Annotated in this window: 59 protein-coding genes (2 of these 59 running past the window's edge); 35 read left to right on the top strand and 24 right to left on the bottom strand. The window is 43.8% G+C overall.

Features of this window, described 5'->3' with window-relative positions:
- The 3 genes from BLW60_RS05985 to BLW60_RS05975 all read left to right on the top strand — a co-directional run.
- Positions 1 to 450, top strand: the 3' end of a protein-coding gene (locus tag BLW60_RS05985) for a hypothetical protein (RefSeq protein WP_074715314.1). It extends 462 nt beyond the left edge of the window; only the last 450 of its 912 coding nucleotides appear in the window; the start codon falls outside the window, past its left edge; it ends in the stop codon at positions 448 to 450.
- 230 nt (positions 451 to 680) lie between these two features.
- Positions 681 to 1763 carry a DUF5050 domain-containing protein gene (locus BLW60_RS05980; protein ID WP_074715312.1) on the top strand — a complete coding sequence of 361 codons (1083 nt, stop codon included), beginning with the start codon at positions 681 to 683 and terminating at the stop codon, positions 1761 to 1763.
- A gap of 85 nt (positions 1764 to 1848) precedes the next feature.
- Positions 1849 to 2319 carry a DUF2726 domain-containing protein gene (locus BLW60_RS05975; protein ID WP_074715309.1) on the top strand — a complete coding sequence of 157 codons (471 nt, stop codon included), beginning with the start codon at positions 1849 to 1851 and terminating at the stop codon, positions 2317 to 2319.
- A 449-nt stretch (positions 2320 to 2768) separates the two neighbouring features.
- Here BLW60_RS05975 and BLW60_RS05970 read toward each other — a convergent pair whose 3' ends face one another.
- The 3 genes from BLW60_RS05970 to BLW60_RS05960 all read right to left on the bottom strand — a co-directional run bounded on the left by BLW60_RS05970 (position 2769) and on the right by BLW60_RS05960 (position 6990).
- Positions 2769 to 4079, bottom strand: a complete 1311-nt coding sequence (locus tag BLW60_RS05970) for a hypothetical protein (protein WP_074715306.1) — start codon at positions 4077 to 4079, stop codon at positions 2769 to 2771.
- Positions 4080 to 4175: 96 nt separating this feature from the next.
- Complete coding sequence (locus tag BLW60_RS05965) at positions 4176 to 5489, bottom strand: TolB-like translocation protein (RefSeq protein WP_074715303.1); 1314 nt, start codon at positions 5487 to 5489, stop codon at positions 4176 to 4178.
- Positions 5482 to 6990 (bottom strand): hypothetical protein, encoded by a 1509-nt coding sequence (locus BLW60_RS05960; protein WP_074715301.1) that lies wholly within the window; start codon positions 6988 to 6990, stop codon positions 5482 to 5484. Before BLW60_RS05960 ends, BLW60_RS05965 begins: the two co-directional genes overlap by 8 nt.
- A gap of 346 nt (positions 6991 to 7336) precedes the next feature.
- Between BLW60_RS05960 and BLW60_RS05955 the strand changes: the two genes are divergently transcribed.
- The 8 genes from BLW60_RS05955 (at position 7337) to BLW60_RS05920 (ending at position 17957) form a co-directional block, all read left to right on the top strand.
- Positions 7337 to 9682, top strand: coding sequence for a glycogen/starch/alpha-glucan phosphorylase (locus BLW60_RS05955; protein ID WP_139283374.1), 2346 nt, complete (start codon positions 7337 to 7339; stop codon positions 9680 to 9682).
- A 36-nt stretch (positions 9683 to 9718) separates the two neighbouring features.
- Positions 9719 to 10780: a sensor histidine kinase gene (locus BLW60_RS05950; RefSeq protein ID WP_074715295.1), complete on the top strand. Its 1062-nt coding sequence runs from the start codon at positions 9719 to 9721 to the stop codon at positions 10778 to 10780.
- 54 nt (positions 10781 to 10834) lie between these two features.
- A complete protein-coding gene (locus BLW60_RS05945; protein ID WP_074715292.1) occupies positions 10835 to 13156 on the top strand; it encodes a glycoside hydrolase family 95 protein in 2322 nt (773 codons plus the stop codon).
- Between the two features lie 18 nt (positions 13157 to 13174).
- A complete protein-coding gene (locus BLW60_RS05940) occupies positions 13175 to 14845 on the top strand; it encodes a glycosyl hydrolase (protein WP_074715289.1) in 1671 nt (556 codons plus the stop codon).
- A 13-nt stretch (positions 14846 to 14858) separates the two neighbouring features.
- Positions 14859 to 16169, top strand: a complete 1311-nt coding sequence (locus BLW60_RS05935) for a hypothetical protein (protein ID WP_074715286.1) — start codon at positions 14859 to 14861, stop codon at positions 16167 to 16169.
- A 189-nt stretch (positions 16170 to 16358) separates the two neighbouring features.
- Positions 16359 to 17114: a sporulation transcription factor Spo0A gene (spo0A, locus tag BLW60_RS05930; RefSeq protein WP_074715283.1), complete on the top strand. Its 756-nt coding sequence runs from the start codon at positions 16359 to 16361 to the stop codon at positions 17112 to 17114.
- A 57-nt stretch (positions 17115 to 17171) separates the two neighbouring features.
- A complete protein-coding gene (locus BLW60_RS05925; RefSeq protein WP_074715280.1) occupies positions 17172 to 17681 on the top strand; it encodes a flavin reductase in 510 nt (169 codons plus the stop codon).
- 72 nt (positions 17682 to 17753) lie between these two features.
- Positions 17754 to 17957, top strand: coding sequence for a hypothetical protein (locus tag BLW60_RS05920; RefSeq protein ID WP_074715278.1), 204 nt, complete (start codon positions 17754 to 17756; stop codon positions 17955 to 17957).
- Positions 17958 to 17989: 32 nt separating this feature from the next.
- Here BLW60_RS05920 and BLW60_RS05915 read toward each other — a convergent pair whose 3' ends face one another.
- The gene (locus tag BLW60_RS05915; RefSeq protein ID WP_074715275.1) at positions 17990 to 18211 is read right to left on the bottom strand and encodes a helix-turn-helix domain-containing protein; all 222 of its coding nucleotides are present in this window, start codon (positions 18209 to 18211) and stop codon (positions 17990 to 17992) included.
- A gap of 250 nt (positions 18212 to 18461) precedes the next feature.
- On the opposite strand from BLW60_RS05915, the gene BLW60_RS05910 reads away from it, so the two are divergent.
- Positions 18462 to 19148 (top strand): hypothetical protein, encoded by a 687-nt coding sequence (locus tag BLW60_RS05910; protein WP_074715272.1) that lies wholly within the window; start codon positions 18462 to 18464, stop codon positions 19146 to 19148.
- A 71-nt stretch (positions 19149 to 19219) separates the two neighbouring features.
- Here the strand turns inward: BLW60_RS05910 and rpsT are convergent, their stop codons facing one another.
- Positions 19220 to 19480 (bottom strand): 30S ribosomal protein S20, encoded by a 261-nt coding sequence (gene rpsT, locus BLW60_RS05905; protein WP_072947633.1) that lies wholly within the window; start codon positions 19478 to 19480, stop codon positions 19220 to 19222.
- 226 nt (positions 19481 to 19706) lie between these two features.
- Between rpsT and gpr the strand changes: the two genes are divergently transcribed.
- Positions 19707 to 20555 (top strand): GPR endopeptidase, encoded by an 849-nt coding sequence (gene gpr, locus BLW60_RS05900; protein WP_074715269.1) that lies wholly within the window; start codon positions 19707 to 19709, stop codon positions 20553 to 20555.
- Positions 20556 to 20763: 208 nt separating this feature from the next.
- Here gpr and BLW60_RS05895 read toward each other — a convergent pair whose 3' ends face one another.
- On the bottom strand, positions 20764 to 21516 hold the full coding sequence (locus BLW60_RS05895; protein WP_074715266.1) for a DUF2461 family protein: 753 nt from the start codon (positions 21514 to 21516) through the stop codon (positions 20764 to 20766).
- A gap of 338 nt (positions 21517 to 21854) precedes the next feature.
- Here BLW60_RS05895 and BLW60_RS16210 point away from each other — a divergent pair, with 338 nt between their 5' ends.
- The gene (locus tag BLW60_RS16210; protein ID WP_175460896.1) at positions 21855 to 22220 is read left to right on the top strand and encodes a hypothetical protein; all 366 of its coding nucleotides are present in this window, start codon (positions 21855 to 21857) and stop codon (positions 22218 to 22220) included.
- A gap of 232 nt (positions 22221 to 22452) precedes the next feature.
- Here BLW60_RS16210 and BLW60_RS05885 read toward each other — a convergent pair whose 3' ends face one another.
- The 3 genes from BLW60_RS05885 to BLW60_RS05875 form a co-directional block, all read right to left on the bottom strand.
- Complete coding sequence (locus tag BLW60_RS05885) at positions 22453 to 23748, bottom strand: Sapep family Mn(2+)-dependent dipeptidase (RefSeq protein WP_074715261.1); 1296 nt, start codon at positions 23746 to 23748, stop codon at positions 22453 to 22455.
- 124 nt (positions 23749 to 23872) lie between these two features.
- The gene (locus BLW60_RS05880) at positions 23873 to 25003 is read right to left on the bottom strand and encodes an ABC transporter ATP-binding protein (protein ID WP_074715257.1); all 1131 of its coding nucleotides are present in this window, start codon (positions 25001 to 25003) and stop codon (positions 23873 to 23875) included.
- Positions 25004 to 25115: 112 nt separating this feature from the next.
- A complete protein-coding gene (locus BLW60_RS05875) occupies positions 25116 to 25901 on the bottom strand; it encodes a pseudouridine synthase (RefSeq protein ID WP_074715254.1) in 786 nt (261 codons plus the stop codon).
- An 89-nt stretch (positions 25902 to 25990) separates the two neighbouring features.
- Here BLW60_RS05875 and BLW60_RS05870 point away from each other — a divergent pair, with 89 nt between their 5' ends.
- Positions 25991 to 26398, top strand: coding sequence for a DUF4830 domain-containing protein (locus BLW60_RS05870; RefSeq protein WP_074715251.1), 408 nt, complete (start codon positions 25991 to 25993; stop codon positions 26396 to 26398).
- Between the two features lies 1 nt (position 26399).
- On the opposite strand, the gene BLW60_RS05865 is transcribed toward BLW60_RS05870, so the two are convergent.
- Genes BLW60_RS05865 through BLW60_RS05855 form a run of 3 tightly spaced genes read right to left on the bottom strand, consistent with a single transcriptional unit; the run spans position 26400 to position 28079 of the window.
- Positions 26400 to 26783 carry a magnetosome magnetite crystal formation protein family gene (locus BLW60_RS05865; RefSeq protein ID WP_074715248.1) on the bottom strand — a complete coding sequence of 128 codons (384 nt, stop codon included), beginning with the start codon at positions 26781 to 26783 and terminating at the stop codon, positions 26400 to 26402.
- Positions 26784 to 26802: 19 nt separating this feature from the next.
- Positions 26803 to 27279, bottom strand: coding sequence for a transcriptional regulator NrdR (nrdR, locus tag BLW60_RS05860; protein WP_074715246.1), 477 nt, complete (start codon positions 27277 to 27279; stop codon positions 26803 to 26805).
- On the bottom strand, positions 27276 to 28079 hold the full coding sequence (locus tag BLW60_RS05855) for a sugar phosphate isomerase/epimerase family protein (protein ID WP_074715244.1): 804 nt from the start codon (positions 28077 to 28079) through the stop codon (positions 27276 to 27278). The genes nrdR and BLW60_RS05855 overlap by 4 nt, the downstream gene beginning before the upstream one ends.
- A 160-nt stretch (positions 28080 to 28239) precedes the next feature.
- On the opposite strand from BLW60_RS05855, the gene BLW60_RS05850 reads away from it, so the two are divergent.
- The gene (locus BLW60_RS05850; protein WP_074715241.1) at positions 28240 to 28854 is read left to right on the top strand and encodes an MntP/YtaF family protein; all 615 of its coding nucleotides are present in this window, start codon (positions 28240 to 28242) and stop codon (positions 28852 to 28854) included.
- Between the two features lie 2 nt (positions 28855 to 28856).
- Here BLW60_RS05850 and BLW60_RS05845 read toward each other — a convergent pair whose 3' ends face one another.
- The 11 genes from BLW60_RS05845 to dnaA all read right to left on the bottom strand — a co-directional run bounded on the left by BLW60_RS05845 (position 28857) and on the right by dnaA (position 40509).
- On the bottom strand, positions 28857 to 29657 hold the full coding sequence (locus BLW60_RS05845) for a metallophosphoesterase (RefSeq protein WP_074715239.1): 801 nt from the start codon (positions 29655 to 29657) through the stop codon (positions 28857 to 28859).
- Positions 29654 to 30118, bottom strand: coding sequence for a hypothetical protein (locus BLW60_RS05840; RefSeq protein WP_074715235.1), 465 nt, complete (start codon positions 30116 to 30118; stop codon positions 29654 to 29656). Before BLW60_RS05840 ends, BLW60_RS05845 begins: the two co-directional genes overlap by 4 nt.
- Complete coding sequence (gene gyrA, locus BLW60_RS05835) at positions 30108 to 32738, bottom strand: DNA gyrase subunit A (RefSeq protein WP_074715232.1); 2631 nt, start codon at positions 32736 to 32738, stop codon at positions 30108 to 30110. Before gyrA ends, BLW60_RS05840 begins: the two co-directional genes overlap by 11 nt.
- 39 nt (positions 32739 to 32777) lie before the next feature.
- On the bottom strand, positions 32778 to 33365 hold the full coding sequence (locus BLW60_RS05830) for a hypothetical protein (protein ID WP_074715229.1): 588 nt from the start codon (positions 33363 to 33365) through the stop codon (positions 32778 to 32780).
- Positions 33362 to 35293: a DNA topoisomerase (ATP-hydrolyzing) subunit B gene (gene gyrB / locus BLW60_RS05825; protein WP_074715226.1), complete on the bottom strand. Its 1932-nt coding sequence runs from the start codon at positions 35291 to 35293 to the stop codon at positions 33362 to 33364. The genes BLW60_RS05830 and gyrB overlap by 4 nt, the downstream gene beginning before the upstream one ends.
- Before the next feature lie 3 nt (positions 35294 to 35296).
- Complete coding sequence (locus BLW60_RS05820) at positions 35297 to 35860, bottom strand: transposase (RefSeq protein WP_074715223.1); 564 nt, start codon at positions 35858 to 35860, stop codon at positions 35297 to 35299.
- Position 35861: 1 nt separating this feature from the next.
- On the bottom strand, positions 35862 to 36122 hold the full coding sequence (gene remB, locus BLW60_RS05815; RefSeq protein WP_074715221.1) for an extracellular matrix regulator RemB: 261 nt from the start codon (positions 36120 to 36122) through the stop codon (positions 35862 to 35864).
- Positions 36100 to 37248, bottom strand: coding sequence for a DNA replication/repair protein RecF (gene recF, locus BLW60_RS05810; RefSeq protein WP_074715219.1), 1149 nt, complete (start codon positions 37246 to 37248; stop codon positions 36100 to 36102). The genes remB and recF overlap by 23 nt, the downstream gene beginning before the upstream one ends.
- Positions 37245 to 37457: a S4 domain-containing protein YaaA gene (gene yaaA / locus BLW60_RS05805; protein ID WP_074715216.1), complete on the bottom strand. Its 213-nt coding sequence runs from the start codon at positions 37455 to 37457 to the stop codon at positions 37245 to 37247. The genes recF and yaaA overlap by 4 nt, the downstream gene beginning before the upstream one ends.
- A gap of 89 nt (positions 37458 to 37546) precedes the next feature.
- Entirely contained in the window at positions 37547 to 38653 is a 1107-nt protein-coding gene (gene dnaN, locus BLW60_RS05800) for a DNA polymerase III subunit beta (protein ID WP_074715213.1), read from the bottom strand.
- Positions 38654 to 39138: 485 nt separating this feature from the next.
- Positions 39139 to 40509 carry a chromosomal replication initiator protein DnaA gene (dnaA, locus tag BLW60_RS05795; protein WP_074715210.1) on the bottom strand — a complete coding sequence of 457 codons (1371 nt, stop codon included), beginning with the start codon at positions 40507 to 40509 and terminating at the stop codon, positions 39139 to 39141.
- A gap of 555 nt (positions 40510 to 41064) precedes the next feature.
- Between dnaA and rpmH the strand changes: the two genes are divergently transcribed.
- The 13 genes from rpmH (at position 41065) to BLW60_RS05730 (ending at position 52766) form a co-directional block, all read left to right on the top strand.
- Positions 41065 to 41199, top strand: coding sequence for a 50S ribosomal protein L34 (gene rpmH / locus BLW60_RS05790; RefSeq protein ID WP_028517572.1), 135 nt, complete (start codon positions 41065 to 41067; stop codon positions 41197 to 41199).
- Between the two features lie 68 nt (positions 41200 to 41267).
- A complete protein-coding gene (gene rnpA, locus BLW60_RS05785) occupies positions 41268 to 41636 on the top strand; it encodes a ribonuclease P protein component (protein ID WP_074715207.1) in 369 nt (122 codons plus the stop codon).
- Positions 41633 to 41914, top strand: a complete 282-nt coding sequence (yidD, locus tag BLW60_RS05780) for a membrane protein insertion efficiency factor YidD (RefSeq protein ID WP_028517570.1) — start codon at positions 41633 to 41635, stop codon at positions 41912 to 41914. The genes rnpA and yidD overlap by 4 nt, the downstream gene beginning before the upstream one ends.
- Positions 41915 to 41926: 12 nt before the next feature.
- Positions 41927 to 43039: a YidC/Oxa1 family membrane protein insertase gene (locus tag BLW60_RS05775; protein WP_074715205.1), complete on the top strand. Its 1113-nt coding sequence runs from the start codon at positions 41927 to 41929 to the stop codon at positions 43037 to 43039.
- A 19-nt stretch (positions 43040 to 43058) separates the two neighbouring features.
- The gene (jag, locus tag BLW60_RS05770; protein WP_074715202.1) at positions 43059 to 44138 is read left to right on the top strand and encodes an RNA-binding cell elongation regulator Jag/EloR; all 1080 of its coding nucleotides are present in this window, start codon (positions 43059 to 43061) and stop codon (positions 44136 to 44138) included.
- 53 nt (positions 44139 to 44191) lie between these two features.
- Entirely contained in the window at positions 44192 to 45553 is a 1362-nt protein-coding gene (mnmE, locus tag BLW60_RS05765) for a tRNA uridine-5-carboxymethylaminomethyl(34) synthesis GTPase MnmE (protein WP_074715199.1), read from the top strand.
- Between the two features lie 34 nt (positions 45554 to 45587).
- Positions 45588 to 47465: a tRNA uridine-5-carboxymethylaminomethyl(34) synthesis enzyme MnmG gene (gene mnmG / locus BLW60_RS05760; RefSeq protein WP_139283373.1), complete on the top strand. Its 1878-nt coding sequence runs from the start codon at positions 45588 to 45590 to the stop codon at positions 47463 to 47465.
- A 1-nt stretch (position 47466) separates the two neighbouring features.
- Positions 47467 to 48171, top strand: coding sequence for a 16S rRNA (guanine(527)-N(7))-methyltransferase RsmG (rsmG, locus tag BLW60_RS05755; protein WP_074715194.1), 705 nt, complete (start codon positions 47467 to 47469; stop codon positions 48169 to 48171).
- A 115-nt stretch (positions 48172 to 48286) separates the two neighbouring features.
- Positions 48287 to 49102, top strand: coding sequence for a ParB/RepB/Spo0J family partition protein (locus BLW60_RS05750; RefSeq protein ID WP_074715192.1), 816 nt, complete (start codon positions 48287 to 48289; stop codon positions 49100 to 49102).
- Between the two features lie 204 nt (positions 49103 to 49306).
- Complete coding sequence (locus tag BLW60_RS05745) at positions 49307 to 50131, top strand: ParA family protein (RefSeq protein WP_074715190.1); 825 nt, start codon at positions 49307 to 49309, stop codon at positions 50129 to 50131.
- Positions 50132 to 50176: 45 nt separating this feature from the next.
- Positions 50177 to 51031, top strand: a complete 855-nt coding sequence (locus tag BLW60_RS05740) for a ParB/RepB/Spo0J family partition protein (RefSeq protein WP_074715187.1) — start codon at positions 50177 to 50179, stop codon at positions 51029 to 51031.
- Between the two features lie 11 nt (positions 51032 to 51042).
- Positions 51043 to 52335: a serine--tRNA ligase gene (serS, locus tag BLW60_RS05735; RefSeq protein WP_074715184.1), complete on the top strand. Its 1293-nt coding sequence runs from the start codon at positions 51043 to 51045 to the stop codon at positions 52333 to 52335.
- Positions 52335 to 52766 (top strand): DUF3592 domain-containing protein, encoded by a 432-nt coding sequence (locus BLW60_RS05730; RefSeq protein WP_074715182.1) that lies wholly within the window; start codon positions 52335 to 52337, stop codon positions 52764 to 52766. The genes serS and BLW60_RS05730 overlap by 1 nt, the downstream gene beginning before the upstream one ends.
- 169 nt (positions 52767 to 52935) lie before the next feature.
- On the opposite strand, the gene BLW60_RS05725 is transcribed toward BLW60_RS05730, so the two are convergent.
- Positions 52936 to 53037, bottom strand: coding sequence for a DUF3789 domain-containing protein (locus BLW60_RS05725; protein WP_074715179.1), 102 nt, complete (start codon positions 53035 to 53037; stop codon positions 52936 to 52938).
- A gap of 299 nt (positions 53038 to 53336) precedes the next feature.
- Between BLW60_RS05725 and BLW60_RS05720 the strand changes: the two genes are divergently transcribed.
- The 6 genes from BLW60_RS05720 to BLW60_RS05695 form a co-directional block, all read left to right on the top strand.
- Entirely contained in the window at positions 53337 to 54494 is a 1158-nt protein-coding gene (locus BLW60_RS05720; protein ID WP_074715176.1) for an FprA family A-type flavoprotein, read from the top strand.
- Between the two features lie 22 nt (positions 54495 to 54516).
- Complete coding sequence (locus tag BLW60_RS05715; RefSeq protein WP_074715175.1) at positions 54517 to 54720, top strand: ferredoxin-thioredoxin reductase catalytic domain-containing protein; 204 nt, start codon at positions 54517 to 54519, stop codon at positions 54718 to 54720.
- 3 nt (positions 54721 to 54723) lie between these two features.
- Positions 54724 to 55173 (top strand): GNAT family N-acetyltransferase, encoded by a 450-nt coding sequence (locus BLW60_RS05710; protein WP_074715172.1) that lies wholly within the window; start codon positions 54724 to 54726, stop codon positions 55171 to 55173.
- Between the two features lie 19 nt (positions 55174 to 55192).
- Entirely contained in the window at positions 55193 to 55513 is a 321-nt protein-coding gene (gene trxA / locus BLW60_RS05705; protein WP_074715169.1) for a thioredoxin, read from the top strand.
- A 136-nt stretch (positions 55514 to 55649) separates the two neighbouring features.
- The gene (locus BLW60_RS05700) at positions 55650 to 56144 is read left to right on the top strand and encodes an RNA polymerase sigma factor (protein WP_074715166.1); all 495 of its coding nucleotides are present in this window, start codon (positions 55650 to 55652) and stop codon (positions 56142 to 56144) included.
- Positions 56134 to 57671: the 5' portion of a hypothetical protein gene (locus tag BLW60_RS05695; RefSeq protein ID WP_074715163.1), read on the top strand. 916 nt of this gene lie beyond the right edge of the window; the window shows 1538 of its 2454 coding nt (coding positions 1–1538); the start codon lies at positions 56134 to 56136; the stop codon falls past the right edge of the window. The genes BLW60_RS05700 and BLW60_RS05695 overlap by 11 nt, the downstream gene beginning before the upstream one ends.

Genomic DNA, 57671 nt, shown 5'->3' with positions numbered 1-57671 from the left:
GTAAGCGAATTCACAAATAACGAAACTCCTACAGAAGCAGGTCTCAGTAATTCCGATTACAAGGACTTCATGGGCAAATGGGAAGCTATAGAGGTAAAGTCGGACGGTGAGACTTACACCGAAAAACTTGGCGCATATCCCATAAACACAGCCTTCCGCCTTGAGCTTTTCGATGACAATACTTCCGCAATGTCTATCATCGGTGAACCTATGTCCTACGAATGGTCTCCCGATAAAAAGGGACAGATGTATATGTGGGGCGATTATGAGGGCTTCAGCATAAAAATGGAAGGCGACACCCTTATAGTCGATGACGAGTCAAACCTTAAAGTTAAATTCAAAAAGGTGGATAAATTCGAAGATTTCGACTTCTCCTCAGTGGCTGAACAGATCCCCGAAGAGGATATTATCCTCAATCCCGAAGAGGAAGAAGAAACTACAACAGAATAATATTTTTATACAGGCAGGTACAAAAAATGTATCTGCCTGCTTTGTTATTTTAGTACATTCGGAGTTTTTCACCGTATAAGTGCATTTTATTCACATATGATATTTGACATTGGATTTACAAAATGTTATAATGATGAGGTGTGTTGATCAAGTGACTGACGGTCACTTACAGACGCATAATTTTATGGGTAATGAAGCGACGCCCATGTACGGAATGAGAGATTTGATATATGAAATACCGATTTTTTGCAGCTTTTATGGGCACGCTCGTCATAGCTTCCACGCTTTCAGGCTGCTCAAACAACAATAATTCAGACAATGCCGAAAGCTCCTCGGCAAGGGAGATATCCGCCGAAGTTACCGATACAAACGCAGAAGAAACAACTGCTATCGAAGCACAATATGATACAAATGCACCTTCAAGGGAGTGTGCGGCAAATCGTCAGCAGATGCTTTTTGTTATGGATAACGGAGACTATATCTACTCAGCAAATAAAGACGGAGATAACGTTCCTGTAGAGGTATATATCCGCGACGACCGCAAGGGCAAGACTGAAGAGCTTGATCTGCCCGAAAACAGCGAGCTGATGTATTCCGCTGAGGATAAGCTGTATTACTATTCGCCCGATGACGGTCTTTGCGTATACGACAACGGAAAATCAACTCCTTTGAACAGTGAAACAAAGTACACTGACGTTATCCCGCCCCGCGACACCTTCTTTTTCACAGATGATGCCATATATTTTGCAGTTTCGGGCGATAACGGCACTGAGATAAAGTCTATGGACTATTCGGGAAAGCTCTCTGACAAGGTATATACCTCGGAATACAGAAATGTCCACATAGTGGGCTTTTATAAAAACGACCTGATATGCTCATATAACATAGGTACAAATGGTTATATCTGCATATTCAGCAGCGAAAATAGCTCCACAGAGCTTAAAACAGGCGACTCTCCGTATATTATCGGGGATAAGGTCTACTTTATCGACTTCAACAGCCTTTGCTGTATCCCTCTTGAGGGCGGCGAAAAGGAAAAGGTCAGCGATGAAAGATGCACCGATTTCTGCTTCTATGAGGATAAACTCATATTTACGGATAGTATTTCCGTATTTTCCGCAGAGCCTGACGGCAAAAGCAATGTTATTCTCGAAGCAAATGACCTTACAAACTGCAACTATATCTCAGGCTTGGGCATAACCGACGGCAAACTCTATGTCTGCGGCGGCTCGGGCTCTTTCTGGAAAAGTATTGCCGAAACAGACGAAAACGGCAAGATCGTTGAAGAGATAAGCGCAGGCGTTGACAGATGAGCCCTTTCATAAGTAGTCAGAAAAAACCGTTTTTTCAATGGAAAACCATTGAATATACAAATATATTTTTATTTTTTAACCAACGATGAAATTAGATGAAATTCTCGCGCTTATATTTTTACTGCTGATTATTGCCGCGGCAATATGGCTGTACAAAAGGCTGCACAAGCCCGATATCACCAAGCTTTACAACGCAAAGACCATTCTCACAGACAGGGAATACGAGTTCTACAAGAGACTGAAGCCCCTTGCCGATGAATACGGTCTCAGCGTCTACAGCAAGGTAAGGCTCGCAGACCTTATCGAACCCAAACCAAAAGCCGAAAATCCTTACTGGATGGAGTGCTTCAACAAGATAAAAGCGAAGCATATAGACTTCGCTCTTGCCGACGAGGATACAGCTATAGTTGCTCTTATCGAGCTTGACGATACCTCACACTCACGTCCCGACCGTGTGGAGCGTGATGATTTCGTCAACGCAGTCCTCGAAAATACGGGCTATACCCTGCTCCGTACATACGGCGACCTTGACGTTATCGAGGAATACCTCAGTTAATTAGTGATTAGTGAGTAGAACTGCATATAACAGATAACAATATAGAAGTATAGCCCCGAAGCACTTGAAATGCCTCGGGGCTTTGTTTAAATCATGACTAGCCTAATAACTTGCTGAACGTATGAACGGGATTCCAAAGGGGTCACCACCCCTTTGGCGGAGTCCAGAGGCAGAGCCTTTGGTCGCTGTTCTCAGCTTTTAAGGAACAGCGAAATAATACGAAGGCGCACCGCAAGGGGTGAATCAAAAAACAGTCCAGTGGACTGTTTTTTGAGAGGGGACGCCCTGTAAAAGAGGGCGTCCCTTAATTTAACACCGCGGACTGCCACAGGCAGCCCCTACAGTTTTTATTGCGTAAAGCACGGACGACCAATGGTCGTCCCTACAATGAGGTTATTTAATGTTATTTCGGCTATTTGCGGGCGAGCGGAACTCGCCCCTACATACGGTTATTTTACAGTTACGGTGTATACCTTTTCTACGCTATAGGATATACCGCCCGTTTCGGTATCTGCATCATTTGTCTGATTTTTCAGAGTATTGAACATGACTTTATCATCAAATGACTCTATCCCGTTACATTCAAATACATCCACTATGGGATATACGATGCCCATATCAGGTTTTATGCAGTAAACAGGCGAGTCATAGTCTCTGAATGTACTGCTTAGGAACACAAAGCCTTTGCTGTAAACTGCTTCATCGCCCATATCCTCAACATCAAGTATGTAATGCTCCATTTTTTCCATGTCATATATATGGATAAGCGTATAATTCTTGACAATGAACATCTTATCGTCACCATAAACGATATCTCCGCCTATATAGGACAGTGACACACGGTAATGATCACTTACCATATCAAGCATTTGGCTGTCCTCGGGTCTTACAAGATAAAACGGTGCTCCGTTGATAATATTTTGCGAGACTACCCTGCCGCCCAGATCGTCAGTCTTATCGCTTATAAAGCTTTCGGAGTCCTCCTCATAAAACAATGTCTCAATAACATAAAAGTCTGTATCGTACACGATCATTGAAGGAAAGCCCATGTTATCCCGACTTACATATATAAATTTGTCCGGACTGCTGTTCTCGTAAATGATTTTTACATCGCCTGAATCAAGATCATAGGCATATACCTTTGAAATCTTATCAGTTTCATTATATACCGAATAGAGCATTTTTCCGTTCGCCAAAACAGGTGTTTGCATATAACGCTCGTTTATATCATTTGATGACCAGCTGTATATCTCCTCGTTTTTACCGCTGCTTTCGTCATACTGAAAAAGAGAAAAATCATAATTTCCCACAAAAGCTGCCCGATACACAGCGACTATATAGTATTTGCCGCCATACATATAGCAGTTTGCTGCAAAGCCTTTCTCTGCCTTGTCCTTATATGAGGACCAATCCTGTCCTGTATCAACAGGAACATAGTAATCGTTGGTGTAATAGCTCTCAACATTCTCTGCTTTATTGCATATGGGGACTTTACTGCCGAAATCAAGTCCGCTCAGATCCACAGAGCTGACATTTACAGGCGGCTCTCTGTCGGGATATGAAAGGGATACATCAATGGTCTTGAAATCATCTTCGCTGTACTCACGGTAAACAGGCTCGGTAACGAGCGTATCGCCTGTGTCTTCATTGACTGCCGTATCCGTTGGCTTGGGCTCTTCCTTTTTCTTTTTATCATCACTGCACGAAAAACAGCTTACTGCAAGCGCAGCAGCTGCGATCATACTTATCATCTTATTCATGCTTAACCTCCTTGGTGTTTGTACTAATAAGTGTATTTCATGATCTGAAAAGATGATGTTTTTTTTCGGGCGGATATTATCCGCCCCTACAAATGTTTATTTCGCTGTGACTGTATATACCCTTGTCATCTTATCCGCAGCATATGATATGCCGCCGCTCGTTTCGTCTTTTAATTCTTTCCTATATTCAATGCACGAATTGAATGTAACAGTATCGCCAACGGTCTTTAGTCCGCAGTATAAGTCATCATCAGTTATGACATATGCAATGCCTAACTCGGGAATAATACAGTATACAGGCATTTTATACTTTTCGTACCAGTTGCCTGTGAACACCATTCCGCTGCAGTATGTACACTCGTTTCCCATGCCTGTTACGTCAAGTATGTAATGCTCCATTTTTTCAAGGTCGTACATATGGATACTGCCCTCGTTTTTTATCAGGAATGTCTTATCATCGGCATAGACTATCTTTCCGCCTGTGTAGGACAGCGATACATGGTAGTATTTACATATCATGTCAAGCTTGCGCCTGCCGTCGGACTTCACGATATAATACTGAACTCCGCCGAAATATCTGCTTGAAATGATCTTTCCGTCAATGTCGTTTGCTTCATCAGCCACAAAGCTTTCGGCTGTTTCATCATAGTACAGATGATCCAACTGTTCGCCGCCATTTTTTATAAGCTGCAAACAAGGATAGTCATTGCTGTCATGGTCGAAATATACGTAAATATCAGACTCATTCTCCTCATATACCGTCTTTACGTCACCTGTGGCAAGGTCATAGGCGAATACCTTAGTGCTGTTGTCACTGCTGTTTCTGATCTCGTAGAAAAGCTTATCGTCAAATATCATCGGCTGATCTGTGTAATCCTCGTTTATATCCTTTGACGACCAGCTGTATACCTCTTCATTCCTGCCGCTTTTTTCATCATAGCAAAACAGTGAGAAATCAAAATTGCTCGTCAGAAAGCTCTTATACTCAACAACTATATAACACTTTCCGTTATACATACAGCAGCTGCTTGCAATGCCCTCAGCTTCTTCATTTATAAGTTTTTCCCAGTTGTATTCGATATGGCTCAAACTGAACATATCTCTATAATATACCTTCGCATTTTCTTCAGTATTGCAGACAGGCAGCTTTTTGCCGAAATCAAGTCCGCTTATGTCCACACAGCTTACCTCTACAGGCAGTTCTCTGTCGGGGTATAAAACGGATACATCAATGGTCTTGAAATCATCTTCGCTGTACTCACGGTAAACAGGCTCGGTAACAAGGGTATCGCCCGTATCTTCGTTTACAGCGGTATCCTTTGGCTTGGGCTTTTCCTTGTCATCACAGGCTGTCAGCACAGAAGATGCCGCAAGAACTGCCGCAGCAATGAGACTTATCCGCTTATTCATTATTTTCCTCCTGTGTGAACCATACTTTTACCTGATCGTAATCGTATTCTTTATATATAACGCCCGGTTGTTCTGTGACTTCACGCTCGTCCCTTTTGATGTTGATATCGAACCAAAGGCTGTTATCATAGCTGTCATAGAGCGACAGCCACATATCCAATGCATATTCATCATATGTTGAGTCAAATGATGCAAGGTCAAAGGTAAGTCCTATTTCGGGCATGATGTAATATACCTTGCCTGAACCGACTGAGGGATATACAACTATACCGTCCTTTGCATACTTGCAGTTGTCTGCGCCGAGACCGCTGTAGTCGATTATATAATGTGTGGAGCTTTCAAGGTCGAACACATGGACAAATGAAGTTTCCGAGCTTGACGCTTTGCTGCCCTGTCTTAAAACAAGCTTTTTATCGCTTGCATAGAGTATATCACAGCCCGTAAGACCTGTGGAGACCTTGTAACTCTCGGTGCATACGTCGTATTTACGGGAGTTTTCGGGCTTTTCCTTCCATGCGAAAAGCTCGCCGTAGATAAACGGACATTCCTTGGTGCCTGAAATTGAACCATATACACTCGGATCATAATCCGCAAATGCGGAATATAGTTCTTTCCATGTCTTGCTGCCGAAGTCGTATTCCTTTACTTTGACATCACAGCCTGTTATTATATAATAATTCTCGCCATCATCTGAATAAGTATACTGTCCGCTTTCAGTTTTGTAATCTTTCGGAACGTCCTCTGTATGGTTTATGCTCTCCCTTATCAACAGTCTGCCTGCGGAATTCCCCATAACATATGCGCTGTATTTCTGGCTTTCCTCAGCCTCAAGAATGTTTACAAGCTCTTTCTTTTCCTCGTCAAGATAGTAAAGACCTTTCTCCCTTGTGAGCACGTAAAGTACGCCGTTTACACTGTAAAGCTGCCAGATAATAAGGCTGTTTTCGGGATCGGAATGGCGGAATACCTCCTCTTTTTCACCTGTGAGCCCGTCAACGCGGAATATGGCAGACTCATGATGACCGAGACAATTATTGTCATATTCTACCTCGATATAAAAAGTATTCCCGTCAATACAGCTGCAATATATATCGCCTTTCTGAGGCTCTGTACAGCTCTTTTCCCATTGCTCTCTGATAAATTTCTGGTATTCCTCATCTTCATAATCGGATTTATCTGTCCTGTACCTGTCGCGGTACTTCTCAGCTTTGCATGGTGGTATGACGCTTCCGAAGTCAATCTGCGAAGTATTCAGCTGATGCATTGTCAGCGGCGGTTCTTTGTCGGTCACGTTTAAATTAACTTCGATAGTATTGAAGCTGTCCTCCGAAAACTCCTTGTATTCGGTCTTTACAGGCTCGTCAAGGGCAGGCTCGTTTACGCCGTCCTCAATGTTTACAGGCTTTTCCTCGGTCTTTTCCTTTTTCTTTTTATCATCGCTGCACGAAAAACAGCTTACTGTCAGCGCGGCTGCGGCAATTATACTGATGATCTTTTTCATTATTTATACCCCCTTAGTGGTTTATATAAATAAGTGTATCCTGTAGTAAGAAAAGACGATGATTTTTATGTTAAAATAAAAAAATTTATATTCGCTGACAAAAATCCTCCATTTCTATTTTACAGGCAATATCACGCGATGTCAACACCTATTGGTATGTCAAGGCTTTTTTTGTCAAACTGTGTCGAGACTTCATCAATTATCCCAAATCACCGCCATTTCACGAGGTCTTATTTATGATTTATCTGGAATTTTACCATTATTTTCTCATAGATTTGCAATATCGCGTTATTTGTGTTATAATAAAATGATAATATATTTTTGTGCATTGAAAGGGGTTTTAAAAATGGATCGAAATGTGTTTATTGAAAAGTTCAGCGGGAAGCTCCCTAAAGATATAAAGTCAGCTTCTCCACAGCAGCTCCACGACGCTCTCGGCAAGACCGTTATGGAAATGTTCTCGGAACGCTGGAACGAAAGCCGTCAGCAGCACCTCTCAAAACGCCGCGCTGCGTATCTCTCAATGGAATTTCTCGTAGGACGCGCTGTATTCAATAATCTCCTTGTACTCGGCATCTATGACGATGTGGAAAAGGCTTTCGCAGAGCTTGGTCTTGACCTTTCAGCTCTCGAAGATATCGAGGACGCTGCTCTGGGCAACGGCGGTCTCGGCAGACTTGCTGCCTGCTTCCTCGACAGTGCCGCAACACTCGCTCTTCCCCTTGACGGATACGGTATCCGCTATAAATACGGTCTCTTCAAGCAGTCTATCGTTGACGGCTATCAGAAAGAGGACATCGACGACTGGACTAAGTACGGCGATCCGTGGTCTGTACGCTGCGACGAGGACACTGTCCTTATTGAATACAACGGTCAGACCGTAAAGGCTGTGCCTTATGATATGCCTGTTTTCGGCTTTGGTACTGAGAATGTGGGCACTTTAAGACTCTGGCAGGCTGAGCCTGTAAAGGAATTCGATTTCGAGGTTTTCAATAATCAGGACTACCTCGAAGCTTCTAAGGAAAAGATATACGCCGAGGATATCTCCCGTGTGCTCTATCCTAACGACGATACCGACGAGGGCAAGAAGCTCCGCCTTAAACAGCAGTATTTCTTCAGCTGTGCTTCTCTTACAGATATAATCAGAAAGCACAAGGCTCGCTTCGGCACTCTCGATAATCTTGCTGACTATATCTCAGTACAGCTCAATGATACTCACCCTGTTATCTCTATCCCCGAGCTTATCCGCCAGCTGGTGGACAACGAGGGCTATACCTTTGAAACTGCCCTTGATATGGCTAAGAGGATATTCAATTATACAAATCATACCGTTATGCAGGAGGCTCTGGAAAAGTGGCGCACAGATCTGGTGGAAGAGCTTCTGCCGCGTATCTACACTATAATAATCCAGATAAACGAGGCTCTCATTGCGGATATGTATGCCGCAAATGTGCCTAAGGACAAGATCGATCGCATAAAGATAATAAAGGGCAGCCTTATCCATATGGCTGACATGGCTTGCTATGCTTCAAGCCATATAAACGGAGTTGCTGAGATACACACTCAGATACTCAAGGACTCTGTGCTTGCGGATTGGTTCAGCCTTTATCCCGAGCGTTTCCGCAACGAGACAAACGGCATAACTCAGCGCCGCTGGATAGCTCTCTGCAATAAGGAGCTCTCTGCGCTCATCACCGAGCTTATCGGCGATAACAGCTGGATAAACGACCTTGACAAGCTCAAGGAGCTTGCTAAGTACGCAGATGACGAGAATGTGCTCCGCCGCTTCATCGACATAAAGCAGGGCAAGAAAAAACAGCTTGCCGACTTCATAAAGGCTCACGATGATATCGACACAGACCCGAATTTCGTATTCGATATACAGATAAAGCGTCTACACGAGTATAAGAGACAGCTTCTCAATGCTTTCTCAATACTCTGGATATACTACGGCATAAAGGACGGCAGCATCACTGACTTTACTCCTACTGCTTTCATTTTCGGAGCTAAGTCTGCTCCCGGATACCGCCGCGCTAAGGCTATTATCAAGTTCATCAACGAGGTGGGCAGGATAGTTTCCTCCGACCCCGATACACGCGACCTTATAAAGGTCATCTTCGTGCAGAACTACAACGTTTCCTACGCCGAAAAGCTTGTTGCAGGCGCTGATATCTCCGAGCAGATATCCACAGCAGGTACTGAAGCAAGCGGTACGGGCAATATGAAGCTCATGCTCAACGGTGCTGTGACTCTCGGTACTTACGACGGTGCTAACATCGAGATAGTACAGGAGGCAGGCGAGGAAAATAACTATATCTTCGGCGCAAGAGTCGAGGATCTTGAAAAGATAGTGCCCGAATATGACAGCAGAAAGATATTCGCTGACGATGCTATGATAAGAAAGGTTGTATCCTCACTTATCGACGGAAGCGTTTCCGACGGCGGCAGCGGCGATTTCCGCGAGCTTTATACCGCTCTCCTTGACGGTGCGAGCTGGCATACTCCCGATCATTACTACCTTCTCGGCGATATGAGGAGCTATGTTGAGACAAAGCTCCGCTGCATAAGCGATTACCGCTCAGACCGCCTTGCCTTTGCAAGAAAGCAGTGGCTCAATATGTGCAATGCGGGCAAATTCAGCTCTGACAGAACTATCGCTGATTACGCAGAAAACATCTGGAACATCAAATAAGACATTTATTTCGCTTTCCCGAAGGGCGGTGGACATTTGAACCGACTTATTGACAAACTGGCTATACTCCTTATATGCCTTATGAGCATTGTTATGTCCGACAGCTTTACAGCTCCTGTTATCGTTGCTCTGGCAACGCTTACCGTATCAGCTGCTGTACAGCTGATGACAGGTACTGTGATCGCGGCTGTCCTCATAGCTTCATGCTCATTGCTGTGCGGAGTCTTTCCGCTCATGCTGTGTTCGCTCCCTTTGCTGCTTTATGACGCGCTGTGGGAGAAAAAATGGTGGCTCACAGTTCCTGCCGTAACTGTGCTGACAAAGCTCAATATGCTCAGTGCAGAACAGCTCATACTCACAGGGGCTGCCTTTGCGGTAACTGTTATCATCTACAAAAGAGTTTCAAATCTTGAAGAAACTGTATCCGTCCTTACATCTCTCCGCGATGAAGTCGCAGGAAAGAACAGGCAGCTTGCGGAACAAAATCTCCGCCTTGCTGCCGCTCAGGACAACGAGATACATCTCGCTACCATGAAAGAGCGAAACCGCATAGCCCGTGAGATACACGACAACGTGGGACATATGCTCACACGTTCCCTGCTGCAATCGGGTGCTCTCATAGTAATAAACAAGGACGAACAGCTGAAAGAACCGCTGGAAAGCCTTAAAACTACTCTTGACAGTGCTATGACCAGCATACGCGAAAGCGTTCACGACCTTCACGACGACTCCATAGACCTTAAAAAAGTCATAGAGGACAGTATAAGCACAGTGGACAGCAGGTTCAAGGTCACACTGGACTGCGATGTAAGCGAAAATATCGCAGGCAATATCAAACTGTGCATCATCGGCGTTGTAAAGGAAGGTCTTTCCAATGCCGTCAAACATTCAAAAGGGGATAAAATAAACATCATAATACGTGAGCACCCTGCCTTCTATCAGCTCATGCTGGAGGACAACGGCTGCTGCACCGAAATAAAAGAAAGCGGCATAGGTCTGAAAAATATGTCCGACCGCGCTGCCGCTCTTAAAGGCAGGATATCCTTTACGCCCTCGCAGGAAGGCTTCAAGATATTCATGTCTCTGCCTAAATCCTAATATACTTAATAAACGTCATACCCAGCGATTCATTATCCCATAGGAGATCTTAAAATGAGTACTGAAACTTTAATGAAATACAATTCACCTGCAGAGAGCTTCTCTGAGGCTCTCCCTATCGGAAACGGACGTATAGGCGCAATGATATACGGAACACCAGACAATGAGAGTATCGTTATCAACGAGGACTCTGTATGGTCCGGCGGTCTGCGTCACAGAATAAACCCTGTGGCAAAGGAAGGCTTCGCAGAAGTGCGTCAGCTCCTTAAAGAGGGCAGGCTCTCCGAAGCAGAAGATACTGCTTTCAGTAAAATGCAGGGCGTTACTCCAAATATGCGCCGCTATATGCCGCTCGGTGAACTGGAGCTTGAGCTCCGTCTCGACGGAAAAGCCCGTGAATACTCCCGCAGTCTCGATATCGGAAGCGCAGTCGCTGATGCCTCCTTTACCGTGAACGGCGTAACATATACAAAAGAATACTTTGTATCCGCTCCCGACGAAGTTATGGTAATGCGCATATCCGCGTCAGAGCCTGCTTCTGTCTCTCTTTCGTGCTGCATCGGCGGCCGTGACGACTATTACGACGACAACCGCCCATGCGGTGAGAACATGATACTCTTCAACGGCGGCAGCGGCAGCAAAAACGGCATATTCTTCGCTGCCTGTCTCGGTGCTTCTTCAAAGGGCGGCGAGCTCACAACAGTGGGAAACAGGATATGCGTGAAAAATGCCGATGAGGTAATGATAGTTCTCTCGGTCAGAACAAGCTTTTACAGCGAAATGTATGAGGAATCCGCTCAGGTGGATACTGAAATGGCTCTCCAGTGCGATTTCGAGGAGCTTTACTACCGCCACGTAAACGACTACAGGGAGCTTTTCGACCGCGTTGAGCTCTCTCTCAACGATAACAGCGAGGAAGAGGACCTTGCTCTCATGAATACAGACGAGCGTATCGACCGTCTCAAAGGCGATGAGCTTGACAATACCGAATGTGAAAGACTTATCCATGACAATAAGCTCATCGAGCTTTACTTCAATTTCGGAAGATATCTTATGATATCATGCAGCCGCCCCGGCACTCAGCCTGCCAATTTACACGGCTTGTGGAATGACCAGATGTCATCGCCCTCGGGCAGCCGCTATGAGCTCAATATCAATACGGAAATGAGCTACTGGATAGCCGAAAGCTGCAACCTCTCCGAGTGCCACCTGCCTCTCTTTGACCTTATGGAGCGCATCTGCGGCAACGGAAGAGTGACTGCAAAGGAGATGTACGGCATACACAAGGGCTTCGTATGCCATAATTCTACTGATATATGGGGCGATACCGTACCGCAGGACGAGTGCAGGACTTCCAGCATATGGCCTATGGGCGGTGCTTGGCTGGCTCTCCATATCTACGAACACTATGAATACACCCTCGACAAGGAATTCCTTGAGGAGAAATACCATATTTTAAAGGAAGCTGCCGAGTTCTTTACAGAATATCTCACAGATGACGGCAAGGGCAAGCTGGTAACAGGTCCGTCCGTTTCTCCCGAAAACGAATATATCGACGAAAACGGCGTGAAAGCAAGCCTCTGCATGGGACCTGCTATTGATATGCAGATAATCACAGTGCTTTTTGCCGATGTCATCAATGCTGCCCATATTCTCGGAAAGGACAGCGAATTTGCGGAAAAGCTCAGCAATATGATGCAGAAGCTCCCCCTTCCGCAGGTGGGCAAATACGGACAGATAATGGAATGGGCAGAGGACTATGACGAGTCTGATATCGGTCACAAGCATATCTCTCAGCTCTTCGCTCTCCACCCTGCCGACCTTATCAATCCCTACAGGACTCCAAAGCTTGCGGACGCTGCAAGAGCTACACTTGTCCGCAGACTTATCAACGGCGGCGGCAAAAAGGGCTGGAGCTGCGCCTGGATAACAAATATGTGGGCAAGACTTTACGACAGCCGTATGGTATACGAAAACCTCAAACGCCTGCTCTCACACTCTACTAACCCCAATATGACAAATTCAGAGCATAACTTCCAGATAGATGCCAATTTCGGCGGCACTGCCGCTATCGCTGAGGCTCTTTTACAGAGCTGCTGCGGCGAGATAGACCTGCTCCCTGCAATCCCCGATGAATGGAAGAGCGGTCACGTTAAGGGTCTCAAAGCAAAGGGCGGATATACCTTTGACATCTACTGGATCGAGAATAAGCTCACTACAGCCGATATATATTCCGATGCTGACGGAGAGATGCATCTCCGCGCAAACTGCGTTGCAAGCATTACCTGTGACGGTATATCTGTAAATTCACGTATCGAGGACGGCGTTATCATCTTTGATACAGAAAAGGGCAAGAAATATACTGTCAAAGCCTGATACCCTTAGGAGGAATAAATGGATATTCGCAAGATAGCTGCTGTTGCCGTTGCTATAGGAGCAGGTGCTTCTATTTTTGCGGCTTGCAGCAACAGCAAAAAACCTATTACATCCTCTGTGCCCATCATAGAGGAAACTACTGCAAAAAGTACTGCGGAAGCCACTAAGACAGAGCCTGTTGAGACCTTTCCCGATTATCCCGTTACTTTCCCTGAAATAGAGAAAAAACAGTCGGGCAACCTCTACGAAGCCGAAAAAGCCGAACTCAAAGGCGGTGCTGCTGTGGACACCAACAAGCCCGAATTCAGCGGTGACGGTTACGTTACCAAATTCGGGAACGAAGGCAAGGCTTCTGTGGTTTTTGAGATAGATGTCCCCAGCAATCAGCACTATGACCTTTCATTCAATATACTGTCAGAAAAGGCTGTAAACTGCCGCTTAAAGCTTGGCGACGAACAGCTTACAGTATTCAAGACTACCGACAATAATCAGTTTACATATATCACCGTATACGGAGTTTTCCTCACAAAAGGCAAGCAGAAGCTTGAAATTACTCCCGAAAACGGCGAAATGTGCCTCGATTATCTGAAAATAGAAAATAATACCTCCCTCAGCGACATAAGCTATGACGCTAAGGGAGAGCTGGTAAACAAAAATGCGGCAAAATCGGCAAAGGAGCTTATGAGCTTCCTTTCCGAAAACTACGGAAAATACATGATAACAGGTCAATATGCTTACGGCGGAGATAATTCCGAGCTTGACCTTATCTACCGTACTACAGGCAAATACCCTGCTATTCGCTGCTCAAACTTTGAAGTCTCTCACGGTGATCTTGACGAGAGCTTCAGGGAAGTGGACGCTGCTGCCGAGTGGTACTTGAACGGCGGCATCTCCTGCGTAAGCTGGTACTGGAAGTCACCTTCCGACAAGAAAAGTGCTATGACCGCAGATGACACTGACTTTGACCTTTCAAAAGCCGTTACCGAGGAAAAGATCGCAGAGCTCACCGAGGAAGAGCTTCGTGAGCTTTACAGCAAGGGAAATATTTCCAAGGAATGTTACGGGCTCATACTGGATATAGATAATATGGCAGGTCAGCTCACTTCACTGAAAAACAGGGGAGTTCCTGTACTGTGGAGACCGCTGCCCGAGGGCTACGGTGACTGGTACTGGTGGGGCGCAAAAGGTCCTGACGCTTACAAGTGGCTGTGGAACCTGCTCTACGAACGCCTGACCAAGTATTTCGAGCTGGACAACCTTATCTGGATATGGAACGGTCAGAGCGATACTACTCTTGTTGACAGACGTACTTTCGATATAGCTGCCGTTGACCTTTACGTCAAGAACGAAAAAGACTACGGAAACAGATTTTATGAAGAATTCGCCGCTGTTCAGAAATTCGTGGGCAGTGACAAGCTCATCGCTATAAGTGAGTGCGGAAGTATTCCCGATATAGACGCAGCTTTCCGTGATAATGCCGTATGGTCGTTCTTCAGCGTATGGTACGGAAAGTACATACAGAACGAAAAAGGCGAATACAGTGAGGAATTCACCAGCAAGGACGCTATGATAAGAGCTTATAACTCCGACGGTGCTATGACTCTTGACGAATACCGCAAGCTCAGAGGTATAGAGCCTCCCGAAGCTGAAAAAGATACCGAAGAAGAAACTGCTTCTGCAACCGACTAAAAGGAGGTATTAAATGGACGGAGAGTTTCACCCAAAAAGACCGCTCTCTGCGGCACAGGACGAGATACTTGTAAAAACGCTCCATGAGGTCGAAAGAAACGACCACAGAGCTATAAGCTTCAAGCTATGGGATACTCTCGTCATTACTCCCTTTTCCAGACCTGAGGATATGTTTCTCTTCATGGAGGAGGATTTCGCGCTGCTGACTACCTCAGACAAGTCCTTTACACAGCTTCGTATCGAAGCACAAAAGGCGGCTGAGAAGAAATACAGTGCAAAGGGCAATGTTACCCTTGAAAAGATATACAATATCTTTGCTAAAATGAGCGGGATCACTCCCACGGGCAGGGAAAGGCTCATGACAAGGGAATGTGACCTTATAGAGCATTTCGCTTTTCCGCGAAAAATAGGAAAGCTTCTCTTCGATAAGGCTAAGGACTGCAAAAACAAGATAATCGTTACTTCTGCATCTTATTATCCACGCGATGTTGTGGTCAAGATACTCTGCAACTGCGGCTACGGCGGATATGACTCGGTAATAATCCCGTCAGAACAGAATATACCCGATTCGGCAGAAACAGGTTATCTTGATGTGGTCATAAAAAAATCGGGTGTTGAAGCAAACAATATCCTCCATATCGGCGGCGACTTCTCAAAAGATGTGGAAGCCGCTATAGTCAGAGGTATGAAGGCTGTAATGCTGCAATCAGTTCAGCCCCTCATGATAAAATCAGGACGACTCCGCGGATTTATCGAGGAAAAGCTCATATTCGATATCGACAGCGAAAAATGCATGGCTTTAAGGTCCGCTTTCGCACTTTATGCGGCTTACGGCTTTGATGTTCCGCAGAATAAAAAGCCCCACAGCGACTTCTGCCTTGATGAATACATGATAGGATTTATGATACTCGGTCCGCTTTCACTCATTGAGGATTTTGAACCCGAGACCGATATGCAGAAGTCTCTCATAGAGGCAATGGAAAAAAATCAGAAGATCACCGACGGAAGAGACGATTTCAAGGATATGCTGTACTTCCATTTCGGGGATTTTATCGGGAAATACGGCAGCGAAGGCTGTCGACTGCCGCTGGAATTCCTCGAAAATCACAGCTATATCGGCGACAGAAATATTATTTTCCCGCTTCTTTCGGATAAAGAAAAGAAAAATTGGGGCAAGGCTGCAAGTGAGCCGAAGCTTGCCCCTGTCCATATGGAAAAAATCAAAAAAAACCCTCTTCAGAAGCTTGCCGACAAGCTTTTCCCCGAGGGTACAAACGTAAGAGAAATGTCAGAAGCAGTTCTGCACAGAAAAAAGCGGAAGTAATTCGTCTTTTCACCTGATTTCCGTCTTTTGTGACAACCTTTTCCGACGGTGTTTTTCACCGCCTCTCTGTTGATACATTTTCCGAACAAATACTACCAAATCCCTTAAAATAAATCGTTGCAGCTCCTTTTGTGATATGATATCATTAATAAGCGGTCGAAAACCGCTGAACAAGAGGAGGTATAAATCATGAATAACAAGGTAAAAGTACTTATCGGCGATGATTCTGCCGAGACAGGCGTGAGCATAGCAAATAAGCTCCGCGAAAAGGGAATGTATGCGTATACAAGACGTAATGACTGCGGCATCATACTGGAGTCTATCAAAAAAGATCCCCCCGATGTTGCTGTAATGGACATATCCTCTCAGAACGGCGATGTTATTACCGTTATGAGAGCTGTTAAGGAAATGGGCATTAAAACCCCTGTATTCATCATAACGTCTGCTTACGACAATGAGTTCATCGAAAGACAGGTGACAGAAAACGGTGCTTCTAAATTTCTGCTGCGTCCTTGCAGTGCAGATGATCTTTGCAGTGCTATAAACTCTTCACTGGGTGACAGAGTCAACAGCTTCAGCGATGACATGGAAGTAGTAGTTACTGACATGATACATCAGCTTGGCGTTCCTGCACACATCAAAGGCTATCACTATCTCAGGACGGCTATACTCTATTCTATCAAGGACAAAACTCTCCTTGACAGCGTTACAAAGCTCCTGTATCCCACTGTGGCAGGTATATACGATACCACCTCGTCACGAGTTGAACGTGCTATACGTCACGCCATTGAGATCGCATGGGACAGAGGAAATGTTGACACTCTTAACTCTTTTTTCGGCTATACCGTTGATACGGGCAAAGGTAAACCTACTAATTCGGAATTTATCGCGCTTATTACGGATAAGCTGCGTCTGCGCTATAAAAACGCGCTGAAAGCTTTCTGATATATCATAAGCCGCGGTGATACCGAATAAAATATATTACAGTAAAGGAGAATCACCATGGCTTTTAAAAAAATCGAAATAAGCGAGCTTTCTTTTAATCCTTTTGACAAGATCGGCAAGCAGTGGATGCTTCTGACAGGCGGAAACAAAGAAAGCTTCAACACGATGACAGCTTCATGGGGACAAATAGGCGTTCTCTGGAACAAAAATGTCCTCACCTGCTACATCAGACCTACACGTTATACCTTTGGATTCGTTGAGGAAAACGAATGTTATACCGCTTCATTCTTAGGTGAGGAGTTCAGAAATGCTCTTTCCTTCTGCGGCTCTCATTCGGGCAGAGACTGCGATAAGGCTAAGGAAGCAGGTCTTACTCCTGCTGAGATAGACGGCTGTATGACTTTCGAGGAAGCCGAGCTCGTACTCGTCTGCCGTAAGCTCTACAGCTATGACCTTCAGGAAAGCGGTTTCATCACAGATGACGGTATCCCTGAAAAATTCTTTAACGGTGACGCTTATCACCGTGCATATATCTCCGAGATCGTGGGAGTATATGTAAAGGAATAATCACTTTTGATTAGCTATTGCTTTTATCGGTAAGCAATCTAATATTATTATTAAAGAAAAGGGGGATATGCAATGAACGATGATATTTTCAAAGACGTTGCATTAAAACACAAAGTTTCCACCGAAGAGGTAAAGGAAGAGATAAACAAATCTATTCTCGAAGCCTGCAAAAATCCAAATGCTCCTATCAATAAAATAGGTGCGGGTGACGTTCCGACAGCCGATGAGGTCATCGCGTACGCCCTTAAAATGCTTTCAGCTTCTAATATGAACTGAAAAAATCCCCTTACAAAAATATGTAAGGGGGTTTATCTTTTTATGGGGTATTTCTCTTTTTCATCTGTAAGCCCAAGTATATAATCCGTGCTCGTGCCGTAAAGCTCTGCAAGCTTGATGATTATATCCACGGGTACATCGCGGAGTCCGCGCTCATATTTGGAGTAAAGTGACTGGTCGCAGAAAAGATAATCCGATACTTCTTGCTGTGTCTTGTCATTGTCTTCACGAAGATTTCTTATTCTGACGAACATACTTTCCCTCCTGTATTTGTAAATTTACAAAATCTTATGTATTAATTATTGACTACACATTAATTATAAATCAGGAGCTTTTTTTTAAGAAGATATAGGACAGATAGTCCTAATGATTTTTGTAAAGATTTACAAATTTGTAAATTACGCGGTAAATTTGTAAATTACGTGGAAAGTATTGACAATCATTCACAAAGAGAGTATAATATTTATAGGACATATAGTCCTATAACTTTTTTGGAGGTATATTATGATTGTCAATAATTTTATTTCTTTGGCTTTTGCTTTTATTCTTGGTGCTTCAGCTAATTCAGCTGCTATATCTGAAAACAATACGAAAAATAAAGAAAAAATAATAAAAACCGAAACATTTAATGCTTCATATAAAAATACATCTTACAGTGGAACCTTTGAGTATCTTGAATGTACTGCTAATGTATATAACAACAATAAAATAGAAATAAAAGTAACACATAATCCTCAAAGAGATTTTGGCGGAAGTCATACATATGAATTTGGAAAAATAACGTATCCCACAGATACATTCTATTCAAAAGTTAATTTATCAAATTCAATTTTTCACAATCCAGAAAATTTTTCAAAAAAAGAAATATATGAAAAAGAAAACGTTGGTTATGAATATAAATATTTTTCATCTGTTTACGGTATGGATAATACAGGAGAATTATTTACCATTACTTTAATACCAACTATATATTTAAATGAACCTGTAACTGTTAATGTTTTTGGACACGAATTATATATTCCATACGAATATGATCCTTATTCAGACTTTATTAACCGTCTTGATGCTGACAAAAATGGGCGTATCGATTCCGTTGATGCCTCTTGTATATTAAAAATATACGCTATCAATTCAACAGGCGGAAATATCGAAACAATAGGAGATTTATTAGATTATAAAAAAGGTGAATAAAACAAAATCCCCTTGCAGACCGTGAGTTGTCCGCAAGGGGTTTGATTTCTTATATGATCAAAAAAGACCTATTATTCAGCAGCATTGAGCTTCTTAGCGAGCTGAGACTTCTTTCTTGCAGCCTTATTCTTGTGCATAAGACCCTTTGCGCAAGCCTGATCAACTCTCTTGATAGCAACCTTGATTGCCTCTGCCTTGTCAGCAGCACCTGTTGCTACAGCTGCGTCAGCCTTCTTGAGAACTGTCTTGAGATTTGACTTTCTTGCCTTGTTAGCAGCAGCCTTTGTTGCGTTAACCTTTACTCTCTTCTTAGCAGACTTAATGTTTGGCATTTTGTTACACCTCCTTGAATTATGCAGGCGGAATAATCGTCCGCATTTTACAGATAATAGGAGCAAACACGGGTTCGTTCACTCCCGACAGCTGCAACGCACAGCTGCCATACTGAGACAAATATAATTATAACATTTTTCCACATTGTTTTCAATATCTAAAAGTGAAATAATAGTGATAAATTTTTTCCACAATTAAAGCAAAATGCACAATATGGAGGAATATATGGTTTTTCGCACAGATCTTGCACTGGAAAGCATCTCCTGTGACCGACTGCCCGACAGCGTTCACATCTCAACTCGCGGCAGGGCTTTCAGCATTACCGAGATAATCATTGACGATGACAGCTGCCTTTCAACCATTGGCAAGGGCAAGGGACGCTATATCACCCTTGAGGGCGGCAGTCTCAGCCGATTTTCCGATGATTACAAGCTAATGGCTCAGGAGCTGGCTGACGAGCTGTCGCGGCTTCTCCCTGAGGGTGATGTGCTCGTTGCAGGGCTTGGCAATAACGATATAACGCCCGATGCCATAGGTCCGCAGACAGCCGCAAAGGTACTTGCTACGCGACATCTCGGCGGTGAGCTTGACGCAGACGAGAAGATGTTCCTGACCTCGCTCCGAAATGTCAGTACATTCTCGGGCGGAGTTATGGGTCAGACAGGCATCGAGACTGCCGAGATAATCCGCGCTGTAGCTGCCGAAATAAAGCCAAAAGCTGTTATTGCTGTAGACGCTCTTGCCTGCAATGACATAAGCCGTCTCGGCACTACCATACAGCTCACGGATACGGGGATATCTCCCGGGAGCGGCGTTTCAAATCAGCGTATGGAGCTCTCGGAAAAACTTTTCGGCATTCCCGTTATCGCCGTGGGAGTACCCACAGTTGTGGATATGCACACTATCGTCCGAAGCCTCACGGGGAAAAGCATAAACAGGGAGCTGCCAAATATAATGGTAACTCCCCGTGATATCGACCGCCTCATCGAACGTGCTTCACAGCTTCTTGCTTTCGGTATAAACCTCGCTTTGCAGCCTACTCTCACCTTTGAGGACGTAAGAGGGCTGTTCTGAATTAGGAATGCGGAATTCGGAATTCGGAATTGTAAGGGCTGCCTATGGCAGCCCGAGTGATTAGTGATTAGTGCATAGTGATTAGAATGTTGGAACTGATACCTAATCACCCCGTAAAAAGTTCCGTAAGCGATGTACAGATATCGGTTTTGATGATAGTGAGCGAGCTTGCAAGCGACAACGTGGATAGGGTGCAGCGTCACGCTGCCTACCACATGAATTCTATGTCGGGGGCTTTTACCATGTTTATTTCGGGTTCGGGCTGGGAGAGCTGCTGCTCCTTTTCCTCTTTGAGTATGGCTTTGGCAAGCTCTTCAATTTCCACAATTTCATGGAAGTAATCGTTCAGCGGCTGTACTGCTTTGAACACCTCGGCGGTATGCTCCGCTATTTTTCGGCTGAAAAGCTCCTCGGGATCACTTACCTTCGTGTACACGCTGAGTCCCTTTTTTACGAAATATTTCTCCAGTTCGGGTTTCGGACAGGGCTTCTTGCGCTTGTATTCGTCACCGCCCACTGTGAGTCCGTAGTTTTCAACAAGTTCTGATATCATGTTGAGAAATGGCTCTGCGTCCTCTGCAAGCTGACTGCGGAAACGCTCCATAACTGCGGCTTCGGGCTTGGATATGCGGAAGCCGAACTCCGCTCCCTCAGGAGAAAGCTCAAAATACAGCGTGGGTGTCTTGTTCCAGTACCAAGCATCGTAGCGGACGTATATCCACATAGTGTCGCGGTAATGAAGATACGGAGCGAAATTCTCGTCACGGTATATCCTGCCCACCTTGTACATCATACCGTCAATATCGGCAAAGGGCGCAAAAAGCTCCTCACCCAGAGCCTTCATAGGCTCGAATATCTTCTCGGTATATGTCTTCTTACGCGGCTCGAACCAGTCCTTATTGTTGTTATGCCTTATGCCGAGGAGGAACTCCAACGCCTCCTGTGAAAATCCTTCAAACATTGTATCACCTTTCAATTTCAGAACTGTTTTTATTTTATCACAAGCTGTGACATAATTCAAGCAGAAACAACTTTTAACCAAAAAATTACAGCAATATAGTTCTAATTATATTTCACAAACGGGTGGAAAAGTTTTCAACACGGTGTTGAATTGGTTGTGGAGTCATATGTTCGATTGTTGATAACTCTGTTGAAAAGGTGGAAAACAACGTAAAATACACTTTCTGGAAGTGCGGAAAAGTTGAAAACCCTGTGGATAATCAGGGAAAAAGAGTAAACAATAAAAATAAGTTGTGGAAAACGTCTCCACAACAATACTCTGTAAAGGATATGATTTGTATGAAAAAGCTTTTAGCAATATGCTCCATATTTTTTACCGTTTGTGCAACTCTTACAGGCTGCGGCGATAACAGCGACGGCCATTATACAGATGACGGAAACGGCTCTGTAATTACTGACGGCACGACTGATAAAACGTATGAAAGCACTACCGACAGGAAAGGTGACGACAGCATTCGTGACCGCGTTGACGATGCCGCAGACGGTGTCGGTGACGCAGGAAAAGACGTCGTTGACGGCGTGGGAGATGCAGGCAAAGAAGTGATAGACGGTGCTCAGAACGCTGTTGATGACGTTATCGACGGGCTCGACGGCGACAAGGAACATGACGATAAAACTACCACAACTGACAAGAAAGACAGATAAACAAAGGCGGACATTGAGTCCGCCTTTTTAATGCGTAATGCGTAATTGTAGGGACTGCCTTTGGCAGTCCGTTTTTTTATAATTATGTATTAACAGGCGAGCTGAACTCGGGACGTCGAGGACGCCGTCCCCTACATTATTCATTCTCAACTCACAGGCGGCCCCTACAATTCGTTTCATGTTATTTGCATCGTAAAGCAAGACGGGCGCACATTGTGCGCCCTATATCTTTTCAACAGCAAAGCTCTGCAATAGCTTCTGCCATTATTTCTGCATTTTTCAGCAGATTAGCAGCCGTTATGAACTCGTCGGGACTGTGCATATGACCGTCCTCGTTGGGGAACTCCGCACCGAAGGCTACTCCGCCCTCGATCTCGTGTACATAAGTACCGCCGCCGATAGCGATACAGCGTCCCTTTTCACCTGTAACTCTCTCATAAGTTTTCAACAATGTCTGTACAAATGTTGAATTCTCGTCAGTGCAGTGAGGCTCAACTCCCTCGCAGGAGTCAACAGTAAAGCCTGCGCTCTCAAGTGCGCCGCAGATAATACTGCTTATCTCAGCCTTTTTGCGGTCAAGCGGGAAACGAATGTCGATACCGCCGTATATCCTGCCGTTTTCGGTGTTCAGCATGGACAGTACACATGTCATATCTCCCGATAACTCGTCAGAAAAGCCAAGTCCGCAGTTTTTGCCGTTGAACTCGCCGTGTGGGAAAAGTTCAGCCAGTCCGCAGAGCAGCATATTCTCGCCGCTATAGCCGTCAAGGAACTGAGTTATAGCGTTTTCGCCCTTTTCGGGAGTTGATGCGTGAGCCGATGTTCCCTCATAAACGGCTTCAACAGGCTCGTCCTCGTCACTGTCCATTGTTACCGTGCAGAACTGCGGAACTGCATTTATGACCGTTCCTGCCTGTATTTCAAGTATCTCATCGTCATCGAAATCCGATGAGAAATACACTCTCAGCATACCTTTTTCCGCGTTGATAAGCGGATACTCACCGTCGGGAGTGAACACCATTGGCGGTAATTCGCGCTTTTTGCGGTAATAAGCAAGGTCTGCGGAACCGTTCTCCTCGTTAGTTCCGAAAATAAGACGTATGCCCTTTTTCAGCGGCAGTCCCAGCTCTTTTACAGCTCTTGCAGCAAAAAATGCGGCTACAGCAGGTCCTTTATCGTCAATAGCTCCGCGTCCGATAAGCTTATCCGTATCTGCTTCGTAGCGCAGCACGAAGGGATCGGTTGTCCAGCCCGAACCTACGGGAACTACGTCAAGGTGCGTAAGTACGGCAAGCTCAGCAGGAAGATCGCTTATATCCGCAGAGCCTGCGTAGTTTTCAACATTATCAACTTTAAAACCTGCCTCCTCACACTTTTTCAGCATGACTTCAAGTGCTCTTGCAGGCTCTCTGCCGAAAGGAGCTCCCTCCTCGGCTTTTCCCTGTATACTGGGTATTGCAACGAGCTCAGCGAGAAGGTCTATCATCTCCTGTTTATGTGCTTCAAGGTATTTTCTTATTTCAGTCATTTTTGCCTCCGTAAAACTAAATAATACAAAAAACCGCAGTAAAAATACTGCGGTAATTTGCCTGTACACAACATCTCCCGACGGTGTGTACCAAGAAAGAAAGGATAAATATGAAAAGAATTAATCAGTTAACAATAGCCTTTTCAGTTTCCTTATCGAAGATATGGATCCTGTTAGGATCAATAGCAACCTTGATATCATCTCCGGGTCTTGCTGTTGATCTTGGGCTAACTCGTGCTGTGAGCGGAATACCCTCGCAAAGGAGATAGAGGTATGTCTCAGCACCCATCATTTCTGTAATTTCAACGTTTGCGTCGATAACGCCTGTTGAAGCATTTGAGAGATACATCTCTTCGTCGTGGATAGACTCAGGACGAACACCGAGAGTGATCTCCTTACCTACATAGTTGTTGAGCTCTTCGTTGACCTTTGACTCAGGAACGATGATCTGATATCTGTTTCCTCTGCCGTTTGTAGCACCGAATTCAACGATATACTGACCATACTCTTCCTTGAGCTCTGCGTCGATGAAGTTCATCTGAGGTGAGCCGAGGAAGCCTGCAACGAACTTGTTTACAGGATTCTCATAGAGGTTCTGAGGTGTATCGATCTGCTGAACGAAACCGTCCTTCATACATACGATTCTGTCACCCATTGTCATAGCCTCTGTCTGGTCATGAGTTACGTAGATGAATGTTGTACCGAGCTTCTTATGGATCTTAGCGATCTCGGTTCTCATCTGAGCACGGAGCTTTGCATCGAGGTTTGAAAGAGGCTCGTCGAGAAGGAATACCTTAGGTGAACGAACGATAGCACGACCGAGAGCAACTCTCTGTCTCTGACCGCCTGACATAGCCTTTGGCTTTCTGTCGAGAAGGTGTGTAAGGTCGAGTATCTTAGCAGCTTCGTTAACCTTTCTCTCGATCTCAGGTCTTGGAACCTTACGGAGCTTAAGGCCGAATGCCATGTTATCAAATACTGTCATATGCGGATAGAGAGCGTAGTTCTGGAAAACCATTGCAATATCTCTGTCCTTAGGTGCGATATCGTTTACGAGACGATCGCCTATATAAAGTTCACCCTCTGAGATCTCTTCAAGACCAGCGATCATACGAAGAGTTGTTGACTTACCGCAGCCTGACGGTCCAACAAGAACGATGAACTCCTTATCTCTTATCTCTAAATTAACATCTGAAACAGCAACAACGCCGCCCGGATATTTCTTATAAATGCCTTTAAGTGTTAAGCCTGCCATTTAATCCAGTCCTCCAGTTCAAAATATAATGCCGATTATTTTATTCCATTATCAGCTATGATAATATAATATCACATTTTTCATAACATTTCAAGTTGCTAAATCGCCAAACTTACAAAAGGTTGTTTATTAGATTTGCCGAAAAAATGGGCGAATATCGGTCACAAAAAGACTCAAAATCCTGTTCTCTGAACAAGTTTTCAACATCTTTGTGCAATAATTCCATACACTCTCCTATTGCCAGTTTTTCGGGCAGAACCAATGCTCCGAGAGAAACTCTCATAAGCAGCTCTACATGATTACCCACAGCGGCGAACATTCTTTTGACCTGATGATATTTTCCCTCGTTTAATTCAACAAAAGCCAGTCTATCGGTATTTTCGGCTTTTTTTACCCTTGCGGGGAGACAAGTCTCACCGTCCGCTAAAACTATGCCGTTTTCAAATTTGTTAATATAATTATTTTCAAATGGTCTGGCAAGTTTCACAATATAAATTTTGGGTATATGGTGTTTCGGAGATAACAAATTGTGCGCCAGTTCGCCGTCATCGGTTATGAGCAGAGCACCTATTGAATCCTTGTCGAGCCTTCCTGCGGGGAACATCCCCTTTGTACGAATTTCAGGGGGGAGCAGCTTCAGTACAGTATCGCCGTCCTTATCGTCAGTCGAGCATACATAGCCCTGTGGTTTGTTGAGGAGTATATACTTATAGCGCGAGCTGCCTATCTTCTGTCCGCAAACTGTTACATCTGCCGACTCGGGATCTATCTTGGTATCAGACTTTTTCACAACGACACCGCCGAGACATATCTTTCCCTTTGCGGCAAGCTCCTTTATCTGACTTCTTGTATATTCAGTTCTCTCGGAAATGAATTTGTCGAGCCTTATCTGTGCCATTGTTCCTCCTGTGGGCATATGTGCCTTTATTTATGAATAAGATATACTGATGCGCCTTACAATCCATAACAGAAACGGAGTTGTCCCTCATGAAAAAATTCACTATCATGGTATTTGCCGCAGCCGCATTTGCTCTTGCATCATGCGGAAAAAAAGAAGATACCCCCACACTGCTCCCAAAAGCCGCAGACGTTTCTCAACGCATAGATTATTTTGCTTCTCACGGCTGGGAAGTGGAAGAGATATCCGAAAAAGATATTCTTATCCCGAATGAATTTTCGGATATTTACGAGGAATATGCCGAAATGCAGGACAAACAAGGTCTGCCTCTCAGGAAATACTCGGGAAGGAATGCAAAGCTTTACACCTATGAGGTAAAGAATTACAGTCCCGAAAATATGAAAATGCTTGCAGAATTACTGGTCTGCGATGATACTGCTGTTGCCTCAATGGTCTACAGTGAGGACGGCGGCAGTATAAAAATGCCTGTAAGCTGACTCAGAATACGTTGAAAAGGCTTCCTACAAATGGGAGTCTGTATGCCTTGCCCTTTAAGCTCCCGATAATGAATGCAAAGTCTATGGCAAGTACAGCTATAGGGAAGCATATTCTCCATACGATAAAACCTATCACAGGTATTATTCCGATTATACCACAGATGATCGAAAGTGCGATAAGAGTTATGAGCCATATAAAGCTCTGATTTGAGTGGAATTTGCAGTATGCGGAATTGTTGTCGCTCACATACGGCAGGAAGAAAAGGAAAGGAAGAAGATACGCAAAAATAGCAAATACGCTTTGTTTGCTTATATCTTTGTCATCAAAAGTCCTTTCCGTATCAAGATCATTGAACTGTTCGAGTATGTTTTCAAGCTGGTCCATACACATATACCTCCATTATTTATTTTTCGGGATCGTTTCCCGATCTTTCACCATTATCATTGAATTCACTGATAGCGGCAACAAAGCTGTCGATATCCGTGAAGTCTTTATATACCGACGCAAATCTTATGTAGGATATTGGATCTATATCCCTGAGCCTGTCAAGTACGAGCTCGCCTATCTCGGACGACTTTGCCACCGTCCTCAGTGCGTTTGCGTAATAATTCTCAACATAATTCGCTATCTCAGTGACCTTCTCAGCAGAGACAGGTCTCTTTTTTATTGCGGATACTATACCGTTTATGAGCTTTGACTTATCAAACAGCTGTACGCTTCCGTCTCGCTTTTCCACCATTAAAAGCGGAACTTCCACTGCTTCATAGGTAGTAAATCTTTCTCCGCATCTTGTACATTCGCGCCTGCGCCTTGTCTTATCCTCAGCAGGACGTGAATCTATTACTTTAAGGTCTTCAAATCCACAGTAAGGACATTTCATTTTTTCTGCTCCCCGCCGTAAGGCTCGGTCATTTTAGTGAGTATATTGTAACTGGAAATGAGATCGCTTATGCCTGAAAAACCGCTTCTGTAAAGCTCAAGGACTACGCTGCAATCGGGATTATAGCCTGCGAGCTTTTCAAAAAACTGCTTAAAATTAAATCTTCCTCTGCCTATGAGCAGACAATCGCCCATTTCTCCAGAGTCGCTGATATGCACATGGGATATCTTGTCGCCGACTATATCAAGGAATTTAACGGGACTTTCGTTTGAACGTATCGCCTGCTTTGTATCAAGCACAAAGGCAAACTCATTGCCCAGCATATTCTTTATCTCTTTTACAAAGGCTGACGAACCGCTCCTGCACCTTGAGACATTCTCTACAGCTACCGTAACACCGAATTCCTTACCGAGACGATAAAGCTTTGAATACCTTTCACAGTAAAGCTCGGGAGTACATACCGATGAGGGTTTACCGCCGTGAAAAACGAAAATATCTGCTCCCACGATGTTCATAAAGCGGAAGTACAGCTTGTAATATTCAAGTATATCATTCATTCTGCGCTCATATTCCGAAAAGAACATCAGCGGCTCTATCTCACAGGTAAATGGGTGTACTGAAGGACACTTTACATCAAATCTTTTGAGAAGATTTGCCATACCGTGGGCATAGCCCTTTTTCAGCTCGGAATGAGTGTTAAGAAATATCTCTACACAGGAAACGCCGTTGACTGCAAGGTCATAAAGCGACTCCTCAAGGGGCTTCGGATACAGGCAAGCTGTTGAAACACCTGCTATCAATTCAACCCCTCCCTGCGAAAATTTTCTAATTAAATTATACTTGTATTTCCTCGGAAAGTCAATAGACTACAAGAAAATAATATCCTGAAAATGAAAAAATAACTGCTTTTATTGTCATATTATGACGGTTATGCATATGATAATGCGGAGGTGTAATATTTTGCTAAAAGAATTTTTTCTCGCTTTTATTGTCAGCATCGACATATACCTTGCGGCAGCTGCCTGCTGCAACAGCGGTGTAAAGATACCTTTGAGCTCCGCACTGGTAATAGATATGTTTTCGGCTTCTGTTTTATTTATTTCCATTATGCTTTCCGACTTTATCTCGGGATATATTACCTCGCATACTATCCACATCATCGGTACAGCAGTGCTTATAACCATAGGCTCGCTGAATATCGCAAAGAGCATACTGCGAAGCGTCATAAGGCATATTTCCGAAAAAGACAGTATTTCCGTGAAAATGGGAGAGCTTTCTGTATTCGTCAAGCTCTGTCTCGATGATTCCGCTGTTGATATGGACAGCTCAAAGGTACTGTCCATAGGCGAAGCAGCTGTTCTTGCTCTTGCAGGCTCTTTTGACTCTGCTGCAACGGGACTTAGCTGCGGCGGTAAGGATATATCCGCGCTCGGTGCAGCCGCAGCCGTTTTCATCTGCGGAGCTGCTGCGCTTATCCTCGGTTCGCTTACGGGCAGAAAAATATCCTCCATTAACCGTGACTTCTCATGGACGGGAGGACTGTTTCTCATTCTGTTTGCCGTTTTTTCGGCTTAGTATCATATCTCATACACAACTATCTCGGGAGGATCAAAAAGCCTCAGTTTTCCCAGACCTGCCGATACCAGAAGCTTCATATTGCCGTAGGTATAGACTCCCTTTGAGTTTTTAGGAAAGAATTTTCTCTCGGGTGACAGCATTGCGATACCGAAAATACGCACTGCTCCGCCGTGAACATGACCGCTGAAGGTATATTTCGCGCCCCATTCCGCATAGGCTTCCGCAAAAAACGGATTATGCGCCATGAGCAGCACCTCGCCCTCGGGACACTTTCCGAGCAGCTTTTCAAGGTCATCTGTCTTTATTACATCAAGGTCGCGGTAGCTGCCGTTTTTCTTGTAAACTCCGTAATTATCAAGGAGTCCGTATATTTTCAGATGTCTGCCGTTGATATTTATCTCGGAGCTTTCATTTTTCAGAAGTATGACATTCGATCTTTCAAACATAGCTTCCAACTCGGGGCGCATTTCCCCTGATATGCTATGCTCGTGATTGCCATATATCATATAAACGGGGGCTATCTTACAAAGCATTTTCAGCGTCATTTCTGCACATGAAAGATCCGTTTCATATCGTGTTATAAGGTCTCCGCTAAATATTATCAGGTCGGGAGACTGCTCCTTGACCTTTTCGCAGAGCCTTATGTTGTTTTTCCCGAATTGCTTCCTGTGTAGGTCTGAAAGATGAACTATCCTTATGCCTTTTCCAAGCTTTTCACGCCTTACTGTAAGGAGACATAAATTCTCGATAAGGGCATATATTACTAACAGAACAATAACGATAAGTATAATGTATTTCACTGTGTTTTCCTTTTTTCATCAAGTCTTTTCAGTATAAAATGATCTGCGGCTGCGAATATAAGCAGATACAGTGACGTGAAAACAAATCTTCCCGCATATGTGGCTATAGCCTCGCGGACTGTTCCCCTGTACTCGGCTTCTGGCGAAAATACGCTTATCTCAGGTGCTGCAAGCAGCATTATCACTGTCAGCAAAATACCAACAAGAAGCGGTATGACTACGGAGAATATGAAAAAGAACTTCCGTGAAAAGCTGCCCTCACGTCCGCCGTCAAGCTGTACAAAATGATACATTGCACATAGTACGAGGGGCGTCACTAATGTGATGCCCCATGCGTAACCTATTTTTTCGTATGCAAACCAATTTATGAACTGACAGAAAAGGCTCAGCACCGTTATTATCAGTGCTGTAAGGGCACTTTCTCCAAATCTGAGAAAGCTCCTCTCAGTCTTATTCCTCATTCTCCTCGTCCTCAGGGTCTGCTTCGATTATAACTTCGTTCTGCTCTTCAAGTGCAGCCTCAGCTTCCGCAGCCTTAGCCTGCTCTTCTGTGAGCTGCTCCACCTTTTCGGTCTCGGCATTATCGTCATGCTCTGCACGGGTGAATGCAACTACATTTGCGCCCTCGCTGACTCTCATTACACGAACGCCCTTTGCGATACGTCCCATTACGCGGATATCGCTTGCAAGTATTCTGATAATGATGCCGTCGCTTGATACGAGGATAATATCGTCCTCTTCGTCAACTATCTTGATGCCGCAGACGTGTCCGCGGATATCGTCTACCTTGTAGTTTGTAAGTCCGTAGCCGCCGCGGTTCTGTATACGATAGCTGTCAAGCTCTGTACGCTTGCCGTAGCCGTTTTCGGTAACTGTAAGGAGTGTTGCTCCCTCGCGGACTCTTGCCATGCTTACTACATAGTCGCCGTCACGGAGCTTGATAGCTCTTACGCCGTGAGCCGAACGTGAAAGTGCTCTCATCTTGCTTTCTTCAAGACGGATCACCATACCGTTATGAGTTGCCACAAAGAGCTGTGCATTGCCGTCAGTCATGCGAACGCCCTCTATCTCGTCGCCCTCGTCAAGTCCTATGGCGATAAGACCGTTCTTGCGGACATTCTTATAAAGCGAAAGATTAGTCCTCTTTATCTTGCCGTTCTTTGTGACCATAGTGATGAACTTGTCGTCACCGAAGTCTGTGGTCTTTATCATTGCAGCTATCTTCTCATTTTCTGTGAGAGGAAGCAGATTTATGAGGTTAAAGCCTCTTGAAGCCTTTGAACCGTCAGGTATCTCATAGCATTTGAGCTTGTACATGATACCCTTATTGGAGATGAACAGGATATTGTCATGTGAGCCGCAGATGAACATTTCCTCAACGAAGTCCTCATCACGCTGCTTCATACCTGTTATTCCTCGTCCGCCGCGGTGCTGTGTCTTGTACTCTGTAAGCGGCATACGCTTGATATAGCCGTTGTTTGTAAGAGTTACAACGCAGTCCTCCTCGGGGATAAGATCCTCGATATCAACTTCACCGCTGACATTTTCGATGTCTGTACGGCGCTTGTCGCTGAACTTCTTGCGGATAGTATTGAGATCCTCAAGGATTATAGCGTAAACACGGTTAACGTCTGCAAGGATATCCTCATAGTCGGATATCTTTGTGAGAAGTCCGTAGAGTTCATCGGTTATCTTCTGTCTTTCGAGACCTGTGAGCTGTCCTAAACGCATCTGTACGATAGCCTCAGCCTGTTCCTCGGAAAGACCTGTCTGTGCTTCGATGTGAAGTCCTGTAAGATCGTACTGAGCACGGTCAAGGAGTGCAGACATATCAACGTCGCTGAAACGCTCCATCATGCGTGTCTTTGCTTCCTGTACAGTCGCACTTGAACGGATTATTGCGATAACTTCGTCGATATAATCAGCAGCAAGCACGAAGCCCTGCAAGATATGAGCTCTTTCGAGAGCCTTTCTCAGGTCGAAGCGAGTTCTTCTCTGTATTACGTCTACCTGGAAGTCGAGGTAGTGCTGGAGCATCTGCTTCAGTGTGAGTATCTTTGGCTCGTTGTTTACGAGAGCAAGCATGATTATGCCCACTGTGTCCTGAAGCTGTGTAAGTGCAAAGAGCTTGTTGAGAACGATATTCGGGATAGCGTCCTTTTTAAGCTCGATAACTACTCTCATACCGTCCTTGTCGGACTCATCGCGGAGGTCGTAAAGTCCCTCTATACGCTTGTCTCTTGCAAGCTGGTTGATGCTCTTGAGGAGTCTTTCCTTACGGAGCATATAAGGTATCTCGTCGATAATGATGCAGTTCCTGCCCTTTATCTCCTCGAAGTGAGTACGGCTGCGGAGAGTGATCTTGCCCTTACCTGTAGCGTAGGCAGCACGTATGCCTGCTCTGCCCATGATTATGCCGCCTGTAGGGAAATCAGGTCCCTGAATGTGCTCCATGAGCTGTTCAAGAGTGCAGTCGGGATCGTCTATAAGGAGCTGCAAAGCGTCTATTACCTCGCCCAGATTGTGGGGAGGAATATTTGTAGCCATACCAACAGCGATACCAACAGAACCGTTTACAAGAAGGTTCGGGAAACGCGAAGGAAGTACGGAAGGCTCTTTGAGACGGTCATCGTAGTTTGATGTGAAATCAACAGTCTCCTTGTTGATATCCGTGAGCATATCAAGAGTGAGCTTAGCCATTTTAGCCTCGGTATAACGGTAAGCCGCAGGGCCGTCACCGTCTATGGAACCGAAGTTTCCGTGACCGTCAACAAGGGGATAGCGCATCGAGAAATCCTGCGCAAGTCTTACAAGTGCGTCATATACCGACGCATCGCCGTGTGGATGATAACGTCCCAGAACCGCACCGACTGTATCGGCGCACTTACGGTATGGCTTCTCGGGAGTAAGTCCGTTTTCATGGAGCGTATACAGTATTCTTCTGTGTACGGGCTTCAGACCGTCTCTTACATCGGGAAGTGCTCTGGAAACAATTACCGACATGGCGTAATTGAGCATGGAATTTTCCATTTCGTCAACTATCTCGGTATTTATTACCTTTGAGTTGTCATTGTAAAGCATTTTTTCCTCCTGAGAGAATGTATTTTAATTTATGGTCTTTCAATTCTTTATATCTCTTACGATCTTCAGTTCAGACTCGGAAAAGCCTTCCTTCGGGAGTATGTAGAATGACTCTTTTCCTGCAAGCATCAGGAAGAACTTGTCATACTCCATGAGCTGAAAGCCTTCATCGACTTTAATTCTTGTCTTTTCCGGCAGAGGATCTTCATTCTGAACGCTTTCTTTTTCTTCCTCAGAGATATCGCTGAGGTCTTCGGTAACTGTTGATATATCAACAAATTTATCGCCTATGCCTATCTTATAGACAGGCTCGCCCAGTGCTCTTACGGATTCGGTAAGATTGCGGCGCATTTTTTCGGGAGTATACCACTCCTTGAAAGCAAATGCTGCTGCCATAATAAAAGCGATGTAGGTTATGTATTTCTGCTTCTTTGAAGCATCACTCATTACGATAACGCCGAATATCAGTATACCCAGTGCCAATGCTGCAAAAATCACCATATATGCCCTGCTTTTGGGATATATGAACTTTTTCTGGAAAGCACGGTAGGCTTCGCGGAAAGTATCCACGGATAATTTATATTCTTTTTCGAGTTTGTAGTTTTCTTCCATAGATGCTCCGATCATATATCAAGATCCTGTGCGAATTTAGCGTTTTTCTCGATGAAATTACGTCTTGGCTCTACCTTATCGCCCATGAGTATGCTGAATGTCTCGTCAGCCTTTAAAGCGTCCTCCATGCCTATCTTAACGATAGTACGGTGCTCGGGGTCCATAGTAGTTTCCCAGAGCTGTTCGGGGTCCATCTCACCAAGACCTTTGTAACGCTGAACTTCTACGTCCTTGTACTTTCCGTCCTCGGAAAGCTCTGAGATGTACTTGTCACGCTCCTCGTCGGAGAATGCGTAGTATACCTTTTTCTTGCGCTCAACTCTGAAAAGAGGAGGCTGTGCTATATAAACGTTTCCGTTGGTGATGAGAGGTCTCATGTAACGGAAGAAGAATGTGAGCAGGAGAGTTCTGATGTGCATACCGTCAACATCGGCATCAGCCATGATGATGACTTTGCCGTAACGGAGCTTTTCTATATCGAAATCCTCACCTATACCTGTACCAAGTGCAGTAACAACAGGTTCGAGCTTGTCGTTGCCGTATATCTTGTCGATACGAGCCTTTTCAACGTTGAGCATCTTGCCCCAGAGTGCAAGGATAGCCTGAAAGCGTCTGTCACGTCCCTGCTTTGCAGAGCCGCCCGCAGAATCTCCCTCGACGATGTATATCTCGGTGTATCTTGCGTCACGCTCGGAGCAGTCCGCAAGCTTTTCGGGCATGGAAGCATTTCCGAAAGCGTTCTTCTTACGCTCTGCCTCTCTTGCGCGCTTTGCAGCTTCACGGGCTTTAAGTGCGGACAGGCTCTTCTCGAAAATAAGGTTTGCAGTCTCGGGATTTTCCTCAAGGAAATTCATGAGCTTTTCCTGCACCATTTTCTCGATGAACGGCCGTACTTCGGGATTTCCGAGACGTCCCTTTGTCTGTCCCTCAAATTCGCACTCGGTAAGCTTTACGGAGATTATGGCTGTAAGACCTTCGCGGACATCTTCGCCTTTCAGCTTATCCTTGGGATCTTTTATCTTGCCCATTTTCATACCGTAATCGTTTATTACCTTGGTAAGTGCGTTCTTGAAGCCTGTTTCGTGAGAACCGCCGTCCTTGGTATGGATATTGTTTGCAAATGAAAGTATAACTTCGTTATAGCTGTCGTTGTACTGGAGAGCTATCTCAGCGAAAGAGTCGCCCTGAGTACCCGAAATGTAAATAACATCGCCGCTGATAGCTTCAAGCTCGCGTGTTTTGTGGATATGCTCTACGAACTGACGGATACCGCCCTCATAGTGGAGAGTTTCGCCGAGGATATTCTCCTTGTCGCGCTTATCCGAGAATATTATCTTTATGCCTGCGTTTAGGAAAGCCTGTTCACGAAGCCTTCTGAGAAGTATCTCATAGCTGTAGACGGTAGTCTCGAATATCTCGTCATCAGCCTTGAACATTACGGAAGTACCTGTTTCTGTGGTATCGCCGATAATTTTAAGCTGTTCGTCATAGTGACCGCGCTCGAAACGCTGGAAGTAAACGTGCTCGCCGTCCTTTACGGTAAGCTCCAGCCATGATGAAAGAGCGTTAACTACGGAAGCTCCGACACCGTGGAGACCGCCTGATACCTTATATCCGCCGCCGCCGAACTTACCGCCTGCGTGGAGAATGGTATAAACAACGGTTGCTGCGGAGATGCCCTCCTTCGGGTGGATACCTACAGGTATACCACGTCCGTTATCTGAAACGCGGATAATATCTCCTTCAAGTATCTCGACAGATATCTCTGTACAGTAGCCTGCAAGAGCTTCGTCGATAGAGTTGTCCACTATCTCGTATACAAGGTGGTGGAGTCCCCCCGGACCTGTCGAGCCGATGTACATACCCGGTCTTTTGCGGACCGCTTCAAGTCCTTCAAGGACTTGTATGTCGTTTTCATCGTAGTTGTTGTTCTGCTGACTCATGATTTACCTCCAATAATTTTGGTTGTATATGTCATTTACCCAGTTTATGGGATTATTGTCAATGTAATCGCAAATTTCAAGGAATTCCTTTTCATTGCGGATAATGTGGTCGTGGAATGATTTTTGCCATATAGAAAAACCGATTTGTTTTGTTGAAATTGATTTCAATCCGTTTATTATTTGTGAAATGGATTTTGTAAGGAACGCCGCCCTCGGCGTTCCGTTTTTCAACGGTTTATCCCAAAAATCCGATACAAATAATATCATATGGATATGATCGGGCATAATAACGTATTTTGTAACAGAAACATATTTGTATATTTCATTTATTTTTTTGATATTGATATTTACGATTTCACCGTATTTTGTCAGTTTTACGTGCGGAACGTCAAATATACCGTTTTCCGTTATTGCATTTCGCGGAACGCCGAGGGCGGCGTTCCCTACAGACGATACCTTCGATAAATACGGTACTCTGTCTTTTGTGCATATGGTTATGAAATACAGACCGTTACGTGAATAATCGTAATTTTCCAGCCTGTTCAGTTTTCTGTCAGGTCTGTCCATTTCAGAAGCCGCCGCCCTCTTTGAGGCGTTTCCTCAAAGTTGCTGCCGATAACTGTGATATATATACTCTCTCAATGCCGTTTTTTACTGTTACTATAAAGCTTTTCGGCATTTCGTAGGTGGTGTAGATACAGTGTTTTTCCTTTTCTGCTCTTTCAAGCAGCTTCTTGGTACACTTTTCAACAGTTGTATTCTCAATGTCGAAAACTCCCACTATATCTCTTACATCTACAGAGTAGTTATTCCCTATGTGCAGATACATTTTCTTCCACCTCAGATATGCTGCCGCCGCTTATATGCAGGACCTTTCCCTTTATCTCGGGAAGAAGCGCGTTTTCATTGGGAGTCGTGATGAACACCTGCATATCCTTTATCATATCGAACACGAACCGCTGACGGCTTTCGTCAAGCTCGCCCATAACATCATCGAGGAATATAACAGGTGCGTCCTTTGACTTCTGCATGAATATCTCTGCCTGTGCAAGCTTCATAACAAGAGCCGCACTCTTTATCTGTCCCTGTGAGCCGTAATCTTTAGCACTCACACCGTTTATTTTTATTATTATCTCATCGCGGTTAACACCTGCGTGGGTGCTTCCCGTTCTGATGTCGTAATCTGCTGTTTCGGCAAGCTTTCTGTAATACTGCTCGTAAGCTTCCTCACCGCAGGGCTTTTCAAAGTCCTCGGATCTGAAAACATTTGACTTGTATTCCAGTTCAAGCTCCTCGCTGCCGCCAGAAATAGTACGGTAAAGTCTGCCGCATATCTCATTGATCTTCTTTATATACTCGCTTCGCATATAGGATATGACAGCTCCCTCATGTGAAGCCTGTCTGTCCCATATCTCGAGGATGCTTCTGTCGGTATTTCCCTGCATTATGCCTTTGAGAAGAGCATTTCGCTGATTCATTATGGCATTGTTCTTATTTATGTGCATGACGAACACGGGATTTAGCTGTGAAGCAGCCATATCCACGAAATTACGCCTTTTTTCGGGTGACCCCTTTACAATATCCGTATCATCGGGAATGAATGCGATACACTTGAAAACATCGAAAAGTGCTCTCGTACCCTTCTGTTTTACGCCGTTAAGTGTGATATTCTTGGGATTTGCCGCAGTTCTGGTCATCTCAAAGGAAATTTTCTGTTCGCGGACGCTGTCGAGTATCTTTATCCGTGACTGCATACGCTCTCCGCCGAGGCAGATATAGTCCTTTTCCTTTGAGCCGCGGAAGCTCTTACAGCCCGAAAGTATCCACATCGCTTCAAGGAGATTAGTCTTTCCCTGTGCATTTGATCCTACGATGATATTGTACTTGGGATCGGGTGAAAAGGAGATACCTTTCAGATTTTTGAAACCGTCGATGTCAGCATATGTGACTATCACTCTACGATTACCTCTTGACCGTCAAGCTCCACTTTATCGCCCGGACGTATCTTTTTGCCGCGCATGGTGCATACTTCGCCGTTAACGAGGACTTCTCCGTCCTGTATGAGCTGCTTTGCTTCTCCGCCCGAACCCACAAGTGAAGCAAATTTCAGAAGAGCATCAAGCTTTATGAACTCGGTAGTGATCTTTATTCTGTTTTCAGGCATTTTCTTCACCTCTTCATTTCAGCCTTTAGCCGTTAGCCATGAGCCCTTAGCCGTTGGCTAATAACTAAAGCCTGATGGCTATATTGATATCAGCCCTTGAGCTGTATTGGCATTACGAGGAATATGAAGCTTTCGCCCTCAAGCGGAAGTATCTCTATTACCTTCATTGCGCCGTTGAAGCGTAAGCGTACCTTATCTCCCTCTGCGGCTTTGAGAGCTTCGAGGATAAGCTTGTTATTGAAGCCGATAGTTACAGTTTCACCCGAAATATCGGCGGATATAGCGTCATTTATCTTACCTATGCCTGTTTTGCAGTTTATCTTTATCACGCCGTTTCCGACTTCGCAGCGTATTGGCGACTTGTTCTTATCGTCGATAAGGAGCGAGCATCTTTCAAGACAGGTGGTGAAATCTCTCTTGCTGACAATGACTTCTGTCTTGCAGCCGCTTGGTATGCTGAGCTTGTAGTTATGGAAAACTCCTTCGAGGAGTCGTGATATCACGAAAACATTGCCGATCTCGAAAATAATGTGGCGGTCGTTGGTGCAGATAGTACACATCTTCTCGTCGTCATCGTCTCTGATTAGTGTGGAAACTTCAAGGAGAGCCTTTTTCGGTACTACGAAATGATATTTCTCGGTGCAGTCGGTAAGCTCATTTCTGATAGCGAGTCTGAAGCCGTCTATTGCTACCATATTGAAGCTGCCCTCCTCAATATCAAAGAGTTCGCCTGTGAGAACAGGTTTGCTTTCATTGAGTGAAGCAGCGTAGCTTGTCATATTTATCATTGATTTGAGTATGCTCTGCTTTACAGAAAAGCTTCTTGCAGAGTCTACCTTTGGAAGCTCTGGATATTCGTTAGCTGACATTGCAGGGAAGCTGCACTCTGTAGCACTGCATGAAATAGTGATAACAAGATTTTCGTCGATATCGAATTTTATCTCGTCACCTGACATACGTCTTGTGAATTCGCTGAAAAGTCTTGCACTTACTACAAATTCGCCTTCGCCCTCAGTCTCTGCGTTTATAGAAGTGCGTATACCCATTTCAAGATTATAGGCAGTAAGCTCAACGCTTCCTGCCGATATTCTTACTTTTATTCCCTCAAGTGCCGGAATAGTTGATTTCTGTGAAACTGCCTTTGAAACATTGCTGATAGCTTCACTTATTTCTGTTTTGTTGCAAATGAACTTCATTATATTTTTCCTCCGTGGAAATTCTTAGCCGAAGGATAAGCTAAGATAAGATAAGTATAATATTATTGTTGTTGTTATTGTGTCGGTGGAAAAGTTAGGATCGGCAGAATTTGAAGATATACGCCGCAAAGCTCGTCCACACAGGGGTGTTGTGAAATTCTTGAAATTGAGGAAAACTTTTCGGGGAGTGATTTTTCATGTTTAATCAGTCGAATATTGTGGAGTTGAAAAGGAAAAAAAGTTGAGAAAAAAGTGGAAAGACGAAATTGGTAATATTTTTTGTCAGAGAATTTCACAGTGATGTTAAGTGTTGAATGTTTTCTGTGTTGAAATGATATCCGACAGTAAAAATATGAATAGACTGAAATGCATTTTTATGTCGGGGAAAATCAACACGGAAAGTTTTAAAGATAGTTTTAAACACAGTGTTGAAAACTGTGTGGAATAAACTTTATTCAACACTTTAAACGTTCACTTTATGTTTATCAGACCTTGCTCTTGTCCTTGATATTTTTGATGATATCGTTTACAAGGTTCTTGAGATTTGAGTCTTTTTCCATAGACTCTGTAACGCTTGTAACAGAGTAAACTATAGTAGAATGGTCTCTTCCGCCGAATTCGGTACCGATAGATGCAAGAGGCATCTGTGTGATCTCGCGGACTACATATATAGCTACCTTACGTGCTGTTGAGATCTGTGCGGAACGCTTGCTTGAACGGAGATCATCGGGAGATACGCCGTATACTGTGGATACCTCGGAGATGATCTTTTCAACAGTTATCGGTATAGGCTGTTCATCTGTGAGCACGTCGCGGATTACGCTCTGAGCCATAGATATAGTTATCGGGCTTCCTGCAAAGTGGTTGAGAGCCTTGAGACGTACAACTGCGCCCTCGAGCTGTCTGATGTTTGATTTAAGGCGGTTAGCCATGAATTCTGCAACTTCGCTGGGCATTTTGAGCTCTAAAAGCTCTGATTTTCTGTTGATGATAGCAAGTCTTGTCTCGTAGTCAGGAGCTGAGATATCAGCGATGAGACCACCCTCGAAACGTGTGCGGAGACGCTCTTCAAGTGTGAGCAGCTCCTTTGGCGGCTTATCAGATGTGATAACGATCTGCTTGCCTTCCTGATGAAGCTTGTAGAAAGTATGGAAGAACTCTTCCTGCATACGCTCTCTTCCCGAGAAGAACTGGATATCGTCGATGAGGAGTATATCTGCATTTCTGTACTTGTCGTGGAAATCGGATATAGAGCTCTTGTTGAGTGCGTTTACAAGGTCGCTTCCGAAAGTTTCACTTGTAACATAAACTATATTGAAATCAGGGTGATTTTTTCTTACCTCATTTGCGATAGCTGTGATAAGGTGAGTTTTTCCCATTCCGGAAGGACCGTAGATAAACAGCGGATTATAGTCAGGAACAGCCTTTGAGCCGCAGTTCTTGGCTACTGATTTACTGCAGGCAAGTGCAAATTCGTTTGAACGTCCTTCAATGAATGTATCGAAAGTGTAGTCATAGTTTGCAAATTTGTATGACTGTTCAAGCTCTGCGTGTTTCTGCTCAAGCTCAGCGTCTGTCGGGACCTTGATAGTCTCGGGTTCGTCTGATTCAACATTGATGACTATATTTACGGGAAGTCCTGCAACGTTTAGAAAAGCTTCTGTCAGAACAGTTACGTATGTTTGCATTACAATATTCTTCTGGAAGTCTGTCTGTACGCTGAAAATAGCATCAGTTCCATCTATCTTTACGGGAACAAGCGGATCTATCCAAGTTTTCATACCGATATCTGGTATTTTTCCGTTTTCAAGGCAGTAGCTCTTTACTTTCTCAAAAACCTCGTCAAATGAATTCATAAAAACCTCCGAATATATGTAAGTTTGATTGGGAGAAAAAATAACGATACTCTCCTATATTAATATATAAGACCATTATACCATAAACAATGTTGAAATGCAAGTAAAATTCATGTTAAACAGTTAGAAAATGACTCATCTTTCCACACACAAATTGACACATTGTTGAAAACTGTGTTGAAATGCCTTTAATTCAACACAAAAACACCTGTAAAAACTCTGTTTTTCGTGTGTGAAAATGTTGAAAGCGGTCAGTGAATAAGTTTTTTACCCATTATTTTCAAAAAATTCAACATAATCCCGTCATATGGGCTTATGATGTGAAATTGGACAAAGTATTGAAAATTAAAGGCTTTTAGTTTAAGATATATTGTTAAAAAAACAGAAAATGCTGATGCGTATAAAAAAATTTCATGATTTGCTTGACATGACGAGCTTTTTAATATATAATGATTTAGTGTAATGCAGGGGAAAGTGTCCCTGCGCCCTAAAATATAGTTATTCAGAGCTGTTTTTGGCTCTTGTTTACAATCGGAAGAGAGGAGGACACTGAATATGAAGAGAACATATCAGCCTAAGAAGCTCCACAGAAAGAAGGAGCACGGCTTCATGAAGAGAATGTCTACTAAGAACGGCAGAAAGGTTTTAGCTCGTAGAAGATCTAAGGGCAGAGCAAGATTAACTCACTGACGAGGCTGACCACAAAATCTTTATTTTGTGGTCTTTTTTGTTAGGACGGCTATGTGCAAGGTGCAATTATGCTTTATACGGAAATACTGAACGATAACAAGGACTTCCTGACTCTTTATAAAAAGGGCAGGTACGCCGCTTCAAAATATTCGGTCATCTATGTCAGACCAAATGGCAGACCTTTTAACCGCCTCGGAATTACAGCAGGCAAAAAGGTCGGCAATGCCGTCTGCCGAAACAGAGCAAAAAGACTTATCCGTCTTGCCTACCGCAATGCTGAGGTAGAGCTGCCTGTAGGCATGGATATCGTCATAGTTGCAAGAGCTGCTATATGCAGCATAAAATCACAGGAATACTGCGGCTATATGGACAAGTACGGAGTAAATGACATCAAGAAAATGTTCAAAAGCTTCGATAACAAGAATAAGCGTGTATGAAATATCTGGTTCTGGGTCTTATAAAGTTCTACAGGAAATTTATATCCCCGCTTTTTCCCCCTAAATGCAAGTATTACCCTACCTGCAGCACTTACGCCTTGAAAGCAGTTGAGCGTTTCGGCGCAATAAGGGGCTCAGCTCTTGCCGTGTGGAGGATTCTCCGCTGCAACCCGTGGTCAATGGGCGGTATAGACTATGTCCCCGAAAAATTCACGTTCAGGGTCAAAAAGTATGATTACATCGATCCTGATTACGATGAAAATGATAAAAAGATCTAAGAGGGATGAATATTGAACGCACTTTATGATATTATCGGTGTGCCTTTCGGCTATCTGATGAGACTTATTTACTCGTTATGCAATAACTATGCCGTAGCTATCATCTTGTTTACGGTAATCACAAAAATACTGCTCTTCCCTGTCAATTACAAGACACAGAAGGGCTCGGCAAGAATGCAGCTTCTTCAGCCGAAGCTGGAAAAACTAAAGAAAAGTTACGCCAATAACCAGCAGAAATTCCAGGAGGAACAGCAAAAGCTGTACCAGCAGGAGGGCGTAAACCCTATGGGTTCATGTCTGCCTATGTTTATACAGATGTTCCTTCTCTTCGGCGTTATCGACGTTATTTATAAGCCTATAACCCATATCCTCGATATATCCAAGAATGTTATCAATGAAGCCTGTGCTATCGCAGGCACTGATAAATCAAACCTCAGATGTGAGCTGATTACTATGGAGCATCTGAGAGATAACAGTGATAAGTATGTTTCTCTCAGCGAGAAATTCCTCTCAAAGGTATCTGAGTTTACTGAGAAATTTACTATCTTTGGTGCAAATCTTGGAAAAACACCTACACTTCACCCTGACAGCTGGACCAAGGAAGCTATAGTCCTTTGTTCTATACCTTTCCTTGCAGGTCTTTCACAGCTCCTCGTATCTGTATACAGCCAGATACACCAGAAAAAGACAAATCCTGTCTCACAGCCCGGAGGCGGTTGTATGACATTCATGATGATCTTTTTCCCTCTTCTTTCGATCTGGTTCGCATTCCAGGTACCCGCAGGTGTCGGCTTCTACTGGATATGGTCATCTGTCTTCTCATTCGTCATAACCTTTGCACTTAACTGCTACTTTACTCCCGAGCGCATTAAGGTAATAAATGAGAAGGAAAAAGAAAAAGCAAGAATTTACGCAGAAAAACATCCGAATAAGAAAACTTTCATGCAGAAGATGCTTGAGCAGCAGGCTGCACTTGAGCAGCAGAACGGTTCAGGATCAGGAAAAGCCAACGGCGTTTCACGTTCCGAGCAGAACAAGCAGAACAGAGATAAGCTCAAGGAAGCAAGAAAACGTATGGCTGAAAAGTACGGTGATTCTTATGACGATAACGATGATGAGGATTAATTCCTCAGGGAGGTAATGTATGACTGAAATATTCACAGCAAGATCTGTTGACGAGGCAAAGGAACTCGCAGCAAAAAAATTCGGAAAGAAAATCAGTGAGATCAAGTTTGAGATCATCGACGAAGGCAAAAAAGGTCTTTTCGGACTCGGTTCAAAAGAGGCTAAAGTAAAGGCTACTGTTATAGAAGGCGCAGCACAGAGTACAGCTCCAAAGGCTGCTGCTCCTACTGAAGCTCCAAAGGCTGCTGTTACAACTGCTCCTGCACCAAAGGCTGAGCCTGTTGTAAAGACTGTTTCAGAAGAAAAGCCTGTTGTTACTACAGAAACAACAGCTGTAAAGGCAGAAGAAAAGACAGCAGAGGCTGCTGCTGAAGTTCCAGAAGAGTCAGAAGAAGCTTATTCACTCGATAACTTCACACTCATCGAGGACGAGGCTCTCGTAAATCCAAAGGTAAAGCTTGCAAGAGATTATATCACAAGCATCTTACGCGCTATGGATATCGAGGCTGAATACAAGATCTATCAGAACGAAACAGGTGCTGTACTCAATATCGAGAGCAGCAATAACGGTACTATCATCGGCAGACGTGGCGAAACACTCGACGCTATCCAGTACCTTTGCTCTATCATCGCTAACAAGGGCGACAAGGATTACTACAGAATTACAATTGATTGTCTCGGCTACAGAAGCAAGAGAAAGGAAACTCTTGAACAGCTGGCTGCAAAGGTTGCAAAGTCTGTTCTCAGAACAGGCCGTTCACAGCCTCTCGAGCCAATGAATCCTTACGAGAGAAGAGTTATCCACTCGGCTATCTCAAATATCGAGGGCGTTTCTTCACGTTCAGTTGGTGAAGAGCCTTACAGAAAGATAATCATTTCTTCAAACAACCCAAGAAGAGGCGGCGGCAGACGTGATAACAGACGCGACGGCGGCAGAAGAAATGACAGAAGAGGCGGCGAGAGAAGAAATAACCGCGACAGAGAGGTAAGCATGGAGCGCAGAAGCGTTGACCTCTCAACAAGCTTTGAGAAGGACTACAAGAGACCAAAGCCTGAGGACGAGATCCAGGGCGGTCTTTACGGCAAGATCGAGCTTTGATGAAAATATCTTAAACAACGGCGTAATGCCGTTGTTTTTTTAGGAGTGATTAAATGTCTACCATAGCAGCTATCTCAACTCCGAATGCGATCGGCGGTATATCCGTCATACGTATCTCGGGTGACGATGCTATTGGCGTTGCGGAAAAGATATTCTCCCCTTACGGCGGTAAAAAAGTCTCGGATATGGCAGGCTACACCTGTGCATACGGTATCGCTCACGACGGCGGTGAAAGACTTGATGACTGTATCCTGACAGTGTTCCGTGCTCCTCACAGCTATACTGGTGAGGACGTTGTGGAGATATCATGTCACGGCGGACTCTACGTCACGAGAAAGGTGCTCCGTGCAGCTCTCGGAAACGGTGCTGAAAACGCAGAGGCAGGAGAATTTACAAAGAGGGCTTACCTCAACGGAAAGCTTGACCTCACACAGGCGGAATCGGTAATGGATATTATTTCCGCAAAGGGCGAGCGTGAGCTGAAAATGGCTGAAAATCTCCGCGAGGGAGCGGCATTCAAAAAGGCTGAGAAGTGCTCGAAAAAGCTTATGAAAATTCTCGGCGACCTTGCGGCGTGGGCTGATTATCCCGAGGAGGATATCCCTGAGGTACGTCCCGAAACTCTCATAGAGGAGCTTTCGGAGGTACGTGATGATCTGAAATCACTGGTGCAGAATTACGACAGCGGCCGTATCCTCAGGGAGGGCGTTTCAACTGCAATTATTGGCAGACCGAACGTGGGAAAGTCTACCCTTTTCAATTGCCTCAGCGGCTGCGAGAGAAGTATCGTTACCGAAATAGCAGGCACTACACGCGATATTATTGAGGAGTCTGTCCGCATCGGCGACATCACTCTCAGACTTTCGGACACCGCCGGTATCCATGAAACTGATGATATCATCGAGGGTATCGGTGTGGATATGGCTGAGAAAATGATCGCTTCTTCGGAATTGATAATTGCTGTATTTGACGGAAGCTGTCCTCTCACCGCGGACGATCAGTATTTAATTAATAAAATTAATAAAGATAAAACAGTAGCTGTGGTTAATAAAAGTGACGTTGAACAGCTCCTTGATATTGCTGAGCTCGAGAAACAAATTAAACATATCGTATATATTTCTGCGAAAGAAAATACGGGAGTTGAGGAACTTCACAGGCATATTGAAGAGATATTCAAGCTCAATGAAGCCGATTTTGATACGGTAACTGTAGCAAATGAGCGTCAGAAATACTGTATCGATAAGGCACTTGAAAGTATTGAAAGTGCTATTTTATCACTTGAAATCGGTGAAATGTTAGATGCTGTAAATATTCTTATAGATGAGGCTGAGCAGTCGCTGCTCATGCTTACAGGTGAAAAAGTTACTGACGCAGTTGTGGACGAGGTGTTCTCACGCTTCTGTGTCGGAAAGTGAAATGTTTCATGTGAAACAAAAAGGAGGGATATTTTTGACTTACGAAATGGGTGAGTTTGACGTGGCAATAGTTGGCGCAGGTCATGCAGGCGTTGAGGCTGCACTTGCTTCTGCAAGACTTGGCTGTAAGACTGTCATGTTTACCATATCGTTGGATCAGATCGCAAATATGCCCTGCAACCCGTCAATCGGCGGAACTGCAAAAGGGCATCTTGTGCGCGAAATAGACGCTTTAGGCGGAGAAATGGGCAAAGCCGCCGATAAATGCTTCATTCAGAGCCGTATGCTCAACCGCGGAAAAGGTCCTGCTGTTCACAGTCTGAGAGCGCAGGAGGATCGTGTAAAGTATCACGAGTACATGAAAAATGTGTGCGAAAAGCAAAAAAATCTTTTTGTAAAGCAGGCGGAAGTTGCAGAAATTATTGTCACAGACGGAAAAATCTCAGGTGTGAGAACTTCTCTCGGTGCAGAATATAAAGTCAAGGCTGTTGTAATTGCAACTGGAACATACCTTAAAGGAAAGATACACATCGGTGAAGTTTCATATGAAAGCGGTCCTGATGCGGCACTTCCAAGCAAATATTTATCAAAAAGTCTGGAAGAAAATGGTGTCGAGCTGAGAAGATTTAAGACAGGAACTCCCTGCCGTGTAAATAAAAGAAGTATTAATTTTGATATAATGGAAAGGCAGGACGGTGACGAAAAAATCGTTCCGTTCTCATTTGAAACAGATGCAGAGCCGCTTGAAAATAAAGTGAGCTGTTATGTTACATATACCAACAGTAAAACACACGAAGTAATACTCGCAAACCTTGACAGATCACCTTTATACTCAGGAAGAATAGAAGGAGTAGGTCCGAGATACTGTCCGTCCATAGAGGACAAGATAGTAAGATTTTCAGATAAACCAAGACATCAGCTCTTTGTAGAGCCTATGGGACTTACGACAGATGAGTACTATTTACAGGGAATGTCTTCGTCGCTGCCGGAGGACGTACAGCTTGCATTTCTCAGAACAATAGACGGGCTCGAGGACGTTGAGATCATGAGACCTGCATACGCCATTGAGTACGACTGCTGCAATCCAAATCAGCTCCTCCCTACCCTTGAATTCAAGAATTTGGAAGGACTTTACGGTGCAGGACAGTTTAACGGAAGCTCCGGATACGAGGAAGCAGGTGCACAGGGACTCGTTGCAGGCATAAATGCCGCACTAAAAATCAAGGGCAAAGAGCCTATGATACTTGACCGTGCAAGCTCTTATATAGGCACTCTTGTCGATGATCTGGTAACTAAGGGCTGCTCTGATCCGTATAGAATGATGACTTCGCGAAGTGAGTATCGTTTGATTCTTCGTCAGGACAACGCTGACCAGAGATTAACACCGATCGGGCATAATATCGGACTTATCTCAACTGAAAGATACGAAAAACTCATGGAAAAAGAGCGTCTTACAGCTGAGGAAATAGAGCGTGTTTCAAAGCTAAATGTCTCCCCTACTGATGAACTCAATGAATTTCTCGAAGAAAAAGGCACTTCGCCTATGACTACAGGCTGTAAATTGGCTGATCTCATCCGTCGTCCACAAATAAATTATAACGATCTTGCTTTTATTGACAGTGATCGTCCGCAGCTTCCGTGGGAAGTTTGTGAGCAGGTTGAGCTCCAGATCAAGTATGAGGGATACATCCAGAAGCAGCTTATCCAGATTGAGCAGATGCGAAAAATGGAGTCAAAGAAACTGCCAAAGGACTTGGATTACAGCCAGATCTACGGTCTTCGTCTTGAAGCAATAGAAAAACTTAACAAGATAAAGCCGCTTTCAGTTGGACAGGCTTCACGTATTTCAGGCGTATCTCCTGCTGATATTTCAATGCTTGCTGTATGGCTAATGCATGAGAAGGGAGAATGAAATGCTTCCTGATTTTGAACTATGTTGCTCTGAATTTTCCTCTTTTGGAATTGAATTAAATGAGGATATATACAAGAAGCTGGACACATATGCGGATTTTCTTGTAAAATACAATGAGAATGTAAATCTTACCGCAATAACTGAACCACATGAGGTACTTCGCAAGCACTTTATCGACTCGGTTTTGTTATCAAAATACGTTGATATCCCACAGAATTCATCACTTATTGATGTTGGAACAGGTGCTGGATTTCCTTCAGTTCCACTGAAGATTTTCAGACCTGACATCAAACTTACTCTTCTAGACAGCCTTAACAAGCGAATTGATTTTCTTAAACAGCTTTGCGATAAGCTTGAAATTGAAGCTGAGTTTATCCATGAAAGAGCTGAAAATGTTTCAAAAATGGATGAACACAGAGAGTATTTCGATTTCTCCTGTGCAAGAGCTGTTGCGAATATGTCGCTGCTTAGTGAGCTTTGTATCCCCTTTGTCAAGGTCGGTGGAAGATTTCTTGCGATGAAAGGTCCGAGTGAGGATATTTCGCTTGGTAAAAATGCAGTCGAAGTTCTCGGCGGAAAAATCGATAATACCGTTGATTACGAGCTTTTTGATGAAAGCCGCAGGATTGTTGTTGTGAAGAAAATATCGCAAACTCCGCCAAAATATCCGCGTAATAGCAGTCAGATAAAGAAAAAAAGTCTTTAAAAATGTCAGAATTTGTCATATAAACCGCTGTTTGAATGAAAAACAGCGGTTTTTTTGTATGGAAAATATTTCCCACAGGTGCTAAAATTGTTTTATCACCAAAGGAGGTCTACATATGGCAGGATTTTTGAATTTTACGAAGGAAAAGCTTATTAATAAGGTCGTTGAGATAAGTATTGAAGATATTATCCCAAACCCTCATCAGCCGCGTAAGGATTTTAGCGATGATATTACGGGACTTGCGGAGTCTATCGCGCAGAACGGTATTCTACAGCCTTTGTCGGTACGAAAAAAGGAAGGCAGATATGAATTGATTGCTGGTGAACGGAGACTCAGAGCGGCTAAAATTTGTGGTTTTGATGTAGTTCCCTGTATCATTCACGAGGTCAGCGACAGACATTCGGCAGTTCTTGCGCTTGTTGAGAATATCCAGCGTCAGGACTTATCTTTCTTTGATGAAGCAGCTGCAATTGAGAAACTTATCACGCATTATGGTATGACTCAGGAGGACGCGGCTGCCAAGCTTGGACGCGCTCAGAGTACCATTGCAAATAAGCTCAGACTTCTTCGTTTGACAGAGAGAGAGCGTGAACTTATAATTCACTATGGTCTAACGGAGCGTCATGCGCGTTCACTGCTCAGGCTTGGAAGTCCTGATGACAGGCTTTTCATACTTGAAAAGATAATCAAGAATAATCTTAATGTGGAACGTTCTGAGCATCTTATTGATGAATTCATCGGCAGTCAGCGCAGTAAGGTCAGTTATAAGAAGCGTTCCGCGGTCTTTCAGAATGTGAAGATGTTCGTAAATACTATTAATAAGGCAGTCGAGACTATGCAGGCAGCCGGAATTTCTGCGGACTCCCGTAAAATACAGAATGAAGACTATATCGAATATCGTGTCAGAATTCCAATTCAGAAGACAACATGATATAATATTGTTTCACATGAAACATTCTTAGTGGTGTTTCATGTGTTTTTTTGTTTCACGTGAAACAATCTGACTGATAAAGAAATAAAATTACAGCTTAAATTGTTTCATGTGAAACAATTTTTGAAAAAAATTATTGTTTCATATTTACATTGTACTTAAAAAGTGATATAATAATATAAGTAACTTTGAAAGGAAGATAATATGGGCAAGATCATAGCTGTTGCCAATCAGAAAGGCGGCGTAGGAAAGTCAACAACTGTTATAAATATCGCAGCATACTTAGGTTCTCGCGGCTTCAAGGTGCTTTGTATTGACTCTGATCCACAGGGCAATACAACAACAGGCTTCGGAATAAAGAAAAAATCCGTAAGTGCTTCGACGTATGACGTTATAACAGGCAAGACACGTATTCAGGAAGCTATCATAGCGACCGAGTTTGAAAATGTATCTATCGTTCCTGCTACAGAAGCTCTTGCAGGCTGTGAGATTGAGCTTGCAGAGTATGATAACAGAGTCAACAGGCTTAAAATGCAGATACTTACCTGCAAGGACGATTATGATTATATTTTTATAGACTGTCCTCCTGCACTTGGTACTATTACTATAAATGGTATCGTTGCCTGCGACAGTATCATCGTGCCTATGCTTGCAGAGTTTTACGCTCTTGAGGGACTTTCTCAGCTGGTAAATACTATAAAAATAGTTAAAAATAATTATAATCCGGCACTTGAGATCGAGGGTATCCTGTTCACAATGTTTGACGGCAGACTTAATGTTGCAAATGACGTTGTATCTGAGGTGGAGAAATACTTTCCTGATAAGGTGTTCCAGACTAAGGTACCGAGAAATGTCCGCATTTCAGAAGCTCCCAGCCACGGAAAGCCTGTTATGTACTATGACAAGTCTTCAAAGGGTGCAGAAGCATATGAGCTTGTTTGCCATGAGCTTCTTGGCGAACCTCTGGAACTGCCGAAAAAAGTGAAGATCTTCTCTTTCAAAAAACATAAGAAAGGAAAACGTTCGTAATTGATTTACTGGTGTAAATCAATAAAGACGAATGAGGTTTGAACTATGGCAAAAGGTGGTTTAGGCGCGGGTCTTGATACACTTTTCAGTGATAATACCAATGATATACAGGTAAAAAAGACTCTCCGCACCTCAGAAATAGAGCCGAACCGCGATCAGCCCCGTAAGGAGTTCAGCGATGAGGCAATAACCGCTCTTGCAGACTCTATCCGTGAGCATGGTATGCTGCAGCCTATTCTCGTTCGCCCCATTGGCACAGGCGGCTATCAGATAGTCGCAGGTGAAAGAAGATGGCGAGCAGCAAGAATGGCAGGTCTTGACGAAGTTCCCGTAAATATCCGTGAGCTCTCAGACCTCGAGACTATGCAGATAGCAATTATTGAGAACCTACAGCGTGAAAACCTTAATCCTATTGAAGAAGCAGCAGGCTATAACGAGCTTATAGAAAAGTTCGGCATGACACAGGAAAAGGTAGCTAAAATGGTGGGACGATCACGTTCCGCAGTTGCAAATGCTGTAAGACTGCTCGCGCTTCCCGAAAGAGTGCTCAAAATGGTGAAAAACGGCGAGATCTCAGCAGGTCACGCAAGAGCACTGTTAGGCTTTGAAGATGAGGAAATGCTCATTGCAACTGCTCTTAAAGCGGCTGACGGTAGTCTCACTGTAAGACAGGTTGAAAAGGCTGCACAGAAGTCAGCTGAACACGCAGAGGAGTCTGTTGGCGGAAAGTCAAATAAAAAGATCGATAATTACTTTAAGGAAATGGAGCTTTCTCTTAACGAACGTCTTGGCAGAAAGGTCAAGGTAGACTACGGTAAGAACAAGGGTGCTCTTATACTTGAATTTTATGATAAAAATGACCTTGCGGCACTGGCTGAAAAGCTTGCCAAAGAGGACTAAGGAGAATAAATATGATAGATATCAAACTTATTAGAACAAATCCCGAACTTGTAAAGGAAAACATCAAGAAGAAGTTCCAGGACGACAAGCTTGAACTCGTTGATAAGGTCATCGAGCTTGACAAGCAGTACAGAGAGACTAAGCTGGCTTGCGACAATCTCAGAAACACAAGAAACGTAAAGAGCAAAGAGATCGGCGGTCTCATGAAGAACGGTCAGAAGGACGAAGCTGAAAAGGTAAAGGCTGAGGTTTCTGCAATGGGCAAGGAGCTCGAAGAAAAGGAGCAGCTCGAAGTTAAGCTCGAAGCTGATATCCGCGAGATAATGCTTGTTATCCCTAATATTATCGACGAGTCTGTTCCGATAGGCAAGGACGATACAGAGAACGTTGAAGTTGAGAAGTTCGGCGAGCCTGCTGTTCCAGCATTTGAAGTGCCTTACCACGTTGATATCATGGAAAAGGTAAACGGTATCGACATCGACAGCGCACGTAAGACAAGCGGCAATGGTTTCTACTATCTTTGTGGCGATATCGCACAGCTCCAGAGCTGTATACTTTCTTATGCAAGAGATTTCATGATAGACAAGGGCTTTACATACTATATCCCTCCATTTATGATAAGAAGCAACGTTGTTACAGGCGTTATGAGCTTCGCTGAAATGGAAGGCATGATGTACAAGATAGAAGGCGAGGATCTCTACCTTATCGGTACTTCCGAACATTCTATGATAGGTAAGTTCATTGACACTATCGTTCCCGAGGAAGAGCTTCCAAAGACTCTCACAAGCTATTCACCATGTTTCCGTAAGGAGGTAGGTGCTCACGGTATTGAGGAGCGCGGCGTTTACCGTATCCACCAGTTTGAGAAGCAGGAAATGGTAGTTGTATGTAAGCCTGAGGAGTCTATGGACTGGTTCCACAAGCTCTACAGCTATACAGTTGAGTTCTTCCGCACACTTGATATACCTGTTCGTACACTTGAGTGCTGCTCAGGCGACCTTGCAGATCTTAAAGTTAAATCTATTGACGTTGAAGCATGGTCACCTCGTCAGAAGAAGTATTTCGAGGTAGGCAGCTGTTCTAACCTCGGCGATGCACAGGCAAGACGTCTCGGCATCAGAGTAAAGGCTGCTGACGGAAGCAAGTACCTCGCACACACACTGAACAATACAGTTGTTGCACCTCCGAGAATGCTCATCGCATTCCTCGAGAACAATCTCAACGAGGACGGTTCTATTCGTATTCCAAAGGCACTCCAGCCTTATATGCGTAAAGATATCATCAAAGTCCCTGAAAAGAAGTAATGGGGTATGTAATATATTTCTCTGTAATAGCTGTTATCGCTGTAATTGGCATACTGCTTTACAATTACAATAAAAAAACGTATACTCTTTGCGTAGAAGCTGTAATAACAAATTGTGATGTACGAATAAAAAATAGTGACAGTTCATCGCATGAATCAAACAAAATCTATTATTATACCTGTGAATATTACTACGAAGGACAGCAGTATATTTATAAGTATACACAAAGCGGCTCCTTTCAGTATTCATTTGCTATTGGTCAGAGAATAGATATTTATATTGATCCAAATAAACCGGATAAAGCCATATTAGATCATTCATCTGATAAGGTCGGACTTATAGTCCTGCTTTCGATATTAGGTGCGCTGACTCTGGCAGGTATAGCTGTTTTGGTTTTAACGAAAATATATTCAAAGATCGGTCTTGTGTAAAACAGACCGATTTTTTTTTGCACAGAGCCTGAGCACCCTTGTTCGACTGTAAAACATCAAAATAGGAAGCTGTTTCTCGACACGGTGAGTATCATCGTAATTTACGGGCGCAGGTCATGCGTCCCTACAATTATGAATTATGAATTAAACCACGGCTAGGGGCTAATGGCTATTTTAAGTGCTCGTCGCCCCACTTTGCTGCTGTGCAGAGACACATCGTTATAACGCCAACTACCCCTCCGCACATACTTCCTAAAAGAAAATTAACCATATATTACTCCTTTACATGAATAGCACATGACGGGAGCGGAGGCACTCCGCCCACCAAATATTGAACCTAAAATAAAGTTTATCATTTTTTCACCTTGTTTCTTTTGGACTTGTTATTATTATGCGCAGAATAATTCTTTATAATCATTTCTGCACGGGAATATTATTCGCATTATGCGACATAATAAAAGAAAAAACTTTAAATTTGTTGCAAATGCCACTTTTCAATATATTACAATTATGGTATAATTATTATGTTATACGGTATATCCGTAAATTATTGAAAAGAGGTAATTTCCAATGAATAAAATAACTAATGACATTTACTATATCGGCGTTAACGACCACCAGATCGACCTCTTTGAGGGACAGTACGACGTGCCGAACGGCATGGCTTATAATTCATATATCATAGTTGACGACAAGATCGCTGTATTCGACACAGTTGACGGCAATTTCGCTGACCAGTGGCTCGGCAATATCGCTGAGGTACTTGGTGACCGCAAGCCTGATTACCTTATAGTTCAGCACATGGAGCCCGACCACTCCGCAAATATCAAGAACTTCCTTGAAAAGTACCCTGATGCAACTATCGTAGGCAATGCAAAGACATTCGGCATGATAGAGAATTTCTTCGAGGGACTTGTTATCGCTAACAAGCTTGAAGTCAAGGAAGGGGAGAAGCTCTCACTTGGCAGGCACGAGCTTTCATTCGTATTTGCTCCTATGGTACACTGGCCTGAGGTAATGTTCACATATGACAGCACAGACAAGGTGCTCTTCTCAGCTGACGCATTCGGCAAGTTCGGCGCACTTGACGCTGATGAGGACTGGGCTTGTGAAGCTCGCCGTTATTACTTCGGTATCGTCGGTAAGTACGGTATGCAGGTGCAGAGCGTACTCAAAAAGGCTGCTGCAATCGATATACAGACAATATGTCCGCTCCACGGACCTGTCCTTAAAGAAAACCTCGGCTACTATCTGGGACTTTACAACACATGGTCAAGCTACGGCGTTGAGTCTGAGGGCATATTCATTGCTTACACATCAGTTTACGGCAATACAAAGAGGGCTGCGGAGCTTCTCAAGGAAAAGCTTGAAGCAAAGGGCTGCCCGAAGGTTGCTATTGCTGACCTTGCAAGAGAGGATATGGCTGAGTCAGTTGAGGACGCATTCCGCTACGGAAAGCTTGTTATCGCTACAACTACCTACAATGCTGATATCTTCCCGTTCATGAAGCACTTCATTCTCGACCTTACAGAGAGAAACTACCAGAACCGCACTATCGGTATCATCGAGAACGGAAGCTGGGCACCTCTCGCAGCAAAGACAGTAAAGGCAATGTTCGAGAAGTCAAAGAATATCACATTCACAGATACCACAGTATCTATCAAGTCAGCTGTAAAGGCTGCAAATATCGCTCAGATCGAGGCACTTGCAGACGAGCTGATGAAATAAAATATTCAAGGAGGGACTGAATATGAAAATTACACTCAATCCCGACAAGGAAGTTGTTGACAGAATAAAAGAGGGACTTAAAATGAAAGACGGCTATTGTCCGTGCAGACTGGCAAAGACTCCCGAAAACAAGTGTATGTGCAAGGAGTTCCGCGATCAGATAGCAGATCCGAATTTTGAGGGATTTTGCCACTGTATGCTTTATTATAAGTCGCTGGACGATTGATCAATGGTAACGATAAGCAAAGTCAATAAGGATACAGAGCTTGCAAAGCAGCTCCTGCAATTTGTTGAGGACTGCTCATGGCATGAGGTAAAGGAGCATATTGCAGATATGCTCAGGTCGTGGGAGTTCACAGAATGGGAGTGTATGTTTGCGGCGTTAGATGACGGCGATATAGTGGGTATGGCTTCCATAATGAAAACGGACTATTATCCGCTGCCTGATATATACCCGTGGATATCCTGTATCTTTGTGACCGAAAGCGCAAGGGGACAGCGTATCAGCGGACAGCTCATAGAATACGCCAATATCTACGCGAATGAGCTGGGCTTTAAAAGGACGTATATTCCCACAGAATACACGGGACTTTATGAGCATTACGGATACAGATATGTCCGTGATATAGTAAACTACGGCGGCGGTACCGATCGCCTTTACGTAAAAGAAACCGAATAAAACCTACAGGAGGTAAAAAATGTACGAAGTAGTTATCACAAAGGAGAACTTCAACAGAGAAGTGCTTCAATATAAGGATACACCCGTTCTTATTGATTTCTGGGCAATGTGGTGCGGACCATGCATGGCACTGGGGCCGATAATCGAGCAGATTGCTGACGAATACAAGGGCAAGTTAAAGGTGGGCAAGGTCAATGTTGACGATCAGCCCGAGCTTGCATCAGCTTTCAGCGTTGAGAGCATACCCATGCTTGCAGTGGTCAAGGACGGAAAATTAGTAAATAAGTCTGTAGGACTTCAGCCAAAGGAAGCTATTTTAGCTCTGGTTGGTCTTGAATAAGTATAAGCTCACTGATGAAAGTCAGTGAGCTTTGCTGTTTATATATTCAAAAAAATTTTTTGAAATATGCACGGAAAATATTTTCAGAGTTGTATATATTTATGAAGCGACGCTTCTACAGAAAGGAGGAAGTTCTATGAATGACAATTCAGCGTTGTATGCGTTCAATAAATACGGCGATACCGTCCTGCGAATGGCATTCGCCATTATTGGAAGCTACCATGAAGCAGAGGATATAACGCAGGAAGTATTCCTGACGCTTCATGCAAAGCCACAGGATTTTGAAAACGAAGAACACATGAAGGCGTGGCTGTTAAGGTCAGCCATAAACCGCTGCAAGAACTATAAAAAAAGCTCACGTATAACAAAAAATTCTCCTCTTGACGAAACTCTTGAAAACACACTCAGCTGTGAATTTACAGAGAGGGACAACGAGATAAGAGAGAAGATAGAAAAACTTCCCGAGAAGTATGCAACTGTGATATTCCTGTACTATTTTGAGGAATACAGCATAAAGGAGATAGCAAATATACTCAGCAAGAACGAAAATACAGTAAGCTCACTCTTGCAGCGCGGAAGAAAAAAGCTTAAAACAGAACTGGAAAAGGAGGGTTATATTTATGAGACCTAACGAATACGATGACCTTCTTAAAAAGATAAAGTGCAGCGATGAATTCCGCAGCCGTATGCAGGAAAAGCTCAGCTCTGAGCCTGTAGAGATGACAGATTACGAGGACAGCGTAAGCGGAATAGAAATTGCTCCGAAACACAGTTGGGGAAGAGTTGCGGCTTTAGCTGCTGTATTCGTGCTTGTATGCGGAGCTGTAGGCGGCGGAGTATATCATTTCAACAAGATGAAGGATAATCCGAATTTGGTCGAAGAAGATGACGGTGCTTCTGTTTTTGAAAAGATAAAGGCAAATAAAGATTCATGCGACATGAAAGAGTATGTATGGAACTTATCAGGCGGACCAAGTACGCTGGTAAAGAAGGCTAATGATAAAAAAGACAGAGTTATTGAATACATTGAAAAATCAGGTGAGTTCAAAGAGACAGAAAATACATCTATGGCTTGCAGAAGTGTCAGATTTGAGTTCATTAATAAGAAAGATGATACTTACCTTGAAATAGATATTTCTGAAAACGGCAATTCATTCTGGAACGAAGCAGATAAGCAGGGAAATATACTCCGTGAGGAATACCGCAGTTGTAGTACTCAGGTATTTTATGATATGCTTGATCTTGTGCTTGAAGATGCAGACAGCGATATCATGGAATATATTACCAAGGTATCTCAGGATGAATTAAGTACCTTTGTCAGCACTCATCTGGAAAACAGCAATGATAAGGCTTTATTTTATCCGAGACAGGGCTTAGCTAATGAGATGTTGACACATTTTGTCATCACAGATAAAAAAGCTCTTACAGATGCTTTTACGAACTTTGAATGGGTAAAGGTAAGAAAAGACGAATTTGATTATAATAACTATTACGAAATGGGTATCAGAGTATCCGAAAGCGGATATCTTATGCCGATTATAGAAGATACTTATCCTTACGGATATTTCAAGCTCAAAGACGAAAGAGACTGTGAAAAGCTTGTATCCGAGATAAAATCTGTACTTGGATATGATACTGAATCCCGTGATGCTACAATCGAAGAGATAAAAGAAGCTTGCAGAAGTATTGTTGATAAGCCTAATTACAGCACATGGGAAGGTACGATAGGTGTTCCTCAGGGTGGACAGTATTACGGTGCTATTTACCGTTATTATAATATGAGCGATCCTGAGAGCTTCATAAACGAGATAGCTTCTTTGGAATGGGTAACTTGTTCTGATAAGGAATATGAAGATGCTTCAGAAAAATGCTGGTATTTATCATCTGTTAATTTGAAGGAAAGCGGATATTTATCAGCATCAACAAATAACAGTAACATTTATAAATACTTCAAATTAAAGAACGAAAGCGATAAAGATAAAATACTTCCGATAATAGAGAAATACCTTACTATGACGGATTGTTCACAGCTTGCGGAAAAACTGCGCATCGGCTTGGACAATTACAATAATCTTGAATCGGATTATGTTATTGAAGGCAGTGATATGTACAGCGGCGGTTATTCTTCTTTGAGAGGACATCTTTATTATGATGCCAA

Source organism: Ruminococcus flavefaciens (genome assembly GCF_900108555.1).
GTDB lineage: Bacteria > Bacillota > Clostridia > Oscillospirales > Ruminococcaceae > Ruminococcus > Ruminococcus flavefaciens_P.
This window is presented reverse-complemented; position numbering and strand designations above follow the sequence as displayed.

Coding starts and splice junctions, on each gene's coding strand:
- spo0A (WP_074715283.1), top strand. CDS start 16,359: ATGAATAACAAGGTAAAAGTACTTATCGGCGATGATTCTGCCGAGACA.
- rpsT (WP_072947633.1), bottom strand. CDS start 19,480: ATGCCAAACATTAAGTCTGCTAAGAAGAGAGTAAAGGTTAACGCAACA.
- BLW60_RS05745 (WP_074715190.1), top strand. CDS start 49,307: ATGGGCAAGATCATAGCTGTTGCCAATCAGAAAGGCGGCGTAGGAAAG.
- BLW60_RS05955 (WP_139283374.1), top strand. CDS start 7,337: ATGGATCGAAATGTGTTTATTGAAAAGTTCAGCGGGAAGCTCCCTAAA.
- BLW60_RS05710 (WP_074715172.1), top strand. CDS start 54,724: ATGGTAACGATAAGCAAAGTCAATAAGGATACAGAGCTTGCAAAGCAG.
- BLW60_RS05945 (WP_074715292.1), top strand. CDS start 10,835: ATGAGTACTGAAACTTTAATGAAATACAATTCACCTGCAGAGAGCTTC.
- BLW60_RS05725 (WP_074715179.1), bottom strand. CDS start 53,037: ATGGTTAATTTTCTTTTAGGAAGTATGTGCGGAGGGGTAGTTGGCGTT.
- BLW60_RS16210 (WP_175460896.1), top strand. CDS start 21,855: ATGAAAAAGCTTTTAGCAATATGCTCCATATTTTTTACCGTTTGTGCA.
- rnpA (WP_074715207.1), top strand. CDS start 41,268: ATGCTTTATACGGAAATACTGAACGATAACAAGGACTTCCTGACTCTT.
- BLW60_RS05965 (WP_074715303.1), bottom strand. CDS start 5,489: ATGAATAAGCGGATAAGTCTCATTGCTGCGGCAGTTCTTGCGGCATCT.
- jag (WP_074715202.1), top strand. CDS start 43,059: ATGACTGAAATATTCACAGCAAGATCTGTTGACGAGGCAAAGGAACTC.
- nrdR (WP_074715246.1), bottom strand. CDS start 27,279: ATGAAATGTCCTTACTGTGGATTTGAAGACCTTAAAGTAATAGATTCA.
- gyrB (WP_074715226.1), bottom strand. CDS start 35,293: ATGAGTCAGCAGAACAACAACTACGATGAAAACGACATACAAGTCCTT.
- BLW60_RS05840 (WP_074715235.1), bottom strand. CDS start 30,118: ATGAGGAATAAGACTGAGAGGAGCTTTCTCAGATTTGGAGAAAGTGCC.
- BLW60_RS05880 (WP_074715257.1), bottom strand. CDS start 25,003: ATGGCAGGCTTAACACTTAAAGGCATTTATAAGAAATATCCGGGCGGC.
- dnaA (WP_074715210.1), bottom strand. CDS start 40,509: ATGAATTCATTTGACGAGGTTTTTGAGAAAGTAAAGAGCTACTGCCTT.
- BLW60_RS05980 (WP_074715312.1), top strand. CDS start 681: ATGAAATACCGATTTTTTGCAGCTTTTATGGGCACGCTCGTCATAGCT.
- BLW60_RS05865 (WP_074715248.1), bottom strand. CDS start 26,783: ATGGACCAGCTTGAAAACATACTCGAACAGTTCAATGATCTTGATACG.
- yidD (WP_028517570.1), top strand. CDS start 41,633: ATGAAATATCTGGTTCTGGGTCTTATAAAGTTCTACAGGAAATTTATA.
- yaaA (WP_074715216.1), bottom strand. CDS start 37,457: ATGCCTGAAAACAGAATAAAGATCACTACCGAGTTCATAAAGCTTGAT.
- BLW60_RS05935 (WP_074715286.1), top strand. CDS start 14,859: ATGGACGGAGAGTTTCACCCAAAAAGACCGCTCTCTGCGGCACAGGAC.
- gpr (WP_074715269.1), top strand. CDS start 19,707: ATGGTTTTTCGCACAGATCTTGCACTGGAAAGCATCTCCTGTGACCGA.
- BLW60_RS05740 (WP_074715187.1), top strand. CDS start 50,177: ATGGCAAAAGGTGGTTTAGGCGCGGGTCTTGATACACTTTTCAGTGAT.
- gyrA (WP_074715232.1), bottom strand. CDS start 32,738: ATGCTTTACAATGACAACTCAAAGGTAATAAATACCGAGATAGTTGAC.
- BLW60_RS05920 (WP_074715278.1), top strand. CDS start 17,754: ATGAACGATGATATTTTCAAAGACGTTGCATTAAAACACAAAGTTTCC.
- BLW60_RS05915 (WP_074715275.1), bottom strand. CDS start 18,211: ATGTTCGTCAGAATAAGAAATCTTCGTGAAGACAATGACAAGACACAG.
- BLW60_RS05720 (WP_074715176.1), top strand. CDS start 53,337: ATGAATAAAATAACTAATGACATTTACTATATCGGCGTTAACGACCAC.
- BLW60_RS05975 (WP_074715309.1), top strand. CDS start 1,849: ATGAAATTAGATGAAATTCTCGCGCTTATATTTTTACTGCTGATTATT.
- BLW60_RS05820 (WP_074715223.1), bottom strand. CDS start 35,860: ATGGACAGACCTGACAGAAAACTGAACAGGCTGGAAAATTACGATTAT.
- dnaN (WP_074715213.1), bottom strand. CDS start 38,653: ATGAAGTTCATTTGCAACAAAACAGAAATAAGTGAAGCTATCAGCAAT.
- BLW60_RS05715 (WP_074715175.1), top strand. CDS start 54,517: ATGAAAATTACACTCAATCCCGACAAGGAAGTTGTTGACAGAATAAAA.
- mnmE (WP_074715199.1), top strand. CDS start 44,192: ATGTCTACCATAGCAGCTATCTCAACTCCGAATGCGATCGGCGGTATA.
- BLW60_RS05830 (WP_074715229.1), bottom strand. CDS start 33,365: ATGATCGGAGCATCTATGGAAGAAAACTACAAACTCGAAAAAGAATAT.
- BLW60_RS05700 (WP_074715166.1), top strand. CDS start 55,650: ATGAATGACAATTCAGCGTTGTATGCGTTCAATAAATACGGCGATACC.
- rsmG (WP_074715194.1), top strand. CDS start 47,467: ATGCTTCCTGATTTTGAACTATGTTGCTCTGAATTTTCCTCTTTTGGA.
- BLW60_RS05885 (WP_074715261.1), bottom strand. CDS start 23,748: ATGACTGAAATAAGAAAATACCTTGAAGCACATAAACAGGAGATGATA.
- BLW60_RS05870 (WP_074715251.1), top strand. CDS start 25,991: ATGAAAAAATTCACTATCATGGTATTTGCCGCAGCCGCATTTGCTCTT.
- BLW60_RS05750 (WP_074715192.1), top strand. CDS start 48,287: ATGGCAGGATTTTTGAATTTTACGAAGGAAAAGCTTATTAATAAGGTC.
- BLW60_RS05910 (WP_074715272.1), top strand. CDS start 18,462: ATGATTGTCAATAATTTTATTTCTTTGGCTTTTGCTTTTATTCTTGGT.
- remB (WP_074715221.1), bottom strand. CDS start 36,122: ATGTATCTGCACATAGGGAATAACTACTCTGTAGATGTAAGAGATATA.
- trxA (WP_074715169.1), top strand. CDS start 55,193: ATGTACGAAGTAGTTATCACAAAGGAGAACTTCAACAGAGAAGTGCTT.
- BLW60_RS05925 (WP_074715280.1), top strand. CDS start 17,172: ATGGCTTTTAAAAAAATCGAAATAAGCGAGCTTTCTTTTAATCCTTTT.
- BLW60_RS05730 (WP_074715182.1), top strand. CDS start 52,335: ATGGGGTATGTAATATATTTCTCTGTAATAGCTGTTATCGCTGTAATT.
- rpmH (WP_028517572.1), top strand. CDS start 41,065: ATGAAGAGAACATATCAGCCTAAGAAGCTCCACAGAAAGAAGGAGCAC.
- serS (WP_074715184.1), top strand. CDS start 51,043: ATGATAGATATCAAACTTATTAGAACAAATCCCGAACTTGTAAAGGAA.
- BLW60_RS05970 (WP_074715306.1), bottom strand. CDS start 4,079: ATGAATAAGATGATAAGTATGATCGCAGCTGCTGCGCTTGCAGTAAGC.
- BLW60_RS05960 (WP_074715301.1), bottom strand. CDS start 6,990: ATGAAAAAGATCATCAGTATAATTGCCGCAGCCGCGCTGACAGTAAGC.
- BLW60_RS05940 (WP_074715289.1), top strand. CDS start 13,175: ATGGATATTCGCAAGATAGCTGCTGTTGCCGTTGCTATAGGAGCAGGT.
- BLW60_RS05875 (WP_074715254.1), bottom strand. CDS start 25,901: ATGGCACAGATAAGGCTCGACAAATTCATTTCCGAGAGAACTGAATAT.
- BLW60_RS05895 (WP_074715266.1), bottom strand. CDS start 21,516: ATGTTTGAAGGATTTTCACAGGAGGCGTTGGAGTTCCTCCTCGGCATA.